Raw genomic sequence first — 54059 nt, forward strand, 5'->3', positions numbered from 1 at the left:
AGTAGGTCATCGTCAAGATTAAATTCCGAAACCCCAATTGCGAAAGCAGTTGGGGTTTTGTTTTGCCCGCAGGAAAGCGGGTTGTTTGAATTCTATGCAACAGCTCGGTGCATGGCTATTATTCGGGCCTCATTCCGAGGCGAGACCTGCATGCTGACGTTGTTGAACCTTCTGAAGGATGGGCGATTCCATTCCGGTCAGGCTCTGGGAGTTGCCCTGGGAATTAGTCGAAGTGCAGTGTGGAAGCAGCTTCAACACCTGGAGGCTGAGCTTGGGCTATCCATACATAAAGTCCGGGGGCGAGGCTACCAGTTGGCCTCACCACTGGAGTTGCTTGACTCGCTCAAGATAGAGGAAAGTCTTGCCGGCTGGCCTGTGAGTGTCTTCGACTCCATCGACTCTACTAACGCAGAGTCGCTGCGTGCCGTTGATCGGGGTCAAATGGCGCCCTTTATGGTACTGGCTGAACGGCAAATCTCCGGACGTGGTCGTAGAGGTCGCAAATGGGTAAGTCCGTTTGCCGAGAACCTCTATTACAGTCTCGTATTGCGTATTGATGGTGGGATGCGTCAACTTGAAGGACTAAGTCTTGTTGTCGGTCTCGCGGTCATGCAAACCCTCCGTGCGCTTGGGGTGCCGGGTGCGGGGCTGAAGTGGCCCAATGACGTTTTGGCTGGGCGCAAAAAAATCGCCGGGATCTTGCTGGAACTGGTCGGAGATCCGGCAGACGTGTGTCATGTAGTGCTGGGTGTTGGCATTAACGTGAACATGCAGGCCGCTGACGAGGTTGATCAGCAATGGACCTCGATACGGCTCGAGTCGGGAAAAACTTGTGATCGCAATGTTCTGGTGGTTGAGCTGAGCAAACAGTTGCAGCTTTATCTGCAGCGTCATCAGTCAGGAGGTTTCTCTGCGCTTCAGGCGGAGTGGGAAGCGAATCACTTATGGCAGGGACTGCCGGTTTCTCTCACGGCGGGTGTCAATCAGATAGATGGCGTGGTGCTGGGGATCGATAATCAAGGTGCGCTACGGCTGAAGGTGGATGGCGTGGAGAAAGTCTTTAGTGGTGGTGAGCTCAGCTTGAGGTTGCGTGATGATTCTTGAGCTTGATTGCGGAAACAGTTTTATCAAGTGGCGGGTGCTGGATGCCGAGGCAGGTGCCCTGGTCGCGGAAGGGGTGGTCGACTCCGATGAGGCATTGGTCAGCGGCCTTCGTTCGCTCGATAAATTGTCTCTCGGCAAATGCCGCCTTGTCAGTGTGAGAACTGAAGATGAGACCAATTTGCTGATTGGTTTTCTCAAGCGTGAGTTCGATATTTCCGTTGTCTGTGCGACACCTGCTCGCGAAATGTCCGGCGTCAAAAATGGTTACGAAGACTACGAGCGTTTAGGCCTTGATCGTTGGCTGGCGATGCTCGGTGGTTTTCATCTGGCTGGTGGGGCTTGCCTGGTTCTCGATTTCGGGACAGCGGTGACTGCTGATTTCATCTCGTCGGATGGTGAGCACCTGGGAGGCTTCATTGGTCCTGGTATGCCGCTAATGCGCAATCAATTGCGTACGCATACTCGAAAGATTCGCTATGGCGATCTGGCGGCGGAACGGGCATTGGCGAGTCACGCTCCTGGGCGCAATACGGTCGAGGCGGTGGAGCGTGGCTGTTCGTTGATGCTCAGAGGATTCGTATTGACGCAGTTGGAGATGGCGCGCTCCTACTGGGGTGAAAGCTTCAGTGTCTTCATCACAGGTGGTGATGCCGAGTTGGTGTCGGATGTCGCGCCTGAGGCTCGGGTCGTTTCCGATTTGGTGTTCGTAGGTTTGGCTATGGCATGTCCTTTGTCCTGAGGTTTGTATGCGTTGGTTGTTTCTCCTGCTTCTGGTACTCAATGTGTTTTATTACGTCTGGCATCAACAGGAGGCTCCATTGCGTGCAAAGGACGTCACGCCTCTCAGTCTTTATCGTGGTTCGCAGCAGGATATCCGTTTGCTGAGTGAGGCTGGTGATGCCTCGCGAGGTGCGAAGGCTGATGGGCAGTGTCTATATATAGGTGGTTCGGGTCGTCCTGAAACTGCGCAGGCGCTGGAACAGCGCCTGAGTGAGCTTGGTGCGAAAGCTCAGCCTTTGCCGAAAGACCTTTCCAGCAATGCATATTGGTTCCGAATCACGCCTGAAACCCAGCGTTTCCTGGGTGATACTCAGTTGCAAAACCTTTCCAAGGAATTCAATGAGTTAAAACACAAAATAATGCTGTGCGAGGGGGTTGCACCTGCGGAATAGTTTGCATAGAATGGCGCCCGCTCCACAGCGAAGACCTGAAAAGGTTGAAGCGGTAGGGTGATGTCAAAGCAGCTAACCTCAGGTTTTTAAATGAGAAAATGCTTGACAAGGGTTTGGCATAGTATAGAATGCCGGCCTGATTAGGAGGGGTTCCCGAGCGGCCAAAGGGATCAGACTGTAAATCTGACGTCTACGACTTCGAAGGTTCGAATCCTTCTCCCTCCACCAGATTTTAGCGTGAGCTGCAGGCTCCGCGGGTATAGTTTAGTGGTAGAACCTCAGCCTTCCAAGCTGATGATGCGGGTTCGATTCCCGCTACCCGCTCCAAGTTTGCAGGTTGTGCAAAGTGTTACGCTCTTGTAGCTCAGTTGGTAGAGCACACCCTTGGTAAGGGTGAGGTCAGCGGTTCAAATCCGCTCAAGAGCTCCATATAACAAGGCAGATATGAAAATATCTGCCTTTGTTTTAATGGCTAGGGTTGTTTGCTTATTTCTTCTGTGAGGGGTGATATCGATGGCTAAGGAAAAATTTGATCGTTCCCTACCGCACGTCAACGTCGGCACTATCGGTCACGTTGACCACGGTAAAACCACTCTGACCGCTGCTCTGACTCGCGTCTGCTCCGAAGTTTTCGGTTCGGCCGTAGTTGAATTCGACAAGATCGACAGCGCTCCAGAAGAAAAAGCTCGTGGTATCACCATCAACACCGCGCACGTTGAGTACAACTCGACTATTCGTCACTACGCTCACGTTGACTGCCCAGGTCACGCTGACTACGTGAAGAACATGATCACCGGTGCTGCCCAGATGGACGGCGCGATCCTGGTTTGCTCGGCCGCTGATGGTCCGATGCCACAAACCCGTGAGCACATCCTGCTGTCCCGTCAGGTAGGCGTTCCGTACATCGTGGTTTTCCTGAACAAGGCTGACCTGGTAGACGACGCTGAGCTGCTGGAACTGGTTGAGATGGAAGTTCGCGACCTGCTGTCGACCTACGACTTCCCAGGCGACGACACTCCGATCATCATCGGTTCGGCTCGTATGGCGCTGGAAGGCAAAGACGACAACGAAATGGGCACCACTGCCGTTCGTAAACTGGTTGAAACTCTGGATACCTACATCCCTGAGCCAGTTCGTATGATCGACAAGCCATTCCTGATGCCAATCGAAGACGTATTCTCGATCTCGGGTCGCGGTACTGTTGTGACTGGTCGTATCGAGCGCGGTATCGTTCGCGTTCAAGATGCTCTGGAAATCGTTGGTCTGCGTGACACCACCACCACCACCTGCACCGGTGTTGAGATGTTCCGCAAGCTGCTGGACGAAGGTCGTGCTGGCGAGAACTGCGGCGTTCTGCTGCGTGGCACCAAGCGTGACGACGTTGAGCGTGGTCAGGTTCTGGTTAAGCCGGGTTCGGTTAAGCCGCACACCAAGTTCACCGCAGAAGTTTACGTTCTGAGCAAGGAAGAAGGCGGTCGTCACACTCCGTTCTTCAAAGGCTACCGTCCACAGTTCTACTTCCGTACTACTGACGTGACTGGTAACTGCGAGCTGCCAGAAGGCGTTGAAATGGTAATGCCAGGTGACAACATTCAGATGACTGTTACCCTGATCAAAACCATCGCGATGGAAGACGGTCTGCGTTTCGCTATCCGTGAAGGCGGTCGTACCGTCGGCGCTGGCGTCGTAGCCAAAATCATCGAGTAAGTAGTTGTAATGTATTTTTCAGGCCGGCATAATGGTCGGCCTGATTTTGTTTTAGGTCAGTAGCTCAATTGGCAGAGCGACGGTCTCCAAAACCGTAGGTTGGGGGTTCGATTCCCTCCTGACCTGCCAGATTCACTCGGTGTGTCTGGCTTTCTTTTCACAGGATCTTCATAGATGACTCCTAAGGCTGAAGCTCAAGGCTCTCGCTTCGATCTGCTTAAGTGGCTTGTAGTGGTCGCTTTGGTGATTGTTGGCGTTGTAGGCAATCAGTATTACTCTGCTTCGCCGATCCTGTACCGTGTACTCGCATTGCTTGTCATTGCTGCTGTAGCTGCCTTTGTAGGCCTGCAGACTGCCAAGGGCAAGTCTTTCTTTGTACTGGTTAAGGAAGCTCGCACCGAGATTCGTAAAGTCGTATGGCCAACTCGCCAAGAAACCACGCAGACCACGTTGATTGTTGTGGCTGTTGTTCTGGTTATGGCGTTGCTGTTGTGGGGGCTTGATTCCCTGCTCGGCTGGCTTGTTTCCTTGATTGTCGGCTAAGGGTGTCCCGTGGCTAAGCGTTGGTACGTTGTGCATGCTTACTCGGGTTACGAGAAGCATGTAATGCGCTCGCTGATCGAGCGTGTAAAGCTGGCTGGCATGGAAGATGGCTTCGGCGAAATTCTGGTTCCCACTGAAGAAGTGGTTGAAATGCGTAATGGCCAGAAGCGCAAAAGCGAACGTAAGTTCTTCCCTGGCTATGTGCTGGTCCAGATGGATATGAACGAGGGTACTTGGCACTTGGTCAAGGATACTCCTCGGGTGATGGGTTTTATCGGCGGTACTGCTGATAAGCCTGCACCAATCACTGATAAAGAAGCAGAGGCGATCCTGCGTCGCGTTGCTGACGGTAGCGACAAGCCGAAGCCGAAGACGTTGTTCGAGCCAGGTGAAACCGTTCGTGTCAATGACGGTCCTTTCGCTGACTTTAACGGTGTTGTTGAGGAAGTTAACTACGAAAAGAGCCGGATCCAAGTGGCGGTGCTCATTTTCGGTCGCTCTACTCCGGTAGAGTTGGAGTTCAGTCAGGTCGAAAAGGTCTAACTGGACAAGCATCCCAACCCCGCAGCCCTAGGCTGTGGGGTTTTGTCGTCACTGGGATAAACGCGCAAGTAACCGGGGAGCCTTTCGAGGCGATCGAACCCGTAATTGGAGTGCCTCATGGCCAAGAAGATTACCGCTTACATCAAGCTGCAAGTGAAGGCCGCTCAGGCTAACCCAAGTCCACCTGTTGGTCCTGCTCTGGGTCAGCACGGCGTGAACATCATGGAATTCTGCAAAGCTTTCAACGCCCGTACCCAGGGCCTGGAAGCTGGTCTGCCGACTCCAGTGATCATCACTGTCTACAGCGACCGTAGCTTCACTTTCGAAACCAAATCCACCCCTGCTTCGGTTCTGCTGAAGAAGGCGGCCGGTCTGACCAGCGGTTCCGCTCGTCCGAACACCGTTAAGGTTGGCACTGTTACCCGTGCTCAGCTGGAAGAAATCGCGAAAACCAAAAACGCGGATCTGACTGCAGCTGATATGGATGCAGCCGTGCGTACTATCGCCGGTTCTGCTCGTAGCATGGGCCTTAACGTGGAGGGTGTGTAATGGCTAAGCTGACCAAGCGTCAAAAGGCTATCGCCGGCAAAATCGAAGCAGGCAAGGCCTACAACTTTGTAGACGCCGCTGCACTGCTGGCCGAGCTGTCGACTGTCAAGTTCAGCGAGTCGTTTGACGTTGCTGTAAACCTGGGCGTAGACCCGCGTAAATCCGACCAGGTTGTTCGTAGCGCTACTGTGCTGCCACACGGCACTGGCAAGACCGTTCGCGTTGCTGTGTTCACCCAGGGTCCAGCTGCTGAGGCCGCTCTGGCTGCCGGCGCTGACCGTGTAGGTATGGACGACCTGGCTGCCGAAATGAAAGGCGGCGACCTGAACTATGACGTAGTGATCGCATCCCCGGATGCCATGCGCGTTGTAGGTCAACTGGGTCAGATCCTCGGTCCGCGTGGCCTGATGCCTAACCCGAAAGTCGGCACCGTAACTCCAGACGTAGCCACCGCGGTTAAAAACGCCAAGGCTGGTCAGGTTCGTTATCGCACCGACAAAAACGGCATCATCCACACTTCCGTTGGCAAGATCGGCTTCGATGCCGTCAAGCTGAAGGAAAACGTTGAAGCCCTGATCGCTGATCTGAAGCGTATCAAGCCAGCTTCCTCGAAAGGTATCTACGTCAAGCGCGTTACCCTGAGCACCACTATGGGCCCAGGTCTGGTCATCGACCAGAGCTCGCTGGACGCGTAAGACAAAATTGGCACGAGTTATCGTGCCAATCGAAAGATTGGGGTCCCTGCCTGGCGGGGGCTATCCAAGACCGTAGGCGGCGCAAGTCTTAAACCTCAAGCCTACGCAGATGGTGCTCCCGGTTCCTTACCGAATCAGACACCAAAACGACATTCGGTTTCGATCGAGTGAAACGGTAACAAGCAGGAGTTAAACCCGTGGCAATTAATCTCGAAGACAAGAAGGCCATCGTCGCTGAAGTCAACGAGGCTGCCAAAGTCGCTCTGTCCGCTGTCGTGGTTGATGCCCGTGGCGTAACAGTAGGCGCAATGACCGGACTCCGTAAAGAGGCTCGTGAAGCTGGCGTTTACGTACGTGTTGTACGTAACACCCTGCTCAAGCGCGCTGTTGCTGACACTCAATACAGTGTCCTCAACGACGTGTTCACCGGCCCGACCCTGATCGCATTCTCGAACGAACATCCGGGCGCTGCTGCTCGTATTTTCAAAGAGTTTTCGAAGGGTCAGGACAAGTTCGAGATCAAGGCAGCTGCGTTCGAGGGCAAGTTCCTCGCAGCTAATCAGATCGACGTTCTGGCAACTCTGCCGACCCGTGACGAAGCAATTTCCCAGCTGATGAGCGTGATTCAAGGCGCTACCAGCAAATTGGCTCGTACTCTGGCGGCAATTCGCGACCAGAAAGAAGCCGCTGCAGCCTAAGGCTCGTCAGCTTCTCGCGTTTTTTGTTTATTTCGATGGTCGCGTAGGCCGTCCCCCAATTCAGGAATTGAGTCATGTCTCTGACTAACGAACAAATCATCGAAGCAATCGGCCAGAAATCCGTAGTGGAAATCGTTGAGCTGATCAAAGCGATGGAAGAAACCTTCGGTGTTACCGCTGCTGCTGCTTCGGCTGGCCCAGCTGTAGCTGCTGCTGCTGTTGAAGAGCAAACCGAGTTCAACGTTGTTCTGCTGGAAGCTGGCGAGAAGAAGGTTAACGTGATCAAGGCAGTTCGTGAACTGACCGGTCTGGGCCTGAAAGAAGCCAAAGAGAAAGTAGACGGCGCTCCTCAGGTTGTAGCTGAAGGCGTTTCGAAAGAAGCTGCTGAAGACGCCAAGAAGAAGCTGGAAGAAGCAGGCGCTAAAGTCGAGCTGAAATAAGTATCGACTTTGCTCCTCCAGCCCGAGCGTCAAGCGACAGGCTGATGGCTGGTGGCTCTTGCCACCGGCCTTTTTCCGTTATTGGCAGCCGACTGGGTCGGTGCTGATAACGAGCTGTAACCACCCGATGCGGTGGCGCAAACCATGGGGTTTGCACGATTTTCTGGCTGCTCCCGTCGGGAGGGGCCAAACAAGCAGGTGACCAAGCTGGGGAACGCTGATGGCTTACTCATATACTGAGAAAAAACGTATCCGCAAGGACTTTAGCAAGTTGCCGGACGTCATGGATGTGCCTTACCTCCTGGCCATCCAGCTGGATTCGTATCGTGAATTCTTGCAAGCGGGAGCGACTAAAGATCAGTTCCGCGACGTGGGCCTGCATGCGGCCTTCAAATCCGTTTTCCCGATCATCAGCTACTCCGGCAATGCTGCGCTGGAGTACGTCGGTTATCGCCTGGGCGAACCGGCATTTGATGTCAAAGAATGCGTATTGCGCGGTGTAACTTTCGCCGTACCTTTGCGGGTAAAAGTGCGCCTGATCATTTTCGACAAAGAGTCGTCGAACAAAGCGATCAAGGACATCAAAGAGCAAGAAGTCTACATGGGTGAAATCCCCCTGATGACTGAGAACGGTACCTTCGTAATCAACGGTACCGAGCGTGTAATCGTTTCCCAGTTGCACCGCTCCCCGGGCGTGTTCTTCGACCACGACCGTGGCAAGACGCACAGCTCCGGTAAACTGCTGTACTCCGCGCGCATCATTCCTTACCGCGGTTCGTGGCTGGACTTCGAGTTCGACCCGAAGGACTGCGTATTCGTACGTATCGACCGTCGTCGCAAGCTGCCGGCCTCGGTTCTGCTGCGCGCGCTCGGCTATACCACCGAAGAAGTACTGGACGCGTTCTACACCACCAACGTATTCCACGTTAAGGGTGAAACCCTGAGCCTGGAACTGGTGCCTCAGCGCCTGCGTGGTGAAGTTGCAGTCCTCGACATCCAGGATGACAAAGGCAAGGTAATTGTCGAGCAGGGTCGTCGTATCACTGCCCGTCACATCAACCAGCTGGAAAAAGCCGGGATCAAAGAGCTGGACGTGCCTCTGGACTACGTCCTGGGTCGCACCACCGCCAAGGTCATCGTGCATCCGGCTACCGGCGAAATCCTGGCAGAGTGCAACACCGAGCTGTCGACTGAAGTCCTGGCGAAAATCGCCAAGGCCGGCGTCGTTCGCATCGAAACGCTCTACACCAACGATATCGACTGCGGTCCGTTCGTCTCCGACACTCTGAAGATCGATTCCACCAGCAACCAATTGGAAGCGCTGGTCGAAATCTATCGCATGATGCGTCCAGGCGAGCCGCCAACCAAAGACGCTGCCGAAACCCTGTTCAACAACCTGTTCTTCAGCCCTGAGCGTTATGACCTGTCTGCGGTCGGCCGGATGAAGTTCAACCGTCGTATCGGTCGTACCGAGATCGAAGGTTCGGGCGTGCTGTGCAAGGAAGACATCGTCGCGGTACTGAAGACTCTGGTCGACATCCGTAACGGTAAAGGCATCGTCGACGACATCGACCACCTGGGTAACCGTCGTGTTCGCTGCGTAGGCGAAATGGCCGAGAACCAGTTCCGCGTTGGCCTGGTACGTGTTGAGCGTGCGGTCAAAGAGCGTCTGTCGATGGCCGAAAGCGAAGGTCTGATGCCGCAAGACCTGATCAACGCCAAGCCTGTGGCTGCGGCGGTGAAGGAGTTCTTCGGTTCCAGCCAGCTCTCGCAGTTCATGGACCAGAACAACCCGCTGTCCGAGATTACCCACAAGCGTCGTGTTTCTGCACTCGGCCCTGGCGGTCTGACTCGTGAGCGCGCGGGCTTCGAAGTTCGTGACGTACACCCGACTCACTACGGTCGTGTCTGCCCGATTGAAACTCCGGAAGGTCCGAACATCGGTCTGATCAACTCCCTGGCTGCTTACGCTCGCACCAACCAGTACGGCTTCCTCGAAAGCCCGTACCGTGTGGTGAAAGAGGGTGTGGTTACCGACGAGATCGTGTTCCTGTCCGCTATTGAAGAAGCCGATCACGTGATCGCGCAGGCTTCGGCGACCATGAACGACCAGAAAGTCCTGATCGACGAACTGGTAGCCGTACGTCACCTGAACGAATTCACCGTCAAGGCGCCTGAAGAAGTCACCTTGATGGACGTTTCGCCGAAGCAGGTAGTTTCGGTTGCAGCGTCGCTGATTCCGTTCCTCGAGCACGACGACGCCAACCGTGCGTTGATGGGTTCGAACATGCAGCGTCAAGCTGTACCAACCCTGCGTGCTGACAAGCCGCTGGTAGGTACCGGCATGGAGCGTAACGTGGCTCGCGACTCCGGCGTTTGCGTCGTGGCTCGTCGTGGCGGCGTGATCGACTCCGTTGATGCCAGCCGTATCGTGGTTCGTGTTGCCGATGACGAAGTTGAAACCGGCGAAGCTGGTGTCGACATCTACAACCTGACCAAGTACACCCGCTCGAACCAGAACACCTGCATCAACCAGCGTCCGCTGGTGAGCAAAGGTGATCGCGTTCAGCGTAGCGACATCATGGCCGACGGCCCGTCCACCGATATGGGTGAACTGGCACTGGGTCAGAACATGCGCATCGCGTTCATGGCATGGAACGGCTTCAACTTCGAAGACTCCATCTGCCTGTCCGAGCGTGTGGTTCAGGAAGACCGCTTCACCACGATCCACATCCAGGAACTGACCTGCGTGGCTCGTGACACCAAGCTTGGCCCAGAGGAAATCACTGCGGACATCCCGAACGTGGGTGAAGCTGCACTGAACAAGCTGGACGAAGCCGGTATCGTTTACGTAGGTGCTGAAGTTGGCGCAGGCGACATCCTGGTAGGTAAGGTCACTCCGAAAGGCGAGACCCAACTGACTCCGGAAGAAAAACTGCTGCGTGCGATCTTCGGTGAAAAAGCCAGCGACGTTAAAGACACTTCCCTGCGTGTACCTACCGGTACCAAAGGTACTGTCATCGACGTGCAGGTCTTCACTCGTGACGGCGTTGAGCGTGATGCTCGTGCCCTGTCGATCGAGAAGACCCAGCTGGACGAGATCCGCAAGGATCTGAACGAAGAGTTCCGCATCGTTGAAGGCGCGACCTTCGAACGTCTGCGTTCCGCTCTGGTAGGCCACAAGGCTGAAGGCGGCGCGGGCCTGAAGAAAGGTCAGGACATCACCGACGAAGTACTCGACGGTCTTGAGCATGGTCAGTGGTTCAAACTGCGCATGGCTGAAGATGCTCTGAACGAGCAGCTCGAGAAGGCTCAGGCCTACATCGTTGATCGTCGCCGTCTGCTGGACGACAAGTTCGAAGACAAGAAGCGCAAACTGCAGCAGGGCGATGACCTGGCTCCAGGCGTGCTGAAGATCGTCAAGGTTTACCTGGCAATCCGTCGTCGCATCCAGCCGGGCGACAAGATGGCCGGTCGTCACGGTAACAAAGGTGTGGTCTCCGTGATCATGCCGGTTGAAGACATGCCGCACGATGCCAATGGCACACCGGTCGACGTGGTCCTCAACCCGCTGGGCGTACCTTCGCGTATGAACGTTGGTCAGATCCTTGAAACCCACCTGGGCCTCGCGGCCAAAGGCCTGGGCGAGAAGATCAACCGGATGGTCGAAGAGCAGCGTAAAGTCGCTGAACTGCGTACCTTCCTGGACGAGATCTACAACCAGATCGGCGGTCGTAACGAAGATCTGGACAGCTTCTCCGATCAGGAAATCCTGGATCTGGCGAAGAACCTGCGTGGCGGCGTTCCAATGGCCACTCCAGTGTTCGACGGTGCCAAGGAAAGCGAAATCAAGGCCATGCTGAAACTGGCGGACCTGCCAGAAAGCGGCCAGATGCAGCTGACCGACGGCCGTACCGGCAACAAGTTCGAGCGTCCAGTTACCGTTGGCTACATGTACATGCTGAAGCTGAACCACTTGGTAGACGACAAGATGCACGCGCGTTCTACCGGTTCGTACAGCCTGGTTACCCAGCAGCCGCTGGGTGGTAAGGCACAGTTCGGTGGTCAGCGTTTCGGGGAGATGGAGGTCTGGGCACTGGAAGCATACGGTGCTGCTTACACTCTGCAAGAAATGCTCACAGTGAAGTCGGACGATGTGAACGGCCGGACCAAGATGTACAAAAACATCGTGGACGGCGATCACCGTATGGAGCCGGGCATGCCCGAGTCCTTCAACGTGTTGATCAAGGAAATTCGTTCCCTCGGCATCGATATCGATCTGGAAACCGAATAACACGTGACGCGATCGAGAGCGGGGCAGGATTGCCCGCTCTCTGCTCCGCCAGGAGGAAAGGCCTTGAAAGACCTACTGAATTTGCTGAAAAACCAGGGTCAAGTCGAAGAGTTCGACGCCATCCGTATCGGATTGGCCTCGCCTGAGATGATCCGCTCGTGGTCGTTCGGTGAAGTTAAAAAGCCGGAAACCATCAACTACCGTACGTTCAAACCCGAGCGTGACGGTCTGTTCTGCGCCAAGATCTTTGGCCCGGTAAAGGATTACGAGTGCCTGTGCGGTAAGTACAAGCGCTTGAAGCATCGTGGTGTGATCTGCGAGAAGTGCGGCGTTGAAGTTGCACTGGCCAAGGTTCGTCGTGAGCGCATGGCGCACATCGAGCTGGCTTCGCCGGTTGCCCACATCTGGTTCCTGAAATCGCTGCCGTCCCGTATCGGCCTGCTGATGGACATGACCCTGCGTGATATCGAACGCGTTCTCTACTTCGAGAGCTATGTCGTTATCGATCCGGGCATGACCACTCTTGAAAAAGGTCAGCTGCTGAACGATGAGCAGTACTTCGAAGCGCTGGAAGAGTTCGGTGATGACTTCGACGCCCGCATGGGTGCTGAAGCTGTCCGTGAACTGCTGCACGCTATCGACCTGGAGCACGAGATTGGCCGTCTGCGTGAAGAAATTCCGCAAACCAACTCCGAAACCAAGATCAAGAAGCTGTCCAAGCGTCTGAAGTTGATGGAAGCCTTCCAGGGTTCCGGCAACCTGCCAGAGTGGATGGTGCTGACCGTTCTGCCGGTTCTGCCACCAGATCTGCGTCCACTGGTCCCGCTGGATGGCGGTCGTTTCGCGACTTCTGACCTCAACGATCTGTATCGTCGAGTGATCAACCGTAACAACCGTTTGAAGCGCCTGCTGGATCTGTCCGCTCCGGACATCATCGTGCGCAACGAAAAGCGTATGTTGCAGGAAGCTGTCGACGCACTGCTCGACAACGGTCGTCGTGGCCGCGCTATCACCGGTTCGAACAAGCGTCCTCTGAAATCCCTGGCTGACATGATCAAGGGTAAACAAGGTCGTTTCCGTCAGAACTTGCTCGGTAAGCGTGTTGACTACTCCGGCCGTTCGGTAATTACCGTAGGCCCGACCCTGCGTCTGCATCAGTGCGGTCTGCCGAAGAAGATGGCTCTCGAGCTGTTCAAACCGTTCATTTTCGGCAAGCTGGAAATGCGTGGTCTGGCGACCACCATCAAAGCGGCCAAGAAAATGGTCGAGCGCGAGCTGCCGGAAGTTTGGGACGTTCTCGCTGAAGTGATTCGCGAACACCCGGTTCTTCTCAACCGTGCACCGACCCTTCACCGTCTGGGTATCCAGGCGTTTGAGCCGGTACTGATCGAAGGTAAGGCTATCCAGCTGCACCCGCTGGTCTGCGCCGCGTACAACGCCGACTTCGACGGCGACCAAATGGCCGTGCACGTACCGCTGACGCTGGAAGCCCAGCTCGAAGCGCGTGCGTTGATGATGTCGACCAACAACATTCTGTCGCCAGCCAACGGTGAGCCAATCATCGTTCCGTCGCAGGACGTTGTATTGGGTCTGTACTACATGACTCGTGAAGCGATCAACGCCAAGGGCGAAGGTCGTGTGTTCGCGGATCTGCAGGAAGTTGACCGTGTGTTCCGTGCCGGCGAAGCCGCACTGCACGCCAAGATCAAGGTTCGTATCAACGAAACCGTGAACGATCGTGACGGCAACAGCGTGAGCGGTACCCGTATCGTCGACACCACTGTCGGCCGTGCGCTGCTGTTCCAGGTTGTGCCAAAAGGTCTGTCGTTCGACGTCGTCAACCTGCCGATGAAGAAAAAGGCGATCTCCAAGCTGATCAACCAGTGCTACCGCGTGGTTGGTCTGAAAGAGACCGTGATCTTCGCTGACCAGTTGATGTACACCGGTTTTGCCTACTCGACCATCTCCGGCGTTTCCATCGGTGTTAACGACTTCGTTATCCCGGATGAAAAAGCCCGCATCATCGGTGCAGCCACCGACGAAGTGAAAGAGATCGAGAGCCAGTACGCCTCCGGCCTGGTAACCCAGGGCGAGAAGTACAACAAAGTGATCGACCTTTGGTCGAAAGCGAACGACGAAGTCTCCAAGGCAATGATGGCCAACCTCTCGAAAGAGAAAGTCATCGACCGTCACGGCGTCGAAGTCGATCAAGAGTCGTTCAACTCGATGTACATGATGGCTGACTCGGGTGCGCGGGGTTCCGCAGCACAGATCCGTCAGCTGGCCGGTATGCGTGGTCTGATGGCCAAGCCGGACGGTTCCATCATTGAAACGCCGATTACTGCGAACTTCCGTGAAGGTTTGAGCGTACTTCAGTACTTCATCTCCACTCACGGTGCTCGTAAAGGTCTGGCGGATACCGCGTTGAAAACTGCGAACTCCGGTTACCTGACTCGTCGTCTGGTAGACGTTGCGCAGGATCTGGTTGTAACCGAGATCGATTGCGGCACCGAACACGGTCTGCTGATGACTCCGCACATTGAAGGCGGTGACGTTGTAGAGCCGTTGGGTGAGCGCGTATTGGGTCGTGTTATCGCCCGTGACGTATTCAAGCCGGGTACCGAGGACGTCATCGTTCCTGCTGGCACCCTGGTAGACGAGAAGTGGGTCGAGTTCATCGAGCTGAACAGCATCGACGAAGTGATCGTGCGTTCGCCGATCAGTTGCGAAACCCGCTATGGCATTTGCGCCAAGTGCTACGGCCGCGACCTGGCTCGTGGTCACCAGGTGAACATCGGTGAAGCGGTCGGCGTTATCGCTGCCCAGTCCATCGGTGAGCCGGGTACCCAGCTGACGATGCGTACGTTCCACATCGGTGGTGCGGCAAGCCGTACTTCCGCAGCCGACAGCGTTCAGGTGAAGAATGGCGGTACCGTCCGTCTGCACAACCTGAAACACGTTGAGCGTGTGGATGGCAACCTGGTTGCTGTGTCCCGTTCCGGTGAGCTGGCAATCGCTGATGACTTCGGTCGTGAGCGCGAGCGTTACAAGCTGCCGTACGGTGCTGTGATTTCGGTTAAAGAAGGTGACAAGGTCGACGCTGGCGCAATCGTGGCCAAGTGGGATCCGCACACTCACCCGATCGTTACCGAAATGAAAGGTACCGTGACCTACGTGGGCATGGAAGAAGGCATCACGATCAAGCGTCAGACTGACGAATTGACCGGTATGACCAACATTGAAGTACTCGATGCCAAAGACCGTCCGGCTGCCGGCAAGGACATCCGTCCTGCGGTGAAGATGGTCGATGACAACGGCAAGGATCTGTTGCTGCCAGGCACTGACGTTATCGCTCAGTACTTCCTGCCAGCTAACGCCCTGGTCGGTGTTGCGGACGGTGCGAAGATTGCGATCGGTGATGTTATCGCTCGTATCCCGCAAGAAACTTCGAAAACCCGTGACATCACCGGTGGTCTGCCGCGTGTTGCCGACCTGTTCGAAGCCCGTCGTCCGAAAGAAGCGTCGATTCTGGCTGAAGTCAGCGGCACCATCGCGTTCGGTAAAGAGACCAAGGGCAAGCGCCGTCTGGTCATCACTCCGAACGACGGTAGCGATCCGTATGAAGAGCTGATTCCGAAGTGGCGTCACCTGAACGTGTTCGAAGGCGAACAGGTAAACCGCGGCGAAGTTATCTCCGACGGCCCGAGCGATCCGCACGACATCCTGCGTCTGCTGGGTGTGAGCGCGCTGGCCAAGTACATCGTTAACGAGATCCAGGACGTTTACCGTCTGCAAGGCGTGAAGATCAACGACAAGCACATCGAGACCATCCTGCGTCAGATGCTGCGTAAAGTTGAGATCTCCGAGTCCGGCGATTCCAGCTTCATCAAGGGCGACCAGATGGAACTGACTCACGTATTGGTAGAGAACGAGCGTCTGAACGCGGAAGACAAATTTGTCTCCAAGTTCACCCGCGTTCTGCTGGGTATCACCAAGGCGTCGTTGTCGACCGAATCGTTCATCTCCGCGGCTTCCTTCCAGGAAACCACCCGCGTACTGACCGAAGCGGCCGTAACCGGCAAGCGCGATTACCTGCGCGGCCTGAAAGAAAACGTGGTCGTGGGTCGTCTGATCCCGGCTGGTACCGGTCTGGCTTATCACAGCGAGCGTAAACGTCGCCGTGATGCAGACAAACCGTTGCGCGTAAGCGCCAGTGAAGTGGAAGCTGCACTGACCGAAGCGCTGAACTCGAGCGGTAACTGAGTTCTGCGAAAAATGAGCTAAGGCCCTGATCGAACCGTTCATCGAATCGAGACAATTTGTCGAGGTTCGACGAGCGGGGAGGTCGGGGCCTTGCCTTGACTGGGGACAAGATCCTCTTTAGACTCTTGATCCCCTAAATTTGGCGGGAATTCGTTCCTGCCATTTTGCTTTTCTTGCAAGACAATAGCGTCGCAAGACAACAGTGGAGCTAGTAGATGGCAACTATCAACCAGCTGGTACGTCAGCCGCGTAAGCGTATCGTCGAGAAATCCGACGTACCTGCGCTGCAGAACTGCCCGCAACGTCGTGGCGTGTGCACCCGTGTGTACACCACTACGCCGAAAAAACCTAACTCGGCACTGCGTAAAGTATGCCGTGTGCGTCTGACCAACGGTTTCGAGGTTTCCTCGTACATCGGTGGTGAAGGCCACAACCTGCAAGAGCACAGCGTGGTACTGATCCGCGGCGGTCGTGTAAAAGACTTGCCAGGTGTTCGTTACCACACCGTTCGCGGCTCCCTGGATACTTCCGGTGTTAAAGGTCGTAACCAAGGTCGTTCGAAGTACGGTACCAAGCGTCCGAAGTAATCGGCCGTTTTGCAGATTTTCATTTTATTGAGTCGATAAGAGTAAGGTCGGGCGCGCATCCTCTGGATCTGTCCCGAGCTAACCTGAAGACCGTTTGAGGGCTTATCAATGCCAAGACGTCGCGTAGCAGCAAAGCGTGAGATTCTGGACGATCCGAAATACGGAAGCCAAATCCTCGCCAAATTCATGAACCACGTTATGGAAAGCGGCAAGAAAGCCGTTGCCGAGCGTATCGTTTATGGTGCCCTGGAAACCGTTGCGACCCGTAAGGCTGGCACCGATCCCCTGGAACTCTTCGAAAAAGCACTCGACGCCATCGCTCCGCTGGTCGAAGTGAAGTCGCGCCGCGTTGGTGGTGCTACTTACCAGGTTCCGGTCGAAGTTCGTCCGTCCCGTCGTAACGCTCTGGCAATGCGCTGGTTGGTAGACTTCGCCCGTAAGCGCGGCGAGAAGTCTATGGCTCTGCGCTTGGCTGGCGAGCTGCTGGATGCTGCTGAAGGTAAAGGTGCTGCTGTTAAGAAGCGTGAAGACGTGCACCGTATGGCCGAAGCTAACAAAGCTTTCTCGCACTACCGCTTCTAATTTTAGCTTCACTAATTTTGCGAGGGCTTTATGGCTCGTACTACTCCGATTAGTCGCTACCGTAACATCGGTATCGTCGCTCACGTGGATGCTGGTAAAACCACCACCACCGAGCGCGTCCTTTTTTACACTGGCAAAAGTCACAAAATGGGCGAGGTGCATGACGGCGCCGCGACCACAGACTGGATGGTTCAGGAGCAGGAGCGTGGTATTACCATTACTTCTGCTGCCATTACCGCCTTCTGGAAAGGTTCCGAGAAGCAGTACGCTCACGAGCATCGCTTCAACGTAATCGATACCCCGGGCCACGTAGACTTCACCATTGAAGTAGAACGTTCCCTGCGCGTACTCGACGGCGCTGTCGTTGTGTTCTGCGGTACTTCGGGTGTTGAGCCTCAGTCGGAAACCGTATGGCGTCAGGCCAACAAATACGGCGTTCCACGTCTTGTTTACGTAAACAAGATGGACCGTGCTGGTGCTAACTTCCTGCGCGTGATCGGTCAGATCAAGCAGCGTCTGGGTCACACTCCGGTGCCGATCCAGCTGGCTATCGGTTCGGAAGACAACTTCCAGGGCCAGATCGACCTGATCAACATGCAAGCCGTTTACTGGAACGACTCTGACAAGGGTATGGTTCCGGTTCGCAAGGAAATTCCTGCGGACATGGCTGAGCTGGCTGCTGAGTGGCGCAACAACATGGTTGAGGCTGCTGCCGAAGCCAACGAAGACCTGATGAACAAGTACCTGGAAGGCGAAGAGCTGTCGATCGAAGAGATCAAGGCTGCTCTGCGTGCACGTACTATCGCCGGCGAAATCGTTCTGGCTGTTTGCGGTTCTTCCTTCAAGAACAAGGGTGTTCCCCTGGTTCTCGACGCCGTTATCGACTTCCTGCCTGCTCCGACCGACATTCCTGCTATCAAGGGTTCCAACCCTGATAACGAGGAAGAGGAAATGGAGCGTCACGCAAGCGACGACGAGCCGTTCGCGGCCTTGGCGTTCAAGATCGCTACCGACCCATTCGTGGGTACCTTGACCTTCGTCCGCGTTTACTCGGGCGTGTTGAACTCCGGCGACGGCGTGATCAACTCGGTTAAAGGCAAGAAAGAGCGCGTGGGTCGTATGGTGCAAATGCACGCAAACGCCCGTGAAGAGATCAAGGAAGTACGCGCTGGCGACATCGCGGCCCTGATCGGCATGAAGGACGTCACCACCGGTGAAACCCTCTGCAACGCTGACAAGCCAATCATCCTGGTTCGCATGGACTTCCCGGAGCCGGTTATTTCGGTTGCCGTAGAGCCTAAGACCAAGGATGACCAGGAAAAAATGGGTATCGCTCTGGGCAAGCTTGCTCAGGAAGACCCGTCTTTCCGCGTTAAAACTGATGAAGAGACTGGTCAAACGATCATCTCCGGCATGGGCGAGCTGCACCTGGACATCCTGGTTGACCGGATGCGCCGTGAGTTCAACGTCGAAGCCAACATCGGCAAGCCTCAAGTTTCGTACCGTGAGCGCATCACGAAGAACTGCGAAATCGAAGGCAAGTTCGTTCGTCAATCCGGTGGTCGTGGTCAGTTCGGTCACTGCTGGATCCGTTTTGCTCCTGCTGACGAAGGTCAGGAAGGTCTGCAATTCGTGAACGAAGTAGTAGGTGGTGTGGTTCCTAAGGAATACATCCCGGCTATCCAGAAGGGTATCGAAGAGCAGATGAAGAACGGCGTTGTTGCCGGCTATCCGCTGATCGGCCTGAAGGCTACCGTGTTCGATGGTTCTTACCACGACGTCGACTCCAACGAGATGGCGTTTAAAGTGGCTGCTTCCATGGCGACCAAGCAACTGGCCCAGAAGGGCGGTGGTGAGCTGCTTGAGCCGATCATGGCGGTAGAGGTTGTTACGCCTGAAGACTATATGGGTGATGTGATGGGCGACCTTAACCGTCGTCGCGGCATGATCCAGGGTATGGAAGACACAGTGTCTGGCAAGGTTATCCGTGCCGAGGTTCCACTGGGTGAGATGTTCGGTTATGCGACCGACGTCCGTTCCATGTCTCAGGGTCGCGCAAGCTACTCTATGGAATTCAAAAAATACGATACGGCTCCGTCGCACATCGTCGAATCCGTTACCAAAAAACAAGGCTGATTCAGCCCCTTTAGGCTAGGAGTTAATTGTCGTGGCTAAAGAAAAATTTGATCGTTCCCTACCGCACGTAAACGTTGGCACCATCGGTCACGTTGACCACGGTAAAACCACTCTGACCGCTGCTCTGACTCGCGTCTGCTCCGAAGTTTTCGGTTCGGCCGTAGTTGAATTCGACAAGATCGACAGCGCTCCAGAAGAAAAAGCTCGTGGTATCACCATCAACACCGCGCACGTTGAGTACAACTCGACTATTCGTCACTACGCTCACGTTGACTGCCCAGGTCACGCTGACTACGTGAAGAACATGATCACCGGTGCTGCCCAGATGGACGGCGCGATCCTGGTTTGCTCGGCCGCTGATGGTCCGATGCCACAAACCCGTGAGCACATCCTGCTGTCCCGTCAGGTAGGCGTTCCGTACATCGTGGTTTTCCTGAACAAGGCTGACCTGGTAGACGACGCTGAGCTGCTGGAACTGGTTGAGATGGAAGTTCGCGACCTGCTGTCGACCTACGACTTCCCAGGCGACGACACTCCGATCATCATCGGTTCGGCTCGTATGGCGCTGGAAGGCAAAGACGACAACGAAATGGGCACCACTGCCGTTCGTAAACTGGTTGAAACTCTGGATACCTACATCCCTGAGCCAGTTCGTATGATCGACAAGCCATTCCTGATGCCAATCGAAGACGTATTCTCGATCTCGGGTCGCGGTACTGTTGTGACTGGTCGTATCGAGCGCGGTATCGTTCGCGTTCAAGATGCTCTGGAAATCGTTGGTCTGCGTGACACCACCACCACCACCTGCACCGGTGTTGAGATGTTCCGCAAGCTGCTGGACGAAGGTCGTGCTGGCGAGAACTGCGGCGTTCTGCTGCGTGGCACCAAGCGTGACGACGTTGAGCGTGGTCAGGTTCTGGTTAAGCCGGGTTCGGTTAAGCCGCACACCAAGTTCACCGCAGAAGTTTACGTTCTGAGCAAGGAAGAAGGCGGTCGTCACACTCCGTTCTTCAAAGGCTACCGTCCACAGTTCTACTTCCGTACTACTGACGTGACTGGTAACTGCGAGCTGCCAGAAGGCGTTGAAATGGTAATGCCAGGTGACAACATTCAGATGACTGTTACCCTGATCAAAACCATCGCGATGGAAGACGGTCTGCGTTTCGCTATCCGTGAAGGCGGTCGTACCGTCGGCGCTGGCGTCGTAGCCAAAATCATCGAGTAATCTCTTTTTTGAGATAGCTTTGATGAGTTGAAAAAGCCCCCGCTTAGCGGGGGCTTTTTTATTGGGTTGACACCTATCTGGGGCGTCTATAGAATTGCGCCTCCTTTTAACGGGCGTATTGCGCCCGGTGGGAATAGCAGCCGGAGTCTGAAATCCAATGCAAAATCAGCAAATCCGTATCAGGTTGAAGGCTTTTGACCATCGCCTGATCGACCAATCAACCCAGGAAATCGTGGAAACCGCGAAACGTACTGGTGCTCAAGTGCGTGGTCCAATTCCACTGCCTACCCGTAAAGAGCGGTTTACCGTTCTGGTTTCCCCGCACGTCAACAAAGACGCGCGTGACCAGTACGAAATCCGCACTCATAAGCGCGTTCTGGACATCGTCCAGCCAACGGATAAAACCGTTGATGCACTTATGAAGCTTGATCTTGCGGCCGGTGTGGAAGTGCAGATCAGCCTCGGCTAAGACTCGGTCTTAGTCGTGTAACGCTCTGAAATGGGCGGCCATAGCGGGTGAAAGCCCCGTACACTCATGAGGTTTACAACATGACTATTGGTGTAGTCGGTCGTAAAGCGGGTATGACCCGTATTTTCACCGAAGAAGGTGTCTCCATTCCGGTCACGGTCATTGAGATCGAGCCGAATCGCGTCACCCAGTTCAAAACTGAAGAAACCGATGGCTATCGTGCAGTGCAAGTCACTGTCGGCGAGCGTCGTGCTTCCCGTGTAACAGCTGCTCAGGCTGGCCACTTCGCTAAAGCGAACGTTGCCGCTGGTCGTACCGTAATGGAATTCCGCCTTGAAGAAGGCGAGTACCAGGCCGGCGATCTGATCAACGCTGAAATCTTCGCCGCTGGTCAACTGGTTGATGTAACCGGTCAGTCCAAAGGTAAAGGCTTCCAGGGTACGATCAAGCGTTGGAATTTCCGCGGGCAAGATAACACCCACGGTAACTCCGTATCCCACCGCGTCCCAGGCTCTATCGGCCAGTGCCAGACTCCTGGTCGTGTATTCAAGGGCAAAAAAATGTCCGGTCATATGGGCGCTGAGCGCGTGACCGTGCAGTCCCTGGAAGTAGTGCGCGTGGACGCTGAACGCAATCTGTTGTTGGTCAAGGGTGCTGTTCCTGGCGCTACTGGCGGCAACCTGGTTGTACGTCCAGCAGCCAAGGCTCGCGGTTAAGGGGAAGCTGACATGCAATTAAATGTAAATGACGCTCAAGCGATCGAAGTTTCCGAACTGACATTTGGCGGCGAGTTCAACGAGACGCTGGTTCACCAAGCAGTCGTGGCCTACATGGCCGGCGGCCGTCAAGGTAGCAAGCAGCAAAAGACCCGTTCCGACGTTCGTGGTGGCGGTAAGCGCCCATGGCGTCAGAAAGGTACTGGCCGTGCTCGTGCCGGTACTATCCGTAGCCCAATCTGGCGCGGCGGCGGCACCACTTTCGCAGCTCGTCCACAAGATCACTCCCAGAAGCTGAACAAGAAGATGTACCGCGCAGCAATGCGTTCCATCCTTGCTGAGCTGGTGCGTACTGATCGTCTGGTTGTGGTTCAGGATTTCGCAGTTGAAACTCCGAAAACCAAAGACCTGCTGGGCAAACTGAACAACATGAGCCTGACCGACGTTCTGATCGTGTCGGACGCTGTTGATCAGAACCTGTACCTGGCTGCTCGCAACCTGCCACACGTAGATGTACGTGACGTGCAAGGTTCCGATCCAGTTAGTCTGATCGCATACGACAAGGTGTTGATCACCGTGTCGGCCGTGAAGAAATTCGAGGAGCTGCTGGGATGAACCAGGAACGCGTATTTAAAGTTCTGCTTGGCCCGCACGTTTCCGAGAAGGCTACGGTTCTGGCAGACAAGAAAGGCCAGTTCGTTTTCAAGGTTGCTACTGACGCAACCAAGCTGGAAATCAAGAAGGCCGTCGAAAGCCTGTTCAGCGTGAAAGTTGAGCGTGTTACTACCCTGAACGTTCTGGGTAAGAGCAAGCGCACCGCTCGCGGTCTGGGCAAGCGTAATGACTGGAAGAAGGCAGTTATCTCCCTTCAGCCAGGCCAAGATCTCGATTTCAGCAGCAGTGCTGAGTAAGGAAGGGGTGCATCATGGCAATCGTTAAATGCAAACCGACTTCCCCTGGCCGCCGTTTTGTGGTCAAGGTGGTCAACCAGGAGCTGCATAAAGGCGCTCCTCACGCACCGCTGCTCGAGAAAAAATCGAAGTCTGGTGGTCGTAACAACAATGGCCGTATTACCACTCGTCACATCGGTGGTGGTCATAAGCAGCATTATCGTCTGGTCGACTTCCGTCGCAACGACAAAGATGGCATCGCTGCCACTGTCGAGCGTATCGAATACGATCCAAACCGTACTGCTCACATCGCTCTGCTGCTGTACGCAGATGGCGAGCGTCGCTACATCATCGCCCCTAAAGGCGTGAGCGCTGGCGACCAGCTGATCGCAGGTGCTCTGGCACCGATCAAGCCGGGCAACGCTCTGCAACTGCGCAACATTCCAGTTGGTAGCACCGTACACGGCATCGAACTGAAGCCAGGTAAAGGCGCACAAATCGCTCGTTCCGCTGGTGCTTCGGCTCAGCTGATCGCTCGTGAAGGCGTTTACGTGACCCTGCGTCTGCGTTCCGGTGAAATGCGTAAAGTACTGGCTGAATGCCGTGCGACCCTGGGCGAAGTCTCGAACTCCGAGCACAGCCTGCGTTCGCTGGGTAAAGCTGGTGCCAAGCGCTGGCGTGGCGTTCGCCCAACCGTTCGTGGTGTTGCCATGAACCCGGTTGACCACCCACATGGTGGTGGTGAAGGTCGTACCTCTGGTGGTCGTCATCCGGTATCGCCATGGGGCTTCCCGACTAAGGGCGCGAAGACTCGTGGTAATAAGCGTACCGACAAAATGATCGTCCGTCGTCGCAAGTAAATAGAGGGATACGACAGTGCCACGTTCTCTGAAAAAAGGTCCTTTTATTGATCTTCACCTACTGAAGAAGATCGAAGTGGCGGCGGAAAAGAACGATCGCAAACCAATTAAGACTTGGTCGCGTCGTTCGATGATCCTGCCACAAATGGTCGGTCTGACCATCGCAGTACACAACGGTCGTCAGCACGTCCCAGTTCTCGTTAACGAAGACATGGTCGGCCACAAACTGGGCGAGTTCGCCGGTACCCGCAACTATCGCGGGCACGTGGCAGACAAGAAAGCCAAGCGTTAAGGGGTAAGGAAATGGAAGTAGCCGCTAAGTTGTCGGGCGCTCGAATCTCCGCCCAGAAAGCCCGCTTGGTCGCCGACCAGATCCGCGGGAAGAAGGTGGGCGAAGCGCTCAACCTGTTGGCTTTCAGCAGTAAGAAAGCCGCCGAGATCATGAAAAAAGTGCTGGAGTCGGCCGTAGCCAACGCCGAGCATAACGAAGGCGCAGACGTTGATGACCTGAAGGTCAGCACCGTTTTCGTCAACGAAGGGCGTTCGCTGAAGCGCATCATGCCACGTGCCAAAGGCCGTGCTGATCGCATCGTCAAGCGGTCTTGCCATATCACTGTCAAGGTTGCTGACAAGTAACGGAGTCGAAGAGATGGGTCAGAAAGTACATCCCATTGGCATTCGCCTGGGAATCGTCAAGGAGCACACCTCCGTCTGGTACGCAGACGGTCGGACTTATGCGGACTACTTGTTCGCTGATCTGAAGGTGCGTGAATACCTCCAAGACAAACTAAAAAGCGCGTCCGTAAGCCGTATCGATATCCATCGTCCGGCCCAAACTGCACGCATCACCATCCACACCGCTCGTCCAGGTATCGTTATCGGGAAGAAAGGTGAAGATGTTGAGAAACTGCGTCAGGACCTGACCAAGCAAATGGGTGTGCCTGTGCACATCAATATCGAAGAGATCCGCAAGCCGGAGCTCGACGGTATGCTGGTTGCGCAGAGCGTAGCTCAGCAGCTGGAGCGTCGCGTAATGTTCCGTCGCGCTATGAAGCGCGCTGTACAGAACGCCATGCGCATTGGTGCCAAAGGCATCAAAATCCAAGTGAGCGGTCGTCTCGGCGGTGCTGAAATCGCACGTACTGAATGGTATCGCGAAGGTCGTGTGCCACTGCACACCCTGCGTGCCGACATCGACTATGCCAACTACGAAGCTCACACCACTTACGGTGTGATCGGTGTAAAGGTTTGGATCTTCAAGGGCGAAGTAATTGGTGGTCGCCAAGAAGAACTGAAACCACAAGCACCAGCGCCTCGTAAAAAAGCTGCTAAGTAAGGGGTACGCCAAATGTTGCAACCAAAGCGTACGAAGTTCCGCAAGCAGATGACCGGCCACAACCGTGGTCTGGCACTGCGCGGTAGCAAAGTCAGCTTCGGCGAGTTCGCGCTGAAGTCTGTAGCTCGTGGTCGTCTCACCGCTCGTCAGATCGAGTCAGCGCGTCGTGCTCTGACCCGTCACGTAAAACGTGGCGGCAAGATCTGGATCCGTGTATTCCCGGACAAGCCGATCTCCAAGAAGCCTCTCGAGGTTCGTATGGGTAAAGGTAAGGGTAACGTGGAGTACTGGGTTGCCCAGATTCAGCCAGGCAAAGTCCTGTATGAAATCGAGGGTGTTTCTGAAGAGCTGGCGCGTGAGGCTTTCGCCCTGGCTGCTGCAAAGCTGCCGCTCGCCACCTCCTTTGTTAAACGGACGGTGATGTGATGAAAGCGAATGAACTTCGTGAAAAATCCGCACAGCAGCTGAACGAGCAACTGCTCGGCTTGCTGCGCGACCAGTTCAATCTGCGCATGCAGAAAGCAACTGGCCAGTTGGGGCAGTCTCATCTGCTCTCGCAAGTTAAGCGTGACATCGCTCGCGTGAAGACTGTGCTCAACCAGCAGGCAGGTAAGTGATCATGGCTGAAGCCGAAAAAACTGTCCGTACGCTGACTGGCCGTGTTGTCAGCGACAAGATGGACAAAACCATCACCGTTCTGATCGAGCGTCGCGTTAAGCACCCGATCTACGGTAAATACGTTAAGCGTTCGACTAAGCTGCACGCGCACGACGAAACCAATCAGTGCCACATCGGCGACAAAGTCACTATTCGTGAAACTCGTCCGATGGCCAAGACCAAGTCTTGGGCGCTGGTTGATGTTCTCGAACGCGCTGTGGAAGTCTAAGGGCTAGGGGTCGGAGAAATTATATGATTCAGACTCAATCCATGCTCGATGTGGCCGATAACAGCGGCGCTCGCCGCGTTATGTGCATCAAGGTGCTGGGTGGCTCCCATCGTCGTTACGCTGGTATCGGTGACATCATCAAAGTTACCGTGAAGGAAGCAATTCCTCGCGGTAAGGTGAAAAAAGGCCAAGTGATGACTGCTGTTGTAGTCCGCACTCGTCACGGCGTACGTCGTGCTGATGGCTCCATTATCCGCTTTGATGGCAACGCTGCTGTTCTTCTGAACAACAAGCAAGAGCCGATCGGCACCCGTATCTTTGGGCCAGTGACCCGTGAACTTCGTACTGAGAAGTTCATGAAGATCGTCTCGCTCGCCCCAGAAGTGCTGTAAGGAGATCCGACATGCAAAAGATTCGTCGTGACGACGAGATCATCGTGATCGCCGGCAAAGACAAAGGTAAGCGCGGTAAGGTGCTGAAGGTTCTTGCTGACAACCGTCTGGTTGTTGGTGGTCTGAACCTGGTCAAGCGTCATACCAAGCCTAACCCGATGTCGGGCGTACAGGGCGGTATCGTCGAGAAAGAAGCGCCACTGCACGCTTCTAACGTCGCCATCTTCAACGGCGAAACCAACAAGGCTGACCGCGTTGGTTTCAAAGTAGAAGACGGTAAAAAAATTCGTGTCTTCAAGTCGACCCAAAAAGCGGTTGATGCTTGAACACTGCTAGGTAGAAGACCATGGCACGACTAAAAGAGATTTACCGGAAGGAAATCGCTCCGAAACTTAAGGAAGAACTTAAGCTTTCGAACGTGATGGAAGTTCCGCGCGTTACCAAAATCACCCTGAACATGGGTCTGGGCGAAGCGATCGGCGACAAAAAAGTCATCGAGCACGCTGTTGCTGACCTGGAAAAGATCACCGGCCAGAAAGTCGTTGTGACCTACGCTCGCAAATCCATCGCTGGCTTTAAAGTCCGTGAAGGTTGGCCGATCGGCGTCAAAGTGACCCTGCGCCGTGAGCGTATGTACGAGTTCCTGGATCGTCTGCTGTCGATCTCCCTGCCTCGGGTTCGCGACTTCCGCGGCCTGAATGCCAAGTCCTTCGATGGTCGTGGCAACTACAGCATGGGCGTGAAAGAGCAGATCATTTTCCCGGAAATCGACTACGACAAGATCGATGCTCTCCGCGGTCTGGACATTACCCTGACCACCACTGCCAAGAACGATGATGAAGGCCGCGCTCTGTTGCGTGCTTTCAAATTCCCGTTCCGCAACTGATTGGAGTAGGAAAATGGCCAAGAAGAGCATGAAGAACCGTGAGCTGAAGCGTCAGCTCACCGTTGCCAAGTACGCCACCAAGCGTGCAGCGCTGAAAGCTATCATCGTTGATCTGAACGCAAGTCCAGAAGCGCGTTGGGAAGCTACCGTAGCTCTGCAGAAGCAGCCACGTGATGCAAGCGCTTCGCGCATGCGTAACCGCTGCCGCCTGACTGGTCGTCCGCACGGCGTTTACCGCAAGTTCGGCCTGGGCCGTAACAAGCTGCGTGAAGCTGCAATGCGTGGTGACGTTCCAGGTCTGGTTAAAGCCAGCTGGTAATTGCTGTCAAAGTCTCGATGGTCGGGTTCGCAAGAACCTGACCATCGGTGGCCTTGAACATGAATCAAGCCCCTTTTGGGGCTTGATTCATTTCTGGGGTATGTCTAGAATGACCGGCTCGCCTGAGCCCGTGTTTTTTATGCCCGGAATTTCTCGGCGACAAGTAGTAGCCGCAAGGCTAATTTTTCTGTATTAGGAGCGTCTAGCCCATGAGTATGCAGGACCCGTTAGCGGACATGCTAACTCGAATCCGTAATGCCCAGATGGCTGAAAAGTCCGTCGTAAGCATGCCTTCTTCCACGTTGAAGGTGGCTGTAGCTAAAGTCCTGAAGGACGAAGGTTACATCGCGGGTTATCAGATCAGCAGCGAAACAAAACCACTGCTGTCTATCGAGCTGAAATATTTCGAAGGCCGTCCGGTCATCGAAGAAGTCAAGCGCGTTAGCCGTCCAGGCCTGCGTCAGTACAAGTCCGTCGAAGATCTGCCAAAAGTACGTGGCGGTCTCGGTGTGTCTATCGTCTCCACCAACAAAGGTGTGATGACTGATCGTGCTGCGCGCGCTGCCGGTGTCGGCGGCGAAGTTCTTTGCACTGTGTTCTAAGGGGGGATAAGCATGTCTCGCGTCGCTAAGAACCCCGTTAAGCTGCCAGCCGGTGTCGAAGTCAAATTCGCAGGCCAACAGCTTTCGGTGAAGGGTGCCAAGGGCACTCTCGAACTGAACGTCCATTCGTCCGTTGAGATCGTTGAAGAAGCCGGTGAGCTGCGTTTTGCTGCTCGCAATGGCGATCAACAAACTCGCGCAATGGCCGGTACCACTCGTGCGTTGGTTAACAACATGGTCCAGGGCGTAAGCCAAGGCTTCGAGCGCAAGCTCCAGCTGGTCGGTGTTGGTTACAAAGCGCAAGCAAAAGGCACAGTGCTGAACCTGGCTCTTGGCTTCTCGCACCCAGTGGATTATGAACTGCCGGAAGGCATCACCGCTGAGACCCCTAGCCAGACCGATATCCTGATCAAGGGCATCGACAAGCAGCTGGTAGGTCAAGTGGCCGCCGAGATCCGCGACTTCCGTCCACCAGAGCCGTACAAAGGCAAAGGTGTGCGCTACGCGGACGAAGTCGTCCGTCGTAAAGAAGCCAAGAAGAAGTAGGGCATAGCAAATGACCGACAAAAAAGTTACTCGACTGCGTCGCGCTCGCAAAGCACGCCTGAAAATGCACGAACTCGAAGTCGTGCGTCTCTGCGTGTTCCGCTCGTCGCAGCACATCTACGCCCAGGTCATTTCGGCCGACGGCAACAAAGTCCTGGCAAGCGCCTCGACTTTGGATAAAGAACTGCGTGATGGCGCCACTGGCAACATCGACGCGGCCACTAAGGTTGGCCAGCTGGTCGCTACGCGTGCTAAGGCCGCTGGCGTCTCGCAGGTGGCTTTCGACCGCTCTGGCTTCAAGTACCACGGCCGCGTTAAAGCGCTGGCTGATGCTGCTCGTGAAGCTGGGCTGGAGTTCTAAGTTATGTCAAATAACGACCAAAAGCGCGACGAAGGCTACATTGAGAAGCTGGTTCAAGTTAACCGCGTAGCCAAAACCGTTAAAGGCGGCCGTATCTTCACTTTCACCGCGTTGACCGTGGTTGGTGATGGTAAAGGGCGTGTTGGCTTCGGCCGTGGCAAGTCGCGTGAAGTGCCTGCTGCGATCCAGAAGGCAATGGAAGCTGCTCGCCGCAACATGATCCAGGTTGATCTGAACGGCACCACTCTGCAGTACGCAATGAAGTCCGCTCACGGCGCTTCGAAGGTGTACATGCAGCCTGCTTCTGAAGGTACCGGTATCATCGCTGGCGGCGCTATGCGTGCTGTCCTCGAAGTTGCTGGCGTTCAGAACGTTCTGGCCAAGTGCTACGGCTCGACTAACCCTGTAAACGTGGTTCACGCCACTTTCAAGGGTCTGAAGGCTATGCAGTCTCCTGAGTCCATCGCAGCCAAGCGTGGCCTGCGTGTTGAGGAGATCAAGTAATCATGGCTACCGTTAAAGTTACGCTGATCAAAAGCATGACCGGCCGCATCCCTAACCACAAACTGTGCGTTAAGGGTCTGGGTCTGCGTCGCATCGGTCACACTGTAGAAGTCCAGGATACTCCCGAGAATCGCGGGATGATCAACAAGGCTTACTACATGCTGCGTGTCGAGGGTTAATCGATGAAACTCAATGATCTGAGTCCAGCGCCGGGTTCCCGTCGCGAAAAGCATCGTCCGGGCCGTGGTATCGGTAGTGGTTTGGGTAAGACTGGTGGCCGTGGTCACAAAGGTCAGACCTCCCGCTCCGGTGGCACTATTGCTCCAGGCTTTGAAGGCGGTCAACAGCCGCTGCATCGTCGCCTGCCGAAGTTCGGTTTCGTTTCCCTGAAGGCCATGGACCGCGCAGAAGTGCGTCTGTCCGAGCTGGCTAAAGTGGAAGGCGACATCGTCACCGTGCAGTCCCTGAAAGATGCCAACGTGATCAACGTCAACGTACAGCGTGTGAAAATCATGCTGTCCGGTGAAGTGACTCGCGCTGTCACTATCGGCAAGGGAATCGGCGCCACCAAAGGTGCGCGTGCGGCTATCGAAGCAGCTGGCGGCAAGTTCGAGGAATAAATGGCTAAGCAAGGTGCTCTCTCTGCGCTCGGCAAAGGCGGTATGTCTGAACTCTGGGCTCGTCTGCGTTTTCTGTTCCTGGCGATTATCGTCTACCGAATAGGCGCACACATCCCGGTTCCAGGTATCAACCCGGACCGACTCGCGGACCTGTTTCGACAGAATGAGGGGACCATTCTTAGCTTGTTCAACATGTTTTCCGGCGGCGCGCTGGAGCGGATGAGCATTTTTGCACTGGGGATCATGCCGTACATTTCGGCATCGATCATCATGCAACTGATGACAGCCGTCAGCCCGCAGCTGGAGCAGTTGAAGAAGGAAGGTGAAGCTGGCCGTCGCAAGATCAGCCAGTACACCCGCTACGGCACCGTCGTCCTCGCTCTCGTCCAGGCCATTGGCATGTCCATTGGTCTGGCGGGGCAGGGCGTTGCGTTCACTGGTGACTTTGGCTTCCATTTCGTCGCGGTATCCACTTTTGTGGCTGGTGCGATGTTCATGATGTGGCTGGGTGAGCAGATTACTGAGCGTGGTGTAGGCAACGGTATCTCGATGTTGATTTTTTCGGGTATCGTCGCCGGTCTTCCGAGAGCAATCGGGCAGTCTTTCGAGTCTGCGCGTCAGGGTGATATCAACATCTTCGCCTTGGTTGCCATCGGTTTGCTGGCAGTAGCGATTATCGGTTTCGTGGTGTTCATTGAGCGTGGTCAGCGTCGTATCGCCGTTCACTACGCCAAGCGTCAGCAAGGCCGCAAGGTTTTCGCTGCGCAGACTAGCCACTTGCCGCTGAAGGTGAACATGGCCGGTGTTATTCCGGCTATTTTCGCGAGCAGCATTTTGCTGTTCCCGGCTTCGCTGGGTGCCTGGTTCGGTCAGTCTGAAGGTATGGGCTGGTTGCAGGACATCTCGCAGTCGATCGCTCCTGGTCAGCCGTTGAATATTCTGCTGTTTAGTGCAGGGATTATTTTCTTCTGCTTCTTCTATACGGCGTTGATGTTCAATCCGAAAGACGTAGCGGAAAACCTGAAGAAGTCCGGTGCCTTTATTCCGGGCATCCGTCCAGGTGAGCAGTCCGCGCGCTACATTGATGGCGTTCTGACTCGCTTGACCATGTTCGGTGCTCTTTACATGACGGCCGTGTGCCTGTTGCCCCAGTTCCTGGTGGTTGCAGCAAACGTTCCGTTCTACCTTGGCGGGACCTCGTTGCTGATCGTGGTCGTGGTTGTGATGGACTTCATGTCCCAAGTACAATCGCACCTCGTTTCGCACCAGTACGAATCCCTGATGAAGAAAGCCAACCTGAAGGGTTACGGCAGCGGCATGTTGCGCTGAGTACCCATAAGGTTCGAGGAGTTGGTGATGAAAGTTCGTGCATCGGTGAAAAAGCTGTGCCGTAACTGCAAGATTATTCGCCGCGAAGGTGTTGTTCGAGTAATTTGCAGCGCGGAACCGCGTCACAAACAGCGCCAAGGCTGAGTGTGATTGTGCTTCAAGCCCGGCAGCTAGTGCGCTGCCGGGTTGATTATTTGTTATTACAGCGATATTATCTCGCGCCCTATTTCTTGGCTTCCGGGGCGTAGGTAGCTGTCAATTGGAGTCCCACTGAATGGCCCGTATTGCAGGCGTTAACATTCCAGATAACAAGCATACTGTTATCTCGCTGACCTACATCTATGGTGTTGGTCGCACTACTGCACAGAAGATTTGTGCAGAGACTGGGGTAAACCCAGCCGCAAAGATCAAGGATCTGAGCGACGAGCAGATTGAACAGCTGCGTGGCGAAGTGGCGAAGTTCACCACTGAAGGTGACCTGCGTCGCGAAATCAACATGAAAATCAAGCGCTTGATGGACCTCGGTTGCTATCGCGGTCTGCGTCATCGTCGTGGTCTGCCAGTACGCGGTCAGCGTACCAAGACCAACGCGCGTACCCGTAAAGGTCCGCGTAAGCCGATCCGCAAGTAATCGCCCCAGCGAATCGACAGGAATTTAATCATGGCAAAACCTGCTGCTCGTCCTCGTAAAAAAGTTAAAAAGACAGTGGTTGATGGCATCGCCCACATCCATGCTTCTTTTAACAACACCATCGTGACCATTACCGACCGTCAAGGTAACGCTCTTTCCTGGGCTACCTCCGGTGGTTCGGGTTTCCGCGGTTCCCGCAAGTCCACCCCGTTCGCTGCTCAAGTAGCTGCTGAGCGTGCTGGTCAAGCTGCGCTGGAATACGGCCTGAAAAACCTCGACGTGAACGTCAAGGGTCCAGGTCCAGGTCGTGAATCCGCAGTCCGCGCTTTGAACGGCTGTGGCTACAAGATCGCCAGCATCACCGACGTGACGCCAATCCCGCACAACGGGTGCCGTCCGCCGAAGAAGCGCCGCGTGTAATCCAGGAGATTGTAAAGAATGGCTCGTTACATTGGTCCAAAATGCAAACTCGCTCGTCGCGAAGGCACCGATCTCTTCCTGAAGAGCGGCGTGCGCGCGATCGAATCGAAGTGCAACATTGAAGCAGCACCTGGTATCCACGGCCAACGCCGCGGTCGCCAGTCCGACTACGGCACCCAACTGCGTGAAAAGCAGAAGGTCCGTCGTATCTACGGCGTTCTCGAGCGTCAATTCAGCGGCTACTACAAAGAAGCTGCTGGCAAGAAAGGTGCAACCGGTGAAAACCTGCTGCAACTGCTCGAATGCCGTCTGGACAACGTCGTATACCGTATGGGCTTTGGTTCGACTCGTGCCGAATCCCGTCAGCTGGTATCGCACAAGTCGATCAGCGTTAACGGTCAGACCGTAAACGTTCCTTCGTACCAGGTTCGTGCTGGTGACGTGGTCGCTGTTCGCGAGAAAGCAAAAAATCAACTTCGCATTGTCCAAGCTCTCGATCTGTGTGCTCAACGTGGCCGCGTAGAGTGGGTAGAAGTAGACACTGAGAAGAAGTCGGGCGTTTTCAAGAACGTTCCTGCTCGCAGTGATCTGTCCGCCGACATCAACGAAAGCCTGATTGTCGAGCTCTACTCCAAGTAAGGGCTAGAAAATAGGTGCATCCATGCAGATTTCGGTAAATGAGTTCCTGACACCCCGCCATATTGATGTGCAGGTTGTCAGTCCAACCCGCGCCAAGATCACTCTCGAGCCTCTCGAGCGTGGTTTCGGCCACACCCTGGGCAACGCGCTGCGCCGCATCCTGTTGTCCTCAATGCCCGGCTGCGCAGTAGTCGAGGCCGAGATTGACGGTGTGCTCCACGAGTACAGCGCCATCGAAGGTGTACAGGAAGACGTAATTGAAATCCTGTTGAACCTTAAAGGTCTGGCTATCAAGCTGCACGGCCGTGACGAAGTTACGCTGACCTTGTCGAAGAAGGGTTCGGGGGTGGTTACCGCTGCCGATATTCAGCTGGATCATGATGTCGAGATCGTTAATCCCGATCACGTAATCGCTAACCTGGCGTCTAACGGCGCCCTGAACATGAAGCTCACCGTAGCTCGTGGTCGTGGTTATGAACCAGCAGACTCGCGTCAGAGCGATGAAGACGAAAGCCGCAGCATCGGTCGCTTGCAGCTTGACTCTTCGTTCAGCCCGGTTCGCCGTATCGCATACGTGGTGGAAAACGCCCGTGTCGAACAGCGTACCAACCTGGACAAGCTGGTTATTGATCTGGAAACCAACGGTACTCTGGATCCTGAAGAGGCTATCCGTCGTGCTGCAACCATCCTGCAACAGCAGTTGGCTGCGTTCGTCGACCTCAAAGGTGACAGTGAGCCAGTGGTTGTCGAGCAGGAAGACGAGATCGATCCGATCCTGCTTCGCCCGGTTGACGATCTGGAACTGACTGTACGTTCGGCTAACTGCCTTAAGGCGGAAAACATCTATTACATCGGTGACCTGATCCAGCGCACCGAAGTAGAGCTGTTGAAGACTCCGAACCTGGGCAAGAAATCCTTGACTGAAATCAAGGACGTTCTGGCCTCCCGCGGTCTGTCCCTCGGCATGCGCCTCGACAACTGGCCGCCTGCAAGTCTTAAGAAGGACGACAAGGCGACTGCCTGATCGTCGTAATCACCGAACGTAGTGTTTGGTAAGGAATGAACCATGCGTCATCGTAAAAGTGGTCGCCACCTGAGCCGCACCAGCTCGCACCGCAAGGCCATGTTCCAAAACATGGCAGTGTCGCTGTTCGAGCACGAGCTGATCAAAACTACTCTGCCAAAAGCCAAAGAACTGCGCCGCGTTGCCGAGCCGCTGATCACTCTGGCCAAGACAGACAGCGTTGCTAACCGTCGTCTGGCTTTCGACCGTACTCGTTCGAAAGCTATCGTTGGTAAGCTCTTCAACGACCTGGGCAAGCGTTACGCTACCCGTGAGGGTGGCTACCTGCGCATCCTCAAGTGCGGTTTCCGCGCTGGCGACAACGCGCCTATGGCGTACGTCGAACTGGTTGATCGTGCTGTCGGCGGTGAAGCTGTATCCGCTGAGTAAGACGTCAGTCTGAAACAAAAAACCGGGCCTAGTGCCCGGTTTTTTGTGCCCGCAAGAAATGCGCGGTTCGTACAAGCTTCTACCCTGTTTGTGTCTGCACTATGTGTGGGGATTTATCGTTAGCTTTTCTCTATTGATGACCATGAGTTAATGAATTTGTGGCTGTCATGTTGATGATCGATACTCCCCAACAAGCCGATTAGCCGGCAGTTCAAGACTGACAGAGGAAGAAGATCGCATGAGCCAGAACAAGACGCTTACGACTGCCAGCGGCGCGCCAGTCGCCGATAACCAGAACTCCCGCTCTGCCGGGCCGCGTGGTCCGTTGCTGCTCGATGATTTTCACTTGATCGAGAAGCTTGCCCATTTCAACCGTGAAAACATTCCTGAGCGCCGCGTGCACGCCAAGGGCTCGGGCGCCTACGGTACTTTCACCGTCACTCGCGATATCACGCAGTACACCAGCGCCAAACTGTTCTCTGCGGTGGGTAAGCAGACACCAACCTTTCTGCGTTTTTCCACGGTGGGTGGTGAGCGTGGCTCGGCTGACACCGAGCGCGATCCTCGTGGCTTTGCCCTGAAGTTCTACACCGAAGAAGGCAACTGGGACATCGTCGGCAACAATACGCCAGTGTTCTTCATTCGTGATCCGCTGAAATTCCCTGACTTTATCCACACCCAGAAACGCCTGCCGCAGAGCAATCTGAAAAGTGCGCAGATGATGTGGGATTTCTGGTCGCACTCGCCTGAGGCACTGCACCAGGTCACCATTCTGTTTTCTGACCGAGGTATTCCTGACGGCTACCGCCACATGCACGGCTTCGGCAGTCACACCTATAGCTTGATCAGTGCGCAAGGCGAACGTCATTGGGTGAAGTGGCACTACAAAACCAAGCAAGGGATCAAGAACCTTGCGCCGGCAGATGCGGCACGCCTGGCGGGTACCGATCCTGATTACGCGCAACGTGATCTGTTCGAGGCCATTGAGCGCGGCGACTTCCCGAAATGGAGCGTGTGCATCCAGATCATGACCGAAGCCCAGGCCGCAGCACATTACGAGAACCCGTTCGACGTGACCAAGACCTGGTCGCAGAAGGAGTTCCCTTTGATCGAAGTCGGTGAGCTGGAGTTGAATCGCAACCCGCTGAACTACTTCGCCGAAGTCGAGCAAGCTGCATTCGGCCCGAGCAATATGGTCCCGGGTGTTGGTCTTTCGCCGGATCGCATGCTGCAAGGTCGCGTGTTTGCCTACGCCGATGCGCATCGCTATCGCGTAGGCACCAATCACCAGCAACTGCCAGTGAACGCCCCACGCAGTCCAGTGAATACCTACCAGCGTGATGGTTCGATGGCTTTTGGCAGCAACGGTGGTGCGACGCCTAACTACGAGCCGAACAGTTACGTAGAGTCGCCAAAGCAGGCGCCGCATTACGCTGAGCCTGCGCTGGCCTTGAGTGGCGCGGCTGATCGCTACGATCACCGCGAAGACACCGACTACTACAGCCATGCCGGTGCGCTGTTCCGTTTGATGAGCGACGAACAGAAAGCGCTGCTGGTCAGCAACATTGCCGGTGCGATGGCGGGTGTTTCGAGTGATGTCGTCGACCGCCAGTTGCAGCATTTCTACAAGGCCGACCCGGCGTATGGAGAAGCAATCGCAAAGCTGCTCAACGTACAGCTTAACGAAGTCTAAACGAGAAGCAGAACCGCCCTCATTAGGGCGGTTTTTGCGTTATTTAACCTGCTTTTCTCAGAATATCTTCGCTTTTATTGCGCGAAGTGAGTGACCTCGCAGTCAGGTTGGTTCAAACTACAGACTTTCAAGAAGGGAGATGTAGGGCGATGCAAGGCCACCCAGACGTTATCGATTACCTCAACACGTTGCTGACCGGCGAACTGGCCGCGCGTGACCAATATTTCGTTCACTCGCGGATGTATGAGGACTGGGGATTCACCAAGCTCTACGAACGAATCAACCACGAGATGGAAGAAGAAGCCGGTCATGCTGACGCTTTGATGCGCCGCATTCTGATGCTGGAAGGTACACCGCGCATGCGTCCTGATGATCTGGACGTCGGCACCACGGTGGAGACCATGCTCGAAGCGGATCTGCGCCTTGAGTACAAGGTGCGTGCCGCGCTGTGCAAAGGCATTGAGCTGTGCGAAAAGAATGGCGACTACGTAAGCCGCGATATCCTCAAGCTTCAGCTGCATGACACTGAAGAAGATCACACCTACTGGCTAGAAAAGCAGTTGGGCCTGATCAAGCTGATCGGCATTCAGAACTACCTGCAATCTCACACATCCTGATTGCGTCAGATACAAAAAAGCCCCTGTCACTGGTGAAGTGACAGGGGCTTTTTCATGCCTGGCAATCAGGCTCGATCGCGGATCAGCAGCGGCTTGAGGTAATGGCCAGTGTGAGATTGCTTCATCTCGGCCACTTCCTCCGGTGTGCCGGTGGCGATGATCTGTCCACCTTTCGAACCCCCTTCGGGGCCGAGATCCACCAGCCAGTCGGCCGTCTTGATCACGTCGAGGTTATGCTCGATCACCACGACAGTGTTGCCGTGGTCACGCAGGCGATGCAGCACGTCGAGCAGTTGCTGGATGTCCGCGAAGTGCAGGCCTGTGGTCGGCTCATCGAGGATGTACAAGGTCTTGCCAGTGTCGCGCTTCGACAGTTCGCGAGACAACTTGACCCGCTGCGCTTCACCGCCGGACAGCGTGGTCGCCGACTGCCCGAGCTTGATGTACGACAGACCCACATCCATCAGTGTTTGCAGCTTGCGCGCGAGCGCCGGCACCGCGTCGAAGAACTCCCGTGCTTCCTCGATGGTCATCTCGAGGGTTTCGTGGATGCTCTTGCCCTTGTATTTGATCTCCAGGGTTTCGCGGTTGTAGCGTTTGCTCTTGCACACGTCGCACGGTACGTAGATGTCCGGCAGAAAGTGCATTTCCACCTTGATCAGGCCATCGCCCTGGCAAGCCTCGCAGCGACCGCCCTTGACGTTGAATGAGAAGCGCCCCGGGCCATAACCACGGGAGCGGGACTCGGGCACGCCGGCGAACAGTTCGCGAATCGGCGTGAACAGCCCGGTATAGGTCGCCGGGTTGGAGCGCGGTGTACGACCGATAGGGCTTTGGTCGATATCCACGACCTTGTCCAGATGCTCCAGGCCCTTGATGCTGTCGTGGGCTGCCGCTTCCAAGGTGGTTGCGCCATTGAGTGCCGTGGCGCTCAGCGGGAACAGTGTGTTGTTGATCAGCGTCGACTTGCCCGATCCGGAGACGCCAGTCACGCACGTCAGCAGGCCGATCGGGATCTCCAGGTCCACGTTGCGCAGGTTGTTGCCGCGCGCGCCCTTGAGCGACAGCACCTGTTTCTTGTTGCGCGGCGTGCGCTTGGCCGGCACTTCGATCTTGACCCGGCCCGACAGGTATTTACCGGTCAGCGAGTCCGGGTGTGCCATGACTTCGGCCGGCGTGCCTTCGGCGACGATCTGCCCGCCATGAACGCCGGCGCCCGGGCCGATATCGACCACATAGTCGGCCAGCCGGATCGCGTCTTCGTCGTGCTCGACCACGATCACGGTGTTGCCGATGTCGCGCAGGTGCTTGAGGGTGCCGAGCAGGCGATCGTTGTCGCGCTGGTGCAGGCCGATGGATGGTTCGTCGAGAATGTACAGGACACCGACCAGGCCGGCGCCGATCTGGCTGGCCAGACGGATCCGCTGGGCTTCGCCGCCGGACAATGTGTCGGCACTGCGATCCAGCGACAGGTAATCCAGCCCCACGTTGACCAGGAACTGCAGACGCTCGCGGATCTCTTTGAGGATCTTGTCGGCGATTTCACCGCGCCGGCCAGTCATCTTCAGCTCGCCGAAGTAGTCGCAGGCATCGCCGATCGGCAGGTTGGTCACCGCCGGCAAGGTTTTCTCGCCCACCCACACATGCCGCGCTTCGCGGCGCAGGCGGGTACCACGGCAGTCCGGGCAGGACTGGGTGCTGAGGAACTTCGCCAGTTCTTCACGCACGCTGGCCGATTCGGTTTCGCGGTAACGACGCTCCAGGTTCGGCACGATGCCTTCGAACGGGTGCGAGCGTTTGACGATGTCGCCCCGGTCATTGAGGTATTTGAAATCGACGTTCTGCGAGCCACTGCCGTGCAGGATGAACTTCTGCTGATCGGCCGGCAGTTCGTTGAACGGTTGCTCCAGGCTGAAGCCGTAATGCGCAGCCAGCGAGCCGAGCATCTGGAAGTAATAGACGTTGCGCCGGTCCCAGCCGCGAATCGCGCCCTCGGCCAGCGTGAGTTCGCCGTTGACCAGGCGCTTGATGTCGAAGAACTGCTTCACGCCCAAACCATCGCAGGTCGGGCAGGCGCCGGCCGGGTTGTTGAAGGAAAACAGCTTGGGTTCCAGCTCGCTGATCGCATGGCCGCAGATCGGGCAGGCGAAGCGCGCGGAGAAAATCATCTCTTCGCCCGGCTCGTCGTCCATCGGCGCTACCAGGGCGATGCCGTCCGCCAGCTTCAGCGCGGTCTCAAAGGACTCGGCCAGACGCTGTTGCAGGTCGGCGCGCACCTTGAAGCGGTCAACCACGACTTCGATCGTGTGCTTCTTCTGCTTATCCAGTTTTGGCAGCTCGTCCAGCTCGCAGAGCCGACCGTTGACCCGGGCCCGGACGAAACCCTGGGCACGCAGTTCTTCGAATACCGAAAGGTGCTCGCCCTTGCGCTCACGGATCACCGGGGCCAGCAGCATCAGTTTGCTGCCTTCCGGCTGAGCCAGCACCAGGTCGACCATCTGGCTGACGGTCTGGGCTTCCAGCGGGATGTCGTGATCCGGGCAGCGCGGTGTGCCGACGCGTGCGTAGAGCAGACGCAGGTAGTCGTAGATTTCGGTGATGGTGCCGACCGTGGAGCGCGGGTTGTGCGAGGTCGACTTCTGTTCGATGGAGATCGCCGGCGACAGACCTTCGATGGTGTCGACGTCGGGTTTTTCCATCATCGACAGGAACTGCCGGGCATAGGCCGACAGGGATTCGACATAGCGGCGCTGACCTTCGGCGTACAGCGTGTCGAAGGCCAGGGACGACTTGCCGGATCCGGACAGGCCGGTGATGACGATCAGTTTGTCCCGTGGCAGGGTCAGGTCGATGTTCTTCAGGTTGTGGGTACGGGCCCCACGTATCAGGATCTTGTCCAAAGTGGCCTCGCTCGGCGGGCGTCGAAAACACAGGAGTATACGGCCAAATACTGGATGGATGCACACTATCAAATGAAGGGATTTCTGCCTTACATGAAGAGAGTTTCATCTGTACGTGGCAAAGCGTCGCGATATACCCCGTCTTTCGATGGGACTGGTAGAATCGCCGCCGGTTCACACGAGGTTTTTCCATGCACGATCCCCACAGCGAACGCATGAGTGGCAGCGAGACCCGCGCGGCGAGCGGTCTGGCCCTGGTGTTCGCCTTCCGTATGCTTGGCATGTTCATGGTGCTGCCGGTACTGGCAACCTATGGCATGGATCTGGCGGGAGCGACCCCGGCCCTCATCGGGCTGGCGATTGGCGCTTACGGCTTGACCCAGGCGATTTTCCAGATTCCGTTCGGGATCATTTCCGACCGCATAGGCCGTCGTCCGGTGATTTACCTGGGGCTGATCGTCTTCGCCCTCGGCAGTGTGCTGGCGGCCCAGGCCGACTCGATCTGGGGCGTGATTGCCGGCCGGGTCCTGCAGGGCGCCGGCGCTATTTCCGCGGCGGTCATGGCGTTGCTGTCCGACCTCACTCGCGAACAACACCGCACCAAGGCGATGGCCATGATCGGCATGACCATCGGCCTGTCGTTCGCCGTGGCCATGGTGGTCGGTCCGCTGCTGACCCGCGCATTCGGTCTGTCCGGCCTGTTCCTCGCCACTGGCGGGATGGCGCTGGTCGGTATCGTGATCGTGATGTTCATGGTGCCGAAGTCCACCGGGCCGCTGAGTCATCGTGAGTCCGGCGTGGCGCGTCAGGCGTTGATGCCGACGCTCAAACACCCGGACCTGCTGCGGCTGGACCTGGGCATTTTTGTGTTACATGCGATGTTGATGTCGAGCTTCGTCGCGCTGCCCCTGGCGCTGGTCGAAAAGGCCGGTCTGCCCAAGGAACAGCACTGGTGGGTCTACCTCACAGCCTTGCTGATCTCGTTCTTCGCCATGATCCCGTTCATCATCTACGGCGAGAAGAAACGCAAAATGAAACGAGTTTTGCTCGGCGCCGTGATGACGCTGATGTTCACTGAGCTATTCTTCTGGCAGTTCGGTGACAGCCTGCGGGCTCTGGTGATCGGGACGGTGGTGTTCTTCACCGCGTTCAATCTGCTGGAAGCTTCGCTGCCGTCGCTGATCAGCAAGGTTTCACCGGCAGGTGGCAAAGGCACGGCCATGGGCGTGTACTCCACCAGCCAGTTCCTCGGTTCTGCACTCGGCGGGATTCTCGGCGGCTGGATGTTCCAGCATGGCGGTCTGTCGGTTGTGTTCCTCGGATGTGCCGGGCTGGCTGCACTTTGGCTGGCCTTTGCTGTTACCATGCGCGAACCTCCCTACGTGACGAGCCTGCGCCTGCCGTTGTCGCCCGAAGCGATCCGCGAAGCGGGTCTGGTCGAGCGCCTCAAGGCCCTCGTAGGGGTAACTGATGCAGTCATAGTCGCTGATGAAGCGGCGATCTACATCAAACTGGACACCGAATTAATGGATCGCACCACTCTTGAGCGCCTGGTGAACAACCCGGTGCAGACTGCGTGCGAAGCCTAGGAGAACGTTATGGCCCGTGGGGTTAACAAAGTCATTCTGGTCGGTACTTGCGGCCAGGATCCCGAAGTACGCTACCTGCCCAACGGTAACGCCGTGACCAACCTGAGTCTGGCGACCAGCGAGCAGTGGACCGACAAGCAGACCGGTCAGAAGGTCGAGAAGACCGAGTGGCACCGTGTATCGATGTTCGGCAAGGTTGCCGAAATCGCCGGCGAATACCTGCGCAAGGGTTCGCAGGTGTACATCGAAGGCAAGCTGCAGACCCGTGAGTGGGAAAAAGACGGTATCAAGCGTTACACCACCGAAATCGTGGTCGACATGCAAGGCACCATGCAACTGCTGGGCGGCCGTCCACAACAGGGCGACCAACAAGGCGGTGGCAACAACTATCAGCAGCAGGCGCCACGCCAACAGGCTCCGCGTCCGCAGCAGTCGGCACCTCAGCAGCGTCCGGCCCCGGCTCCACAGCAGGCCGCACCGCAACCGGCTCCGGATTTCGACAGCTTCGATGACGATATCCCGTTCTGATTGAAGCGCCCGAACCCCTTCCGGTTTGCATTCGAAGCCCCCGCATTGCGGGGGCTTCGTCGTTTCTGGCGTCGTAAACATCTTTTGGATGATCGTGAACTGACTGATTGGTCCCTGCGATCAGGGCAATAAAGTTTCGCGTAGAGTCTTGAAGGCCGCGGCAAGCCAATCCATGATCGGTCCGGCGCTTTCGAGCCCGTCCATTTTGAAAGAGCGGGCTCCCCGGCGTCGGGTGTCAGTTCCACCACAAGAACAAGAGAAAACAATGAGCAGTAGCAAGAACAAGGAAATCGAGTACCTGCGCGGCGTGGCTATCCTGATGACGGTGTTTGCTCACAGCTCGCTGTTACTGCCGTTCCATGCCGAGTTCATGGAAAAGCTGTTCAACGTCTATTCCCCTTGGTCGGGGGTGGATCTGTTTTTCTGTATTTCAGGTTTTGTCGTCAGCAAGGCCTATCTCGACTATTTCGACAAGAACCGCGAGCAAAACCGGTTCGGCCTCGCCGCCACTTCATTCTGGATTCGTCGCGCCTATCGTCTGCTGCCTACTGCGTGGCTGTGGGTACTGATCCCGTTGGCGTTTTCGATCTTTTTCAACCAGTCGAATGCCTTCCAGTCGTGGTTCGAGAATCTGCGCAGCTTCACCGCCGTCGCGACGTTCACGGGGAATCTGGCGAACCAGTACGGTGTACTGCTGGGGCCGAACTCGGTGTACTGGAGCCTGGCGCTGGAGGAGCAGTTTTACTTCATTTTCCCGCTGTTCCTGCTGCTGATCACCTCCACGCGCTGGCGGGTGATTACCCTGATCGCGCTGATTGCCGTGCAGTTCCCCTTCAATCGCTATGCGTTTGGCGGGCCATTGGCCGGCATGCTGTTCTCGTTCCGTCTGGATGCGATGATGTGGGGCATTTTGCTGTGCCTGTTCACGCGCACATCGCTGTACAAGGACATTGAACCCACGGCATTGGGGGCCAGCTTGTTCAAGCGGCTGGCGCTCACGCTGTTCCTGCTTTACATGCTCGGTGCCATTGCCGGTCAGATGGTCGCCATGCCGATCGCGGTGGGGCTGATCGCAATCAATGCGTTGATTCTCGTCTGGCTTTCCAGCTACCAGAAGGGCTACATCTACTGCCCGGCGATTTTGAGTGGGCTCGGGCAATGGCTGGGGTCGCGCTCGTATGCCTTGTACGTTGTGCATATGTTCGCCTACCACCTGAGCACCGAGATCTGGAGCCGGGTGGCCAGCGAACGGGGTGTCGCGTTGGGTGCGGAGTTCACCGTGCCGATGTTGCTGACCTCGTTTGCAATCATGCTGGTGTGCAGCGAGTTGAACTATCGTTTTGTCGAAACCCCATTGCGTCGTCGCGGTGCGGAAATCGCACGCCGGAGAATGGTCGGGGTCAGCACCGTCGAGCCGGTCAAGGAAAAGCGAGCGTCCGAGGTGCCGGTGCGTACGACCGAATTGTCGTAACCGATGCCGGAAACGAAAAACCCGTAGCGCGCAAACGCTACGGGTTTTTTATTGCCAGCCTCGAATCAGTCAAGAATCAGATGCGGTAAAAACCGGCTTGAATCCTTGGTGATCAGACTGTTGTCTTCGCGCACGCCTATTCCTGCGGCCTGATCACCAATCACCCAGGAGCCGATCAGCGTGTAGCTGTCATCGAACTTGGGCAGCGGCGCAAATGCCTGCAGGATGAAGGGCGCGTCCGTGTAGGGGCCGTCCTCTTTGACGACCAGACCGTCGGCGGTTTGCAGCTCGATGTTGGCGCCTTCCCGGGAAAAGTACGGTTTGCGTACCCAGCCCTTGGGCACCGCGCTGCCCGGATTCGGGTCGAGATGCGCAGCCAGCAGGTTCGGATGGCCCTTGTGCAGCTCCCAGAGCAGGGGCAGGGCGCCCTTGTTGGAGAGAATGGATTTCCAGGCCGGTTCGAAAAACTGCGTGTCGCATTCGGCGATGGCTGCGCCGAACGGCTCATGGAAAATGAACTCCCAGGCGTGCAGCTTGAACAGGTGCGGGATCCAGCGATCTTCAAGATCGACAAAACGTCCCTCGGGAGTCAGGCCGATATCTTCGATATCGATGTGCCGTGATTCGATGCCGACCTTTTCCGCGATCAGTCGCAGGTAGTCCGTGGTGCCCTTGTCCTCGACCGAGCCTTTCATCGAGGCAAAGTAGAACGGGCGCTTGAGCTTCAGCTGGGCAAAGGCTTCGTGCAGGCGGGTGTCGATGCTGTTGAACTGGTCGGCATGGCGCGGCAGCATTCCGCGCTCGATGCATTGCTCCAGCCAGCCCCACTGGAACGCCGCTGCTTCGTACAGGCTGGTGGGCGTGTCGTAGTTGAGCTCCAGCAACTTTGCCGGGCCGTTGCCGCTGTAGGAGAAGTCCATGCGTCCGTACAGATGCGGATGACCTTCCAGCCAGGACGTTCGGATCATGTCGTAGTACGACGCGGGGATGCTCAGGCGATCGAGCAACTCTTCGCTGTGCACCACCCGGTCGACCAGGTCCATGCACATCTCGTGCAGTTCGGTAGTCGGATCCTCGAGATCGTTTTCGATCTGCGCGAGCGTGAACTGGTAGTACGCGCGTTCGTCCCAGTAGGGTTCGTCGTCGATGGTGTGAAACAGGAAGCCGAGACTTTCGGCGGTCTGTTTCCAGTCGGGGCGCTCAGCGCAATGGATCTTCTTCATGATCAGCTGCTCGAACTGCCCCAGCCGCCCCAACCGCTGCGTGCACTGGACTGGCTGCCGAAGCCACCACGGGAAGTCGAAGACGCCACGTTGACCGATTTGCTTCGGGAGCTGGTGTAGTCCGAATCGTTTCGAGTCGTCGGAGCCGATTCGATCCGGCGGTTCAGCGTCGAAGTGTCGTACGTCTGGCGAGTGTCACGATCGCGATAGACCGTCCGCGTGTCGCTTGCGCGATTGTTGCTCATGGCATTACCGATCAGCCATCCGCTGAGCCAGCCGTTACCACCGCCACCGCCACCGCCACCGCCACTGGAACCATGGGAAGTGCTCTGTGTGGTCTGGGCAGGTGCCGGGTCACCCGCTGGCATCTGCGCATTGGCGATCGCATCGAGGTTCTGCGCCGGCTCAACGTTCTGTGGCACCTTGAAGCCACCCAGCTTCGGCACAAAGCGGCCGTCGGAATTTTTCTGACACCAGCCGGCAGCGAAGTCTGCGTCGCACTGCGCTTTATCGTCATAGGCCGGGGCGATGCGCCGGTGTTCGGTCAGGGCCGCGACGTAGGCGTTCGAGCAGGCATCGGCGGCCACTTCGGCATCAACGCACTGTTCCACGCTCTGGAAGTTGCGTTGTTCCTGGGCGGCCACTTCGCCGGAAATCGCCAGCGCCACGGAGGCCGCCAGGGACAGTTGAACGTACTTGCTTCGTTTCATCTCAGGCTTCCTGCCGATCAGTAGGACGGTGTCATGCACGCGGCGTTGAGCATGCCGACGCTGATCGCCACCGCCGCGACGTAGATGCCGGCGGCGATTTCACCATTGGCGATGCGTTGGGACGTGCCTTTGAGCACCAGGCCGGTCGCCAGGAATGCCAGCAATTGCACCGCAGCGGCGATCACCGCCCAGAGCACGAAATCGAGGACGTTGATCGAGTGGGCGATGATGTTGCTCGCCGGAATCGCGAAACCGATGATCGCACCCGACAGGGCGATGGCGGCAGCGTTGTTGCCGCCGCGAATCAGTTCGAATTCCTTGTGCGGCGTGATGCGGGTGTAGACGAACTGAAACAGCATGAACAGCAGCACGGCGCCGATCAGGTAGGCGGCGAAACCGACCAGCGCGGCCTTGTTCAGGGAAACGGACAGCACTTCCAGCATGGGGAACTTCCTTTTAAATGGTGCTCAGATCGGTGGTGTACAGCGAGATGCCCAGCGATGTGCTCAGGCTGACGGTGCCTTCTTCGTCCTGTTCGACGGAGAACAGCAGCAGCTCACGACGGTCGGTCAGGCCGGTTTCCCGGGCGTACAGCATCGAATGGTGTTCGATGGTGTAGGACTCGTCGGGATTGATCACTTGTTCGGTGAGCGGGACCAGTTCGGTCTGGCCGCGTTCGGTGCCCCATTCACGGGTGAAGGACACGCCCTCATGGGTGTAGGCCGGCAGGCCGATCAGGCTGTTCGGGCCCGCCAGGCGCTGCAGCTCGGCGTCACTGTTGACCGTGACGTAGCTGACGTAATTGAACAGCGTCACCGATTCGATCTGATCGTCGCCGGTGACGTGGACCTGCAGCCAGAAATCTTCGTTGTTCAGGTAATAGCGATGCAGCTTGTTCGACTGGCCGAGGTCGATCCAGCCGGCGCTCCAGATGGCCTGGGCATCGGGAACCCGTACCGAGGTGCTGCCATCGAGCAGCAGGCCGAGCGTCGAATCGAACCGGATCCCCTTGCCCTGCGCCAGACCAAGCGGGCCGCCGACAGCTTCAGGTGTTGGAGCCGGGGTCCCCAGCAAGTTCTTTAACCATCCCATGGGTACATTCCTTGAAGCGGGTGGAGGTGTTCGTTGGCAAAACGCCGCTAGTGTACCGGCCTCGTGACAAACGAGCAGGCGAAAAAGAAGGGCACCCGGTGCCCTTCTTTTCTCTGGCTGCCCTTACTGGGCCGACTTCTGCTTCAGTCGCTCGAGGATCGCGTTGGCGCTGCCCTCGTTCGGCGTGATGCCGGCGTCGCGCAGTTTGCGCTCCAGGTCGTTGCCGGTCGTGGCATCGGTCAGTTCGTCCTGAGCGTTCAGCTCGGCGGCGCGTTGCTTTTGCTTCTCCTGCAGACGGTTCAGGGTGCCGACTGCGGTTTCCAGCTTGCCGTTGGCGCCGCCGCTGGCGATGGAGGCGCTGACCTGCGCTTTCTGCACGCTTTCACGGGCCTTGGCCATGTCCACTTGCTGACGCAGGCTCTTGATCCGCGCTTCGGCCTTGTTGATGTCCTTGCGCATGTTTTCGGCGTAGGTGCCGAACTCGTCGCTCTGGGCCTTCTCGGTGGTCAGGTCGTTGGTCAGGGTCGAAATCGCCTCGGCCACTTCCATCGCCAGGTCTTCACGGCCGGCGTTCAGGGCAGAGACTGCCTTGGCTTCCAGATCCTTGATCTTGGCGTCGTACTCGCTCACGCGGTCGGCGGACAGCTTGTGCTTGGCCATGATGGTGACCAGTTCGCGACGGGCGTTGGACAGGGCGCTGTCGGCGTCACGGATTTCCTGATCGAGGATGCGCAGGGCCTGTTGATCGACGATCGCTTCGCCGACTTCATTTGCGCCGCCGCGCAGCGCGGTGAACAACTTGTTCCAGATGGACTGAGTCATTGGACTTTCCCTGTTGATTACTTGAAGAAATGTTCGAAGGCTTCGCTGGCGCGCTGCACGTTATCGACCAGGGTTTTCACCTCGGTGACCACGTTGGTCAGGCTCGAATCTGCACTCAGCGCGCCGAACATGTTGTAGACAGTCTGGCCGTTGGGCATGGTCTCGATGCCGATCGACGACAGCGGGAACATTTCCCGGCTGCGCAGGACCGCATCGTTGAAGGCGCGCACGTCGGTGATCGAATCGATGTCCACCAGCACGGTGTCGACGATGATCTGCTGACCCGCGATGGCGATGTGAATCGGCAGGCCGCCGAATTCGTTCATTTCCAGCTTGAGGCTGGGTTCGGCGCTCTGGATCAGGGACAGGGTGATTTCTTGCGAAGCCACTTCGTCCAGTGCCTTGAAAGCGTTGTAGAGGCTATCGATGTTCCAGTTGTTGCCTGCGCTCATGTAATTCTCCGACATGAAAGAGCCAGCCAGAATCGGTTGGCGTAGCTGTTGCTCCATTTGCTTGAGCAAGCTTCGGTTCTCCGGAAGCACCCAAGTTTCGTGTTTCACATAACCGGCGGCCGCCAGGCCCGCACGCATCTGCTTCATATAGAAACTCGATGGTTTTTTCGCGGACGTTGTCGAGCGTACTCCCTTCGGGCTCTCCGATTTTGTTGCTGGGGAGTTGCTTTTCATGGCGATGACTCTGTTATGAATAACTCACGCGTGAGCCACACTACAACCAATTCAAAGTGCCATCAATGGCTCACGCGTGAGATTTTTTCAGTGCACGAAAAAAGGCCCGCAACATGGCGGGCCTGTGTCTATTGCGAAGGTTCGCGCACGAGAATTAACGGCTGGCGGCGAGGAATTCGTCTGCTGAGACCACGCTGGCGTAGGCAAAACCCAGCGATGACATGAATGCTGCGTGTACATAGGCCGCCGGCACGGTCAGGCCATTGAATTCCAGATCGCGGGTGGCGCAGGCATCGTGGATCACCGTGACGGTGTAACCCAGATCCGCCGCCGCACGGGTGACGCCATCGATGCACATGTGGCTCATGCTGCCGACCACCACCAGTTCCTTGATGTCTTGCTCATCAAGGATCGATTGCAGTTCGGTTTCGCGGAACGAGTTGACGAAGTGCTTGAGCACCACCGGTTCGTCGGCGCGGTTGAGCACCTTGGAATGCAACTTGGCACCCTCGGAGCCCGGGGTGAAGAACGGCGCATCCGCCGAGGTGAATTCGTGACGGATATGGATCACCGGCTCACCCGCTTCACGGAACGCTGCGATCAGTCGGGCGGCGTTGTCGGCAGCGGCGTCGACGCCAGCCAGCGGCCACTTGCCTTGGGGGAAGTAGTCGTTCTGGATATCGACTACGATGAGTGCTTGCCTGGCCATGGGTGTGTCCTCGAAGTGTTTGTTGGGTGTGGAATCAGTATCGGCGCCAGCTACGTCTTCGAGGATTGGCCGCACCGACAATAGACAGGGGAAAACTGACAATGGGTGTTGAAAGGGCCGTTGCCGAATTGGGCGTGCTGATTTATCCCGGTGCGCAACTGGCGGCGGTGCATGGCTTGACTGACCTGTTCGGCGTGGCCGACCGGATCGCGGTCGAGCATCAGGCCGCGCAATTGCCAAGGCTGCGGGTGAGTCACTGGCAGGTCGAAAACGAACAGGCTCCGGTCAGGGTTTACGACAGTCATCCTGCAGCCGAAACAGGCTTGCTGGCGGTACTGATCCCACCTTCGATCGCCGGGTTCAGTGCAGAGCAGACATCGCCGGGATTGCTGCAATGGCTGCGCGATCAGCATGCCCGTGGCGCGACGCTGGGCGGCGTCTGCGTGGGCTCGTGGCTGCTGGCCGAAAGCGGCCTGCTCAACGGTCGCAGCGCCACCACTCACTGGACCTCGGCAAAGGCGTTTGCCGAGCGTTATCCAGACATCAAACTCAAGGCCGACACACCGATTGTCGATGACGGCGACCTGATCACCACCGCCGGGCTGATGGCCTGGTCGGAGCTGGGGCTGCGACTGGTCGATCGTCTGCTCGGGCCGAGCATCGCCAGCGCCACAGCGCGGTTCCTGGTGATGGAACACAGCGACAGCGCCAGTGCCTGCGGCAGCAATTTCGCGCCGATCCTCAGCCATGGCGATGCGTCGATTCTCAAGGTCCAGCACTGGCTGCAAAGCACCGGTGCGACTGACGTTTCGCTGGCCTCGATGGCTGAGCGCTCGGGGCTGGAGGAGCGCACATTCCTGCGTCGTTTCCGTGCCGCGACCGGCCTGAAACCCACCGAGTACTGTCAGCACCTGCGGGTCGGCAAGGCACGGGAAATGCTCGAGTTCACCAACGGCACCATCGACCATATCGCGTGGACGGTGGGATATCAGGATCCGGGTGCATTTCGCGCGATCTTCAAGAAAATCACCGGGCTGGCGCCGAGCGATTATCGGGCGCGGTTTGGCGTGACACCGCCGACGGCGCTGGCGAGATAGCGTCTGACGGTCGTGCAAAATGCCGGGGCCATGGCGCCGGTCGTGCAGATTGAAACGGGCGGGGTGCCAGTACGAAAAGGCTAACTCACTGATTTGCGTGGGGTTTCACGCGGCAGCCGTTTGGCCTGATCTCTGCACCCTCTGACCTACATTCATCTTGCCGCTGGAAGGGGGACGCATGACCCCGACACCTCGCAACAAAATAGTGGTCGCCCATTCCGTACGCCCCGACGCACCACAACACGAAGTGCAGACCAACAAGGCGCTGGCCCGCTGGCTGGCGCAGATTCTCGGGCTGAAATTCGGTGGCAGCTACGACGCGCAAAAGCATCGTGGTCGCGACCTGTATCTGCTGCCGACCCAAACCATCGTCGGCGCTGCCAAGGCCCATGAGCTGGGTATCAAAGGCCCGGACGATCTGTGGGGCGGTTTCGTCGAGCACGATTTCATCTGCACCAAAGCCATCAGCCACGGTTTGCGCAGCCATCGGGCCCGCGCGCCGCAAGGCTGGTCGCCGCTGTTTTCCGAGCGCACGCGCAATGTCGTGCTCGACGGGCTCAGCGTGTTTGATCTGAAAGATGCACGACCCGCCGCCGAACATCTGCTGTACAGCGGCCCGATCCGTCTCAAACCGATTCATGCGTGCGCCGGCCGCGGACAGGAAGTGATCAAGAGCCTCGACGCTTTCGACGAGATCCTCGCTCGCCCGGACATTGCAAAACAGTTCAGCGAAGGCGTGGTGCTGGAGCAGGACTTGAGCCAGGTAGTTACCCACAGCGTCGGTCAGTCATTCATCGGCGACCGGGTGCTCAGTTACTGCGGTGATCAATACTTGACCGAAGACACCCACGGCGAAGGCGTGTACGGCGGCTCGAATTTGCTGGTGGTGCAGGGCGGCTACGAGGAGCTGCTGACACTGGATCTGCCGGACGATGTGCGGCTGGCCATCGAGCAGGCGCAGGTTTTCGACCGCGCGGCGGATGAAGCCTATCCACGGTTCTACGCTTCGCGGCGCAATTACGACATCGCCCAGGGGCTGGGCAGCGATGGTCAGCAGCGCAGCGGCGTGCTCGAACAATCCTGGCGCATGGGCGGCGCGAGCAGCGCGGAAGTGGCGGCGTTGCAGAGCTTCGTCAACGATCCGTCGATGTGCGCGATCCGCGTGTCGTCGGTGGAAACCTACATCGACCAGGCCCTGCCGGCGGATGCTATCGAGGTCTATCGCGGTCCGGCCGAGAACAGCGACTTTCTCCTCAAATACGTAACGGTCAAATCCTATGACGGCTAGAAGCGAAAGCATTCAGATCGACATTGATGACGAGCAGATGAGCGGGACGTTCCTCAGTCCCAAATCGAAAGTCCCCGGCGTGTTGTTCGTGCACGGTTGGGGCGGTAGCCAGGAGCGAGATCTGGAACGGGCCAAAGGCATCGCCGGCCTGGGCTGCGTGTGCCTGACGTTCGATCTGCGCGGGCACACCGGCGGTACCGGCATTCCGCTGAGCCGGGTCACCCGTGAAGACAACCTGCGCGACTTGCTGGCGGCCTACGACCGGCTGCTCGCGCACCCGGCGCTGGACACCTCGGCCATCGCGGTGGTCGGCACCAGCTACGGCGGTTATCTCGCTTCGATCCTCACTTCATTGCGCCCGGTGCGCTGGCTGGCGCTGCGGGTGCCGGCGCTTTATCGCGACGAACAATGGCACACGCCCAAGCGTGATCTGGACAAGGCTGACCTGCGCGATTATCGCGGTACGCTGGTGCGCGCCGACAGCAATCGGGCGCTGCATGCCTGCTCGCAATTCACCGGCGATGTGCTGCTGGTGCAGTCGGAAACCGACGACTACGTGCCCCACGCGACGATCATGAGTTACCGCGCCGCGTGTCAGCAGACCCACTCGCTGACCCACCGGATCATCGACGGCGCCGACCATGCCCTGAGCGATCCAACTTCTCAGCAGGCCTACACCTCGATCCTGGTCGACTGGATCACCGAGATGGTGGTGGGCGAACGGTTGAGCATCATTCAATCGAGCTGATCACGGCTTGGGTTTTTTCTCGATCCGCAGTGCCTTGGCCTTGGCTTCCACCACCAGATACATCACCACCGTGATCAGCAGCGGCAGCAGAAAATAGATCGCCCGATACGCCAGCAACCCCGCGACCAGACTGCCGCGCGACGCCTCGTGTTGCAGCAGCGCGACGAACACCGCTTCGAGTACGCCGAGCCCGGCCGGAATGTGAGTGATGACCCCGGCAATCGCGCTGATCAACAGCACCCCGAGCACCAGTGGATAGTCGAGCTTGCCCGGCAGCAAGGTGAAAATCACCGCCGCCATCAACGACCAGTTCAGCGCGCCGAGCAACAGTTGCAGGACGGCCATGCGCAACGACGGCAGATTGATTTCCACCCCGCGAATCGACCACTCGCGCCGCCGGGAAAACTGGCAGGCGACCAAGTAACCGGCACTCAGCAACAGCAGCAAAACGCCGATGCCCTGCAACGCATCGCTGCTGACTTTCCAGCCCGGCGGCATGCTGACCAGACCGCTGCTGAACACCGCGCCGGCGATGGTCATGTAGCCGAACCAGTTGGTGGCCAGGCTCAGCCCGAGGATCTTGGCGATGTTGCTTTTGCTCACGCCGAGCCGTGAGTACAACCGATAGCGCATGGCAATCCCGCCGACCCACGCGCTCAGATTGAGGTTGAATGCGTAACTGATGATGCCCACCGGCAGGATCTGTTTCCAGGTCAGCTCCTGGCGAATGTAAGTGCGGCCGATCAGGTCGAAACTGGCGTATACCAGAAAGCTCAACAGCGTCAGGCTGGAGGCGATGATCAGCGTGCGTACCTTGAAGTCGGCGAGGGTTTGCAGCACTTCAGCCCATTCGATGCGACTGGCGAACATTGTCAGCAGAACGATCAGCGCGAGGAAAAAAAGGAGCGTCAGCGGGCGCTTCCAGCGGCTCCAGCGAGATGTGGCAGCGGCTTTCACATGTGTGGCGGCGAGAGCATCGGAGCGGCTCATGACGGATCGCTCCCAGCAGTGCGGATAAAGGGTTTCAACCGTGGTTTGTGCGCCGGCAGCCAGCCGGCCATGGCCGGGAAATGGCGCAGGAAATGAAACACCAGAAACCCCACGGTCATGTGCCAGAGGCGCCCGCTCGGAGCCTGATCAACGTCCATCGCTTTGCAGTGGTTTTGGCTGAGATCTTCCAGACGGCGAAACAGCTCCTGATTGAAGGCCCGGTCACGGATCAACACATTGGCTTCCAGGTTCAGTGACAGGCTCAGCGGATCAAGATTGCTCGACCCGACAGTGCTCCAATCCTCATCCACCAGCGCCACTTTGCCGTGCAGCGGCCGCTCGCAATATTCGTGGATCTGCACCCCGGCCTTGAGCAGGTAGTCGTAGGTCATGCGCGCTGCGAGTTTGGCCACCAGCATGTCCGGCTGGCCCTGGAGGATCAGCCGCACATCGACGCCGCGCCGGGCCGCGTTGCGCATCTCGCGCAGCAAGCGATAACCGGGAAAGAAATAGGCATTGGCGATCACCACCCGCCGCCGGGCGCGGCGCAATACCTGCAAATAAACGTCTTCGATATCGGTGTGGTGCTGGTCGTTGTCGCGGAATACCAATCGCACCTGACCGTCATGTTCGGTGAACGCCATCTCCGCCCGCCGCTGGCGTCGACGCTGCCACCAGAACCGCGCCCGGCCGGGACGACCGCTTTGCAGCAGGGCGAAGTGATGGATGTCGGCCACCGCCGGGCCCTGAACTTGCACCGCGTAATCCTGCTTCGCCTCGGGGCCGAAATCCGCCAGGTGATCGCCGGAAAAATTGATCCCGCCGATGAACGCAATCAGCCCGTCGACCACTACGATCTTGCGGTGCAGGCGCCGGAACCAGTTGGTGCGAAAACCCAGGCGTTTGGGCGCTGGGTCGAAGATTTGCAGGTGCACACCGGCCTCGCTCAACGCGGTGAGGTAACCGGTGCTCAATTCGCCGCAACCGAAGCCGTCGAGACTGACGGTGGTGCGCACGCCACGCCGGGCGGCGTCGATCAGAATCTGCTGCAACTCGTTGCCGACCTTGTCTTCGAAAACGATGAAGGTCTCCAGCAGGATTTCACTCTTCGCCGTGCGCATGGCATCGAAGACTCGCGGGAAATAATCCTCGCCGTTTTCCAGCAGTTCGACGCGGTTGTTGCCCTGCCAGCCATAGTCGACATCGACTTGGCCGGGCTCGCGGATCGGTGGGGTGATGGTGATCGGTTCCACGGCGGATTTTTCCAGCGGCGCGCTGCTCATAGTTCGATCTCCACGGACAGCGGCACATGATCGGAAAGGTGTGACCAGGGTCGGTTGGCGAGCACCTTCGGCTGGCTGGTCTTGAGGTTGCGCACGTAGATCCGGTCCAGCCGCAACGCCGGCCAACGCGCCGGAAAACTGCGCGCCGGTTTGCCCTGATGTTCGGCAAACACTTCACGCAGACCGCAAGGTTCCAGCAGCGCATCGGCGCGCTGG

63 protein-coding genes and 4 tRNA genes (1 of these 67 running past the window's edge) are annotated in these 54059 nt (G+C 57.0%); 56 read left to right on the forward strand and 11 right to left on the reverse strand.

The window, feature by feature from the left end; genetic code table 11:
* Nucleotides 1-150 precede the first annotated feature (150 nt).
* From birA to bfr, 50 genes are all read left to right on the forward strand, one after another.
* Nucleotides 151-1104 (forward strand): bifunctional biotin--[acetyl-CoA-carboxylase] ligase/biotin operon repressor BirA, encoded by a 954-nt coding sequence (gene birA / locus AC3WRD_RS10045; RefSeq protein ID WP_102620893.1) that lies wholly within the window; start codon nt 151-153, stop codon nt 1102-1104.
* Complete coding sequence (locus tag AC3WRD_RS10050; RefSeq protein WP_102620890.1) at nt 1094-1843, forward strand: pantothenate kinase; 750 nt, start codon at nt 1094-1096, stop codon at nt 1841-1843. The genes birA and AC3WRD_RS10050 overlap by 11 nt, the downstream gene beginning before the upstream one ends.
* Nucleotides 1844-1850: 7 nt before the next feature.
* Nucleotides 1851-2276: a hypothetical protein gene (locus AC3WRD_RS10055; protein ID WP_096823090.1), complete on the forward strand. Its 426-nt coding sequence runs from the start codon at nt 1851-1853 to the stop codon at nt 2274-2276.
* A 143-nt stretch (nt 2277-2419) separates the two neighbouring features.
* Nucleotides 2420-2504, forward strand: a tRNA-Tyr gene (locus AC3WRD_RS10060).
* A 25-nt stretch (nt 2505-2529) separates the two neighbouring features.
* Nucleotides 2530-2603: transfer RNA gene (locus tag AC3WRD_RS10065), tRNA-Gly, on the forward strand.
* Nucleotides 2604-2629: 26 nt separating this feature from the next.
* A tRNA-Thr gene (locus AC3WRD_RS10070) sits at nt 2630-2705 on the forward strand.
* A gap of 84 nt (nt 2706-2789) precedes the next feature.
* Nucleotides 2790-3983 carry an elongation factor Tu gene (gene tuf / locus AC3WRD_RS10075; RefSeq protein ID WP_024014521.1) on the forward strand — a complete coding sequence of 398 codons (1194 nt, stop codon included), beginning with the start codon at nt 2790-2792 and terminating at the stop codon, nt 3981-3983.
* Nucleotides 3984-4036: 53 nt separating this feature from the next.
* A tRNA-Trp gene (locus tag AC3WRD_RS10080) sits at nt 4037-4112 on the forward strand.
* A 45-nt stretch (nt 4113-4157) separates the two neighbouring features.
* The gene (gene secE / locus AC3WRD_RS10085) at nt 4158-4526 is read left to right on the forward strand and encodes a preprotein translocase subunit SecE (protein ID WP_011063783.1); all 369 of its coding nucleotides are present in this window, start codon (nt 4158-4160) and stop codon (nt 4524-4526) included.
* Nucleotides 4527-4535: 9 nt separating this feature from the next.
* Entirely contained in the window at nt 4536-5069 is a 534-nt protein-coding gene (gene nusG / locus AC3WRD_RS10090; RefSeq protein WP_007957598.1) for a transcription termination/antitermination protein NusG, read from the forward strand.
* A gap of 117 nt (nt 5070-5186) precedes the next feature.
* Entirely contained in the window at nt 5187-5618 is a 432-nt protein-coding gene (gene rplK / locus AC3WRD_RS10095) for a 50S ribosomal protein L11 (RefSeq protein ID WP_003228756.1), read from the forward strand.
* Complete coding sequence (gene rplA / locus AC3WRD_RS10100) at nt 5618-6313, forward strand: 50S ribosomal protein L1 (RefSeq protein ID WP_003186095.1); 696 nt, start codon at nt 5618-5620, stop codon at nt 6311-6313. The genes rplK and rplA overlap by 1 nt, the downstream gene beginning before the upstream one ends.
* A gap of 197 nt (nt 6314-6510) precedes the next feature.
* Nucleotides 6511-7011: a 50S ribosomal protein L10 gene (rplJ, locus tag AC3WRD_RS10105; RefSeq protein WP_085613345.1), complete on the forward strand. Its 501-nt coding sequence runs from the start codon at nt 6511-6513 to the stop codon at nt 7009-7011.
* Between the two features lie 74 nt (nt 7012-7085).
* A complete protein-coding gene (gene rplL / locus AC3WRD_RS10110; RefSeq protein WP_007962228.1) occupies nt 7086-7451 on the forward strand; it encodes a 50S ribosomal protein L7/L12 in 366 nt (121 codons plus the stop codon).
* Between the two features lie 220 nt (nt 7452-7671).
* On the forward strand, nt 7672-11745 hold the full coding sequence (gene rpoB, locus AC3WRD_RS10115) for a DNA-directed RNA polymerase subunit beta (protein ID WP_096823077.1): 4074 nt from the start codon (nt 7672-7674) through the stop codon (nt 11743-11745).
* Nucleotides 11746-11808: 63 nt separating this feature from the next.
* The gene (gene rpoC, locus AC3WRD_RS10120; protein WP_096823078.1) at nt 11809-16008 is read left to right on the forward strand and encodes a DNA-directed RNA polymerase subunit beta'; all 4200 of its coding nucleotides are present in this window, start codon (nt 11809-11811) and stop codon (nt 16006-16008) included.
* A gap of 215 nt (nt 16009-16223) precedes the next feature.
* Nucleotides 16224-16595, forward strand: coding sequence for a 30S ribosomal protein S12 (rpsL, locus tag AC3WRD_RS10125; protein ID WP_003186084.1), 372 nt, complete (start codon nt 16224-16226; stop codon nt 16593-16595).
* Nucleotides 16596-16703: 108 nt separating this feature from the next.
* Nucleotides 16704-17177 carry a 30S ribosomal protein S7 gene (rpsG, locus tag AC3WRD_RS10130; protein ID WP_007916467.1) on the forward strand — a complete coding sequence of 158 codons (474 nt, stop codon included), beginning with the start codon at nt 16704-16706 and terminating at the stop codon, nt 17175-17177.
* A 30-nt stretch (nt 17178-17207) separates the two neighbouring features.
* Nucleotides 17208-19313 carry an elongation factor G gene (gene fusA, locus AC3WRD_RS10135; protein ID WP_096823079.1) on the forward strand — a complete coding sequence of 702 codons (2106 nt, stop codon included), beginning with the start codon at nt 17208-17210 and terminating at the stop codon, nt 19311-19313.
* A gap of 31 nt (nt 19314-19344) precedes the next feature.
* On the forward strand, nt 19345-20538 hold the full coding sequence (tuf, locus tag AC3WRD_RS10140) for an elongation factor Tu (protein ID WP_024014521.1): 1194 nt from the start codon (nt 19345-19347) through the stop codon (nt 20536-20538).
* 157 nt (nt 20539-20695) lie between these two features.
* A complete protein-coding gene (gene rpsJ, locus AC3WRD_RS10145; protein WP_003186070.1) occupies nt 20696-21007 on the forward strand; it encodes a 30S ribosomal protein S10 in 312 nt (103 codons plus the stop codon).
* An 80-nt stretch (nt 21008-21087) separates the two neighbouring features.
* Nucleotides 21088-21723 (forward strand): 50S ribosomal protein L3, encoded by a 636-nt coding sequence (gene rplC, locus AC3WRD_RS10150; RefSeq protein ID WP_007955641.1) that lies wholly within the window; start codon nt 21088-21090, stop codon nt 21721-21723.
* A gap of 12 nt (nt 21724-21735) precedes the next feature.
* Complete coding sequence (gene rplD / locus AC3WRD_RS10155) at nt 21736-22338, forward strand: 50S ribosomal protein L4 (RefSeq protein ID WP_003228735.1); 603 nt, start codon at nt 21736-21738, stop codon at nt 22336-22338.
* Nucleotides 22335-22634: a 50S ribosomal protein L23 gene (gene rplW / locus AC3WRD_RS10160; protein WP_002555488.1), complete on the forward strand. Its 300-nt coding sequence runs from the start codon at nt 22335-22337 to the stop codon at nt 22632-22634. Before rplD ends, rplW begins: the two co-directional genes overlap by 4 nt.
* Nucleotides 22635-22648: 14 nt before the next feature.
* Nucleotides 22649-23473: a 50S ribosomal protein L2 gene (gene rplB, locus AC3WRD_RS10165; RefSeq protein WP_003186055.1), complete on the forward strand. Its 825-nt coding sequence runs from the start codon at nt 22649-22651 to the stop codon at nt 23471-23473.
* 16 nt (nt 23474-23489) lie between these two features.
* Complete coding sequence (gene rpsS, locus AC3WRD_RS10170) at nt 23490-23765, forward strand: 30S ribosomal protein S19 (RefSeq protein WP_011336172.1); 276 nt, start codon at nt 23490-23492, stop codon at nt 23763-23765.
* A gap of 11 nt (nt 23766-23776) precedes the next feature.
* Nucleotides 23777-24109, forward strand: coding sequence for a 50S ribosomal protein L22 (gene rplV, locus AC3WRD_RS10175; protein ID WP_003103908.1), 333 nt, complete (start codon nt 23777-23779; stop codon nt 24107-24109).
* Nucleotides 24110-24122: 13 nt separating this feature from the next.
* A complete protein-coding gene (gene rpsC, locus AC3WRD_RS10180) occupies nt 24123-24809 on the forward strand; it encodes a 30S ribosomal protein S3 (RefSeq protein ID WP_003176422.1) in 687 nt (228 codons plus the stop codon).
* 12 nt (nt 24810-24821) lie between these two features.
* Nucleotides 24822-25235 carry a 50S ribosomal protein L16 gene (gene rplP / locus AC3WRD_RS10185; protein ID WP_003228729.1) on the forward strand — a complete coding sequence of 138 codons (414 nt, stop codon included), beginning with the start codon at nt 24822-24824 and terminating at the stop codon, nt 25233-25235.
* Nucleotides 25235-25426 carry a 50S ribosomal protein L29 gene (gene rpmC, locus AC3WRD_RS10190; RefSeq protein ID WP_002555481.1) on the forward strand — a complete coding sequence of 64 codons (192 nt, stop codon included), beginning with the start codon at nt 25235-25237 and terminating at the stop codon, nt 25424-25426. Before rplP ends, rpmC begins: the two co-directional genes overlap by 1 nt.
* 2 nt (nt 25427-25428) lie before the next feature.
* Complete coding sequence (gene rpsQ / locus AC3WRD_RS10195) at nt 25429-25695, forward strand: 30S ribosomal protein S17 (protein ID WP_003194644.1); 267 nt, start codon at nt 25429-25431, stop codon at nt 25693-25695.
* 23 nt (nt 25696-25718) lie between these two features.
* The gene (gene rplN, locus AC3WRD_RS10200) at nt 25719-26087 is read left to right on the forward strand and encodes a 50S ribosomal protein L14 (RefSeq protein ID WP_002555479.1); all 369 of its coding nucleotides are present in this window, start codon (nt 25719-25721) and stop codon (nt 26085-26087) included.
* Nucleotides 26088-26098: 11 nt separating this feature from the next.
* On the forward strand, nt 26099-26413 hold the full coding sequence (gene rplX / locus AC3WRD_RS10205) for a 50S ribosomal protein L24 (protein WP_003186046.1): 315 nt from the start codon (nt 26099-26101) through the stop codon (nt 26411-26413).
* Between the two features lie 20 nt (nt 26414-26433).
* Complete coding sequence (gene rplE, locus AC3WRD_RS10210; protein ID WP_003210069.1) at nt 26434-26973, forward strand: 50S ribosomal protein L5; 540 nt, start codon at nt 26434-26436, stop codon at nt 26971-26973.
* A 13-nt stretch (nt 26974-26986) separates the two neighbouring features.
* Nucleotides 26987-27292, forward strand: a complete 306-nt coding sequence (gene rpsN, locus AC3WRD_RS10215; RefSeq protein ID WP_003228726.1) for a 30S ribosomal protein S14 — start codon at nt 26987-26989, stop codon at nt 27290-27292.
* Between the two features lie 209 nt (nt 27293-27501).
* On the forward strand, nt 27502-27894 hold the full coding sequence (rpsH, locus tag AC3WRD_RS10220; RefSeq protein ID WP_003228724.1) for a 30S ribosomal protein S8: 393 nt from the start codon (nt 27502-27504) through the stop codon (nt 27892-27894).
* Nucleotides 27895-27906: 12 nt separating this feature from the next.
* Entirely contained in the window at nt 27907-28440 is a 534-nt protein-coding gene (gene rplF, locus AC3WRD_RS10225) for a 50S ribosomal protein L6 (protein WP_025129400.1), read from the forward strand.
* A 10-nt stretch (nt 28441-28450) separates the two neighbouring features.
* Nucleotides 28451-28801 carry a 50S ribosomal protein L18 gene (gene rplR / locus AC3WRD_RS10230; RefSeq protein ID WP_003186037.1) on the forward strand — a complete coding sequence of 117 codons (351 nt, stop codon included), beginning with the start codon at nt 28451-28453 and terminating at the stop codon, nt 28799-28801.
* A gap of 3 nt (nt 28802-28804) precedes the next feature.
* Nucleotides 28805-29305, forward strand: a complete 501-nt coding sequence (rpsE, locus tag AC3WRD_RS10235; protein ID WP_007955637.1) for a 30S ribosomal protein S5 — start codon at nt 28805-28807, stop codon at nt 29303-29305.
* A 2-nt stretch (nt 29306-29307) separates the two neighbouring features.
* A complete protein-coding gene (gene rpmD, locus AC3WRD_RS10240) occupies nt 29308-29484 on the forward strand; it encodes a 50S ribosomal protein L30 (RefSeq protein WP_003176408.1) in 177 nt (58 codons plus the stop codon).
* A gap of 3 nt (nt 29485-29487) precedes the next feature.
* Nucleotides 29488-29925: a 50S ribosomal protein L15 gene (gene rplO, locus AC3WRD_RS10245; RefSeq protein ID WP_003228720.1), complete on the forward strand. Its 438-nt coding sequence runs from the start codon at nt 29488-29490 to the stop codon at nt 29923-29925.
* The gene (gene secY / locus AC3WRD_RS10250) at nt 29926-31254 is read left to right on the forward strand and encodes a preprotein translocase subunit SecY (RefSeq protein ID WP_003228718.1); all 1329 of its coding nucleotides are present in this window, start codon (nt 29926-29928) and stop codon (nt 31252-31254) included.
* 27 nt (nt 31255-31281) lie between these two features.
* Nucleotides 31282-31398 carry a 50S ribosomal protein L36 gene (rpmJ, locus tag AC3WRD_RS10255; protein ID WP_002555468.1) on the forward strand — a complete coding sequence of 39 codons (117 nt, stop codon included), beginning with the start codon at nt 31282-31284 and terminating at the stop codon, nt 31396-31398.
* A gap of 130 nt (nt 31399-31528) precedes the next feature.
* Nucleotides 31529-31885, forward strand: coding sequence for a 30S ribosomal protein S13 (rpsM, locus tag AC3WRD_RS10260; protein ID WP_009045849.1), 357 nt, complete (start codon nt 31529-31531; stop codon nt 31883-31885).
* A gap of 30 nt (nt 31886-31915) precedes the next feature.
* Nucleotides 31916-32305, forward strand: coding sequence for a 30S ribosomal protein S11 (gene rpsK, locus AC3WRD_RS10265; protein WP_002555466.1), 390 nt, complete (start codon nt 31916-31918; stop codon nt 32303-32305).
* An 18-nt stretch (nt 32306-32323) separates the two neighbouring features.
* Entirely contained in the window at nt 32324-32944 is a 621-nt protein-coding gene (rpsD, locus tag AC3WRD_RS10270) for a 30S ribosomal protein S4 (RefSeq protein ID WP_003176404.1), read from the forward strand.
* Nucleotides 32945-32966: 22 nt separating this feature from the next.
* Nucleotides 32967-33968 carry a DNA-directed RNA polymerase subunit alpha gene (locus AC3WRD_RS10275; protein WP_003186012.1) on the forward strand — a complete coding sequence of 334 codons (1002 nt, stop codon included), beginning with the start codon at nt 32967-32969 and terminating at the stop codon, nt 33966-33968.
* A 42-nt stretch (nt 33969-34010) separates the two neighbouring features.
* Nucleotides 34011-34397 (forward strand): 50S ribosomal protein L17, encoded by a 387-nt coding sequence (gene rplQ, locus AC3WRD_RS10280; RefSeq protein ID WP_007955635.1) that lies wholly within the window; start codon nt 34011-34013, stop codon nt 34395-34397.
* 238 nt (nt 34398-34635) lie between these two features.
* Entirely contained in the window at nt 34636-36090 is a 1455-nt protein-coding gene (locus AC3WRD_RS10285; protein ID WP_102620889.1) for a catalase, read from the forward strand.
* A gap of 149 nt (nt 36091-36239) precedes the next feature.
* On the forward strand, nt 36240-36707 hold the full coding sequence (gene bfr, locus AC3WRD_RS10290) for a bacterioferritin (protein ID WP_085733015.1): 468 nt from the start codon (nt 36240-36242) through the stop codon (nt 36705-36707).
* 65 nt (nt 36708-36772) lie between these two features.
* Here the strand turns inward: bfr and uvrA are convergent, their stop codons facing one another.
* A complete protein-coding gene (uvrA, locus tag AC3WRD_RS10295; RefSeq protein WP_096820724.1) occupies nt 36773-39607 on the reverse strand; it encodes an excinuclease ABC subunit UvrA in 2835 nt (944 codons plus the stop codon).
* A 191-nt stretch (nt 39608-39798) separates the two neighbouring features.
* Here uvrA and AC3WRD_RS10300 point away from each other — a divergent pair, with 191 nt between their 5' ends.
* The 3 genes from AC3WRD_RS10300 to AC3WRD_RS10310 all read left to right on the forward strand — a co-directional run bounded on the left by AC3WRD_RS10300 (nt 39799) and on the right by AC3WRD_RS10310 (nt 43195).
* Nucleotides 39799-41196: an MFS transporter gene (locus tag AC3WRD_RS10300; RefSeq protein ID WP_102620888.1), complete on the forward strand. Its 1398-nt coding sequence runs from the start codon at nt 39799-39801 to the stop codon at nt 41194-41196.
* A gap of 9 nt (nt 41197-41205) precedes the next feature.
* Nucleotides 41206-41724, forward strand: coding sequence for a single-stranded DNA-binding protein (locus AC3WRD_RS10305; RefSeq protein WP_007966163.1), 519 nt, complete (start codon nt 41206-41208; stop codon nt 41722-41724).
* A 265-nt stretch (nt 41725-41989) separates the two neighbouring features.
* Nucleotides 41990-43195, forward strand: a complete 1206-nt coding sequence (locus AC3WRD_RS10310) for an acyltransferase family protein (protein WP_096820727.1) — start codon at nt 41990-41992, stop codon at nt 43193-43195.
* Nucleotides 43196-43260: 65 nt separating this feature from the next.
* Here the strand turns inward: AC3WRD_RS10310 and AC3WRD_RS10315 are convergent, their stop codons facing one another.
* The 7 genes from AC3WRD_RS10315 to AC3WRD_RS10345 form a co-directional block, all read right to left on the reverse strand.
* On the reverse strand, nt 43261-44418 hold the full coding sequence (locus AC3WRD_RS10315; protein ID WP_102620887.1) for a glutathionylspermidine synthase family protein: 1158 nt from the start codon (nt 44416-44418) through the stop codon (nt 43261-43263).
* A gap of 2 nt (nt 44419-44420) precedes the next feature.
* Entirely contained in the window at nt 44421-45128 is a 708-nt protein-coding gene (locus AC3WRD_RS10320) for a DUF1190 domain-containing protein (RefSeq protein ID WP_102620886.1), read from the reverse strand.
* 17 nt (nt 45129-45145) lie between these two features.
* A complete protein-coding gene (locus tag AC3WRD_RS10325; RefSeq protein ID WP_102620885.1) occupies nt 45146-45571 on the reverse strand; it encodes a DUF350 domain-containing protein in 426 nt (141 codons plus the stop codon).
* A 13-nt stretch (nt 45572-45584) separates the two neighbouring features.
* Nucleotides 45585-46220, reverse strand: a complete 636-nt coding sequence (locus tag AC3WRD_RS10330; RefSeq protein WP_096820729.1) for a DUF2491 family protein — start codon at nt 46218-46220, stop codon at nt 45585-45587.
* A 123-nt stretch (nt 46221-46343) separates the two neighbouring features.
* Entirely contained in the window at nt 46344-47042 is a 699-nt protein-coding gene (locus AC3WRD_RS10335) for a PspA/IM30 family protein (protein WP_102620884.1), read from the reverse strand.
* A gap of 17 nt (nt 47043-47059) precedes the next feature.
* Entirely contained in the window at nt 47060-47728 is a 669-nt protein-coding gene (locus tag AC3WRD_RS10340; protein ID WP_102620883.1) for a YjfI family protein, read from the reverse strand.
* A gap of 154 nt (nt 47729-47882) precedes the next feature.
* Nucleotides 47883-48437, reverse strand: a complete 555-nt coding sequence (locus AC3WRD_RS10345) for a cysteine hydrolase family protein (protein ID WP_096820732.1) — start codon at nt 48435-48437, stop codon at nt 47883-47885.
* 101 nt (nt 48438-48538) lie between these two features.
* Here AC3WRD_RS10345 and AC3WRD_RS10350 point away from each other — a divergent pair, with 101 nt between their 5' ends.
* From AC3WRD_RS10350 to AC3WRD_RS10360, 3 genes are all read left to right on the forward strand, one after another.
* Nucleotides 48539-49534: a GlxA family transcriptional regulator gene (locus tag AC3WRD_RS10350; RefSeq protein WP_102620882.1), complete on the forward strand. Its 996-nt coding sequence runs from the start codon at nt 48539-48541 to the stop codon at nt 49532-49534.
* 178 nt (nt 49535-49712) lie between these two features.
* A complete protein-coding gene (locus AC3WRD_RS10355; protein ID WP_102620881.1) occupies nt 49713-50822 on the forward strand; it encodes a DUF3182 family protein in 1110 nt (369 codons plus the stop codon).
* Nucleotides 50812-51570, forward strand: coding sequence for an alpha/beta hydrolase family protein (locus tag AC3WRD_RS10360; RefSeq protein WP_102620880.1), 759 nt, complete (start codon nt 50812-50814; stop codon nt 51568-51570). Before AC3WRD_RS10355 ends, AC3WRD_RS10360 begins: the two co-directional genes overlap by 11 nt.
* On the opposite strand, the gene AC3WRD_RS10365 is transcribed toward AC3WRD_RS10360, so the two are convergent.
* The 3 genes in view from AC3WRD_RS10365 to AC3WRD_RS10375 are tightly spaced (each overlapping or abutting the next) and all read right to left on the reverse strand, a layout consistent with a single transcriptional unit that may run on beyond the window.
* On the reverse strand, nt 51571-52560 hold the full coding sequence (locus AC3WRD_RS10365) for a lysylphosphatidylglycerol synthase domain-containing protein (protein ID WP_102620879.1): 990 nt from the start codon (nt 52558-52560) through the stop codon (nt 51571-51573).
* Nucleotides 52557-53843, reverse strand: coding sequence for a cardiolipin synthase ClsB (gene clsB / locus AC3WRD_RS10370; protein ID WP_102620878.1), 1287 nt, complete (start codon nt 53841-53843; stop codon nt 52557-52559). Before clsB ends, AC3WRD_RS10365 begins: the two co-directional genes overlap by 4 nt.
* Nucleotides 53840-54059: the 3' end of an endonuclease/exonuclease/phosphatase family protein gene (locus tag AC3WRD_RS10375; protein WP_102620877.1), read on the reverse strand. 578 nt of this gene lie beyond the right edge of the window; the window shows 220 of its 798 coding nt (coding positions 579-798); its start codon lies beyond the right edge, outside the window; it ends in the stop codon at nt 53840-53842. Before AC3WRD_RS10375 ends, clsB begins: the two co-directional genes overlap by 4 nt.

The sequence above is a fragment of the Pseudomonas sp. FW215-R2 genome, assembly GCF_058789255.1.

What these genes read in the sequence shown, in the direction of transcription:
- rplO (WP_003228720.1), top strand. Translation starts at nt 29,488, where the DNA reads ATGAAACTCAATGATCTGAGTCCAGCGCCGGGTTCCCGTCGCGAAAAG.
- AC3WRD_RS10315 (WP_102620887.1), bottom strand. Translation starts at nt 44,418, where the DNA reads ATGAAGAAGATCCATTGCGCTGAGCGCCCCGACTGGAAACAGACCGCC.
- rpoB (WP_096823077.1), top strand. Translation starts at nt 7,672, where the DNA reads ATGGCTTACTCATATACTGAGAAAAAACGTATCCGCAAGGACTTTAGC.
- rpsE (WP_007955637.1), top strand. Translation starts at nt 28,805, where the DNA reads ATGTCAAATAACGACCAAAAGCGCGACGAAGGCTACATTGAGAAGCTG.
- tuf (WP_024014521.1), top strand. Translation starts at nt 2,790, where the DNA reads ATGGCTAAGGAAAAATTTGATCGTTCCCTACCGCACGTCAACGTCGGC.
- AC3WRD_RS10055 (WP_096823090.1), top strand. Translation starts at nt 1,851, where the DNA reads ATGCGTTGGTTGTTTCTCCTGCTTCTGGTACTCAATGTGTTTTATTAC.
- AC3WRD_RS10365 (WP_102620879.1), bottom strand. Translation starts at nt 52,560, where the DNA reads ATGAGCCGCTCCGATGCTCTCGCCGCCACACATGTGAAAGCCGCTGCC.
- AC3WRD_RS10310 (WP_096820727.1), top strand. Translation starts at nt 41,990, where the DNA reads ATGAGCAGTAGCAAGAACAAGGAAATCGAGTACCTGCGCGGCGTGGCT.
- rplX (WP_003186046.1), top strand. Translation starts at nt 26,099, where the DNA reads ATGCAAAAGATTCGTCGTGACGACGAGATCATCGTGATCGCCGGCAAA.
- rpmD (WP_003176408.1), top strand. Translation starts at nt 29,308, where the DNA reads ATGGCTACCGTTAAAGTTACGCTGATCAAAAGCATGACCGGCCGCATC.
- rplW (WP_002555488.1), top strand. Translation starts at nt 22,335, where the DNA reads ATGAACCAGGAACGCGTATTTAAAGTTCTGCTTGGCCCGCACGTTTCC.
- AC3WRD_RS10325 (WP_102620885.1), bottom strand. Translation starts at nt 45,571, where the DNA reads ATGCTGGAAGTGCTGTCCGTTTCCCTGAACAAGGCCGCGCTGGTCGGT.
- clsB (WP_102620878.1), bottom strand. Translation starts at nt 53,843, where the DNA reads ATGAGCAGCGCGCCGCTGGAAAAATCCGCCGTGGAACCGATCACCATC.
- rplR (WP_003186037.1), top strand. Translation starts at nt 28,451, where the DNA reads ATGACCGACAAAAAAGTTACTCGACTGCGTCGCGCTCGCAAAGCACGC.
- rpsC (WP_003176422.1), top strand. Translation starts at nt 24,123, where the DNA reads ATGGGTCAGAAAGTACATCCCATTGGCATTCGCCTGGGAATCGTCAAG.
- rplE (WP_003210069.1), top strand. Translation starts at nt 26,434, where the DNA reads ATGGCACGACTAAAAGAGATTTACCGGAAGGAAATCGCTCCGAAACTT.
- rplN (WP_002555479.1), top strand. Translation starts at nt 25,719, where the DNA reads ATGATTCAGACTCAATCCATGCTCGATGTGGCCGATAACAGCGGCGCT.
- rpsD (WP_003176404.1), top strand. Translation starts at nt 32,324, where the DNA reads ATGGCTCGTTACATTGGTCCAAAATGCAAACTCGCTCGTCGCGAAGGC.
- secE (WP_011063783.1), top strand. Translation starts at nt 4,158, where the DNA reads ATGACTCCTAAGGCTGAAGCTCAAGGCTCTCGCTTCGATCTGCTTAAG.
- AC3WRD_RS10360 (WP_102620880.1), top strand. Translation starts at nt 50,812, where the DNA reads ATGACGGCTAGAAGCGAAAGCATTCAGATCGACATTGATGACGAGCAG.
- AC3WRD_RS10335 (WP_102620884.1), bottom strand. Translation starts at nt 47,042, where the DNA reads ATGACTCAGTCCATCTGGAACAAGTTGTTCACCGCGCTGCGCGGCGGC.
- secY (WP_003228718.1), top strand. Translation starts at nt 29,926, where the DNA reads ATGGCTAAGCAAGGTGCTCTCTCTGCGCTCGGCAAAGGCGGTATGTCT.
- rplP (WP_003228729.1), top strand. Translation starts at nt 24,822, where the DNA reads ATGTTGCAACCAAAGCGTACGAAGTTCCGCAAGCAGATGACCGGCCAC.
- AC3WRD_RS10300 (WP_102620888.1), top strand. Translation starts at nt 39,799, where the DNA reads ATGCACGATCCCCACAGCGAACGCATGAGTGGCAGCGAGACCCGCGCG.
- rplF (WP_025129400.1), top strand. Translation starts at nt 27,907, where the DNA reads ATGTCTCGCGTCGCTAAGAACCCCGTTAAGCTGCCAGCCGGTGTCGAA.
- rpsK (WP_002555466.1), top strand. Translation starts at nt 31,916, where the DNA reads ATGGCAAAACCTGCTGCTCGTCCTCGTAAAAAAGTTAAAAAGACAGTG.
- AC3WRD_RS10350 (WP_102620882.1), top strand. Translation starts at nt 48,539, where the DNA reads ATGGGTGTTGAAAGGGCCGTTGCCGAATTGGGCGTGCTGATTTATCCC.
- fusA (WP_096823079.1), top strand. Translation starts at nt 17,208, where the DNA reads ATGGCTCGTACTACTCCGATTAGTCGCTACCGTAACATCGGTATCGTC.
- AC3WRD_RS10340 (WP_102620883.1), bottom strand. Translation starts at nt 47,728, where the DNA reads ATGAAAAGCAACTCCCCAGCAACAAAATCGGAGAGCCCGAAGGGAGTA.
- rplV (WP_003103908.1), top strand. Translation starts at nt 23,777, where the DNA reads ATGGAAGTAGCCGCTAAGTTGTCGGGCGCTCGAATCTCCGCCCAGAAA.
- rplB (WP_003186055.1), top strand. Translation starts at nt 22,649, where the DNA reads ATGGCAATCGTTAAATGCAAACCGACTTCCCCTGGCCGCCGTTTTGTG.
- rplC (WP_007955641.1), top strand. Translation starts at nt 21,088, where the DNA reads ATGACTATTGGTGTAGTCGGTCGTAAAGCGGGTATGACCCGTATTTTC.
- birA (WP_102620893.1), top strand. Translation starts at nt 151, where the DNA reads ATGCTGACGTTGTTGAACCTTCTGAAGGATGGGCGATTCCATTCCGGT.
- rpsH (WP_003228724.1), top strand. Translation starts at nt 27,502, where the DNA reads ATGAGTATGCAGGACCCGTTAGCGGACATGCTAACTCGAATCCGTAAT.
- AC3WRD_RS10355 (WP_102620881.1), top strand. Translation starts at nt 49,713, where the DNA reads ATGACCCCGACACCTCGCAACAAAATAGTGGTCGCCCATTCCGTACGC.
- AC3WRD_RS10050 (WP_102620890.1), top strand. Translation starts at nt 1,094, where the DNA reads ATGATTCTTGAGCTTGATTGCGGAAACAGTTTTATCAAGTGGCGGGTG.
- rpsL (WP_003186084.1), top strand. Translation starts at nt 16,224, where the DNA reads ATGGCAACTATCAACCAGCTGGTACGTCAGCCGCGTAAGCGTATCGTC.
- AC3WRD_RS10305 (WP_007966163.1), top strand. Translation starts at nt 41,206, where the DNA reads ATGGCCCGTGGGGTTAACAAAGTCATTCTGGTCGGTACTTGCGGCCAG.
- bfr (WP_085733015.1), top strand. Translation starts at nt 36,240, where the DNA reads ATGCAAGGCCACCCAGACGTTATCGATTACCTCAACACGTTGCTGACC.
- rpsG (WP_007916467.1), top strand. Translation starts at nt 16,704, where the DNA reads ATGCCAAGACGTCGCGTAGCAGCAAAGCGTGAGATTCTGGACGATCCG.
- rpsN (WP_003228726.1), top strand. Translation starts at nt 26,987, where the DNA reads ATGGCCAAGAAGAGCATGAAGAACCGTGAGCTGAAGCGTCAGCTCACC.
- AC3WRD_RS10330 (WP_096820729.1), bottom strand. Translation starts at nt 46,220, where the DNA reads ATGGGATGGTTAAAGAACTTGCTGGGGACCCCGGCTCCAACACCTGAA.
- AC3WRD_RS10275 (WP_003186012.1), top strand. Translation starts at nt 32,967, where the DNA reads ATGCAGATTTCGGTAAATGAGTTCCTGACACCCCGCCATATTGATGTG.
- rpsJ (WP_003186070.1), top strand. Translation starts at nt 20,696, where the DNA reads ATGCAAAATCAGCAAATCCGTATCAGGTTGAAGGCTTTTGACCATCGC.
- rpsQ (WP_003194644.1), top strand. Translation starts at nt 25,429, where the DNA reads ATGGCTGAAGCCGAAAAAACTGTCCGTACGCTGACTGGCCGTGTTGTC.
- rpsM (WP_009045849.1), top strand. Translation starts at nt 31,529, where the DNA reads ATGGCCCGTATTGCAGGCGTTAACATTCCAGATAACAAGCATACTGTT.
- rplA (WP_003186095.1), top strand. Translation starts at nt 5,618, where the DNA reads ATGGCTAAGCTGACCAAGCGTCAAAAGGCTATCGCCGGCAAAATCGAA.
- rplQ (WP_007955635.1), top strand. Translation starts at nt 34,011, where the DNA reads ATGCGTCATCGTAAAAGTGGTCGCCACCTGAGCCGCACCAGCTCGCAC.
- rpmJ (WP_002555468.1), top strand. Translation starts at nt 31,282, where the DNA reads ATGAAAGTTCGTGCATCGGTGAAAAAGCTGTGCCGTAACTGCAAGATT.
- rplK (WP_003228756.1), top strand. Translation starts at nt 5,187, where the DNA reads ATGGCCAAGAAGATTACCGCTTACATCAAGCTGCAAGTGAAGGCCGCT.
- AC3WRD_RS10345 (WP_096820732.1), bottom strand. Translation starts at nt 48,437, where the DNA reads ATGGCCAGGCAAGCACTCATCGTAGTCGATATCCAGAACGACTACTTC.
- rplL (WP_007962228.1), top strand. Translation starts at nt 7,086, where the DNA reads ATGTCTCTGACTAACGAACAAATCATCGAAGCAATCGGCCAGAAATCC.
- rpmC (WP_002555481.1), top strand. Translation starts at nt 25,235, where the DNA reads ATGAAAGCGAATGAACTTCGTGAAAAATCCGCACAGCAGCTGAACGAG.
- AC3WRD_RS10320 (WP_102620886.1), bottom strand. Translation starts at nt 45,128, where the DNA reads ATGAAACGAAGCAAGTACGTTCAACTGTCCCTGGCGGCCTCCGTGGCG.
- rplD (WP_003228735.1), top strand. Translation starts at nt 21,736, where the DNA reads ATGCAATTAAATGTAAATGACGCTCAAGCGATCGAAGTTTCCGAACTG.
- AC3WRD_RS10285 (WP_102620889.1), top strand. Translation starts at nt 34,636, where the DNA reads ATGAGCCAGAACAAGACGCTTACGACTGCCAGCGGCGCGCCAGTCGCC.